Genomic DNA, 54769 nt, shown 5'->3' on the forward strand with positions numbered 1-54769 from the left:
AGAAGGTGACTGAAGCTCAGGTGCGGACGAGCGGCTCCACCGCGGCCCGGATCGCGTCCGGCACCGGCACGACCGGCCGCGGGGCGGGGACCGTGTTGTCGACGTAGACGTGCACGAAGCGCCCCTCGGCGCGCGCCTGGTCGCCGTCGCACTGGAACAGTCCGATCCGGTAGACGACCGACGAGCGCCCCAGCCGCTCGACGGCCAGCCCCAACTCGACCGGCTCGGGGAAGCCCATCTCCTCGAAGTAGCGGCACGACACCTCGGCCACGATGCCGATCGCGGGCAGCCCGCGGATGTCGCCGCGGGTCGCCTCGATCAGGTGGGCGTTGACCGCGGTGTCGATCAGCTCGAAGTAGGTGGCGTTGTTCATGTGGCCGTAGACGTCGTCGTCGGCCCACCGGGTCGTGGCCGTGCGCCACGCGGTGTAGTCGGCCCGGGTGGGCCGCGGCTCCCGCTCGCTCATGCGGTGGCCGGCTCGTCCTCGCGCAGCCGCTGGCTGATCACCGTGGTGACGCCGTCGCCGCGCATGGTCACGCCGTAGAGCGCGTCGCCGATCTCCATCGTGCGCTTCTGGTGGGTGATCACCAGCAGCTGGGAGGAGTCGCGCAGCTCGGCGTAGATGTCGAGCAGGCGCCCGAGGTTGGTGTCGTCGAGCGCCGCCTCGACCTCGTCGAGGATGTAGAACGGCGACGGGCGGGCCTTGAACAGCGAGACCAGGAACGCGACCGCGACCAGCGAGCGCTCACCGCCGGAGAGCAGCGAGAGCCGCTTGACCTTCTTGCCGGGCGGGCGGGCCTCGACCTCGATGCCGGTGGTGAGCATGTCGCTGGGGTCGGTGAGCACCAGGCGCCCCTCACCGCCGGGGAACAGCCGCTTGAACACGTGGTCGAAGGCCGTGCGCACGTCCTCCCACGCCTCGGTGAAGACCTCCTCGACCCGCTGGTCCACCTCGCGCACGATGTCGAGCAGGTCGCGACGGGTCTTGCGGAGGTCCTCCAGCTGCTCGGTGAGGAACTTGTGCCGCTCCTCCATCGCGGTGAACTCCTCCAGCGCGAGCGGGTTGACCTTGCCCAGCTGGGCCAGGGCCCGCTCGGCGGTGCGCAGGCGCTTCTGCTGCTCCTCGCGCACGAACGGGATGCTCTCCCCCTCGATGGCCTCGCCGTCGTCGCCGACGACCAGCACCGGCACCTGGTTGTGGGGGCCGTAGTCGGCGACCAGGTTGTCGGGGTCGAGCCCCAGCTCCTCCAGCGCCCGCTCGGTGAGCTGCTCGATGCGCATCTGCTGCTGGGCGCGCGCCATCTCGTCGCGGTGGGCGGTGCTGACCAGCTCGTCGTGGCGGCGGGCCAGGTCGCGCAGCTGGGCACGCACCTCGAGCAGCTCCTGCTCGCGGCCGCGCCGGCTGGCCTCGACGGCAGTCCGCCGCTCGGCGGCCAGCGCCAGGGAGCGCTCGAGCAGGGCCGCGACCCGCTCGCAGGCGGACGCGACGGCGCGCGCGGTCTCGCCCTCCCGGCGTACGCGCTCGCGGTGGGCCAGGGCACGCGCGCGGGCGTCGCGCTCCTGCTGGGCGCTGCGGAGCAGGGCGTCGGCGCGGCCGGCCAGCGCCCGCGCCCGCTCCTCGGCGGTGCGCAGGGACAGCCGGGCCTCGGTCTCCGCAGCGCGCGCGGCGCGGGCGGCGTCGGCCAGCCGCTCGAGCACCGAGGCGTCGGGCTCCTCCTCGGCCCCGGCCTCCGCGGCGGCCAGGCGCTGCTCGAGCTCGCCGAGCTGGGCCTGGTCGGCCTCGCGGGTGGTGCGCACCTCGGCCATCGCGCGCTCGGCCCGCTCGGCCTCGGCGCGGGCCGCCCGCACCGTGCTGCCGTGCTGGGCCAGCTCCTCGGCGATGGCGGCCAGGTGGGCGTCGGACTCGTGCAGCTGGGCCAGCGCGACCTCGACCCGCTGCGCGGCGTCGTGGCGCTCCTGCTCCAGCCGGTTGAGGTCGAAGGCGAGCCGCTGGGCGGCGTGGGTGACCTCGGTGATGCGCTCGGTCGCCTCGTCGACGGCGGCCTGCACCTCGAGCAGGCTGGGCGCCGAGGCCGAGCCGCCGGCCGCGAAGTGGGCGCCGAGCACGTCGCCCTCACGGGTCACGCAGGTGAGCTCGGGCAGGTCGCGCACCACGGACCGGGCGGTCTCCAGGTCGTCGACCACCGCGACCCGCGCGAGCAGGCGGACCAGCGCGGGCCGGGCGTGGTCGGGGCACTCCACCACGTCGACGGCGTACGACGCGTGGCCGGGCAGGTCGGGCCAGGTGGCGGACTCCACCGGGGCACCGCCGAGCAGGATGCCGGCGCGGCCCAGGTCGTCGGCGCGCAGGCGGCCGATCGCCTCGACCGCGGCGTCGACGCCGTCCATGACCACCGCGTCGGCGGCCGAGCCGAGCGCGGCGGCGACCGCGGTCTCGTAGCCGGGGCGCACCGTGACCAGCGCGGCGACCGACCCGAGCAGGCCGGAGACGGGCTCGGTGGCCGCGAGCAGGGCGCCGCTGCCGTCCTTGCGGTTGAGGCCCAGCTCGAGGGCCTCGCGGCGTGCGGCCAGGGCGGCGCGCTCACGATCGGCGGCGTGGGCCTCCTCGCGCATCTTGACCAGCCGGGACTCGACGTCCTCCAGCGTGGTGGCCGCGACCTCGTGCTCGGTGTCGAGGCCCCGCTCGCCCGCGTCGAGGCCGGCGATCTGGGTCTCGAGCGCGGTGAAGTCGCGCTGGGCGCGCTCGGCGCGGCTGAGCGCCTCGCGGCGGGTCACCTCGAGCCGCCCGAGCTCGTCGTCGGCGCCGGCCAGGCGGCTGCGCTTGGCGTTGACCTGCCCCTGGAGGCGGGCCAGGCCCTCACGGCGGTCGGCCGCCGCGCGGTGGAGGGCCGCGACCCGGCGCTCCTCGTCGGCGTGCTCCTGCTCGGCCTGCTGACGGGCCTGCAGGGCGGCGTCGAGCGCGTCGCGGAAGCCCGCGACCTCGGCGTCGATGCGCTGCTCCTGCTCACGGACCCGCTCGGCCTCGGCGACCAGCGCGTCGGGGTCGCGGCCGGCGGGCACCTCGGGCTCGGTCTGGGCGTTGCGCACGCGCTCGGCGGCCAGCGAGGCCGTGCCGGCGATGCGGTCGCGCAGTCCGGCGAGGGCGAACCAGGTCTCCTGGGCCGCCGCCAGCGCGGGGAGGTCCTCGCGCAGCGCGGCCTCGAGGGCCGACTCGGCGGCGCGCGCCTCGGCCAGGGCGGCCTCGACGGCCTGCTGCTGCTCGAGCAGCAGGGTCTCGTCGGCCAGCTCGGCCTCGAGGGTGGTGCGGATCGTGACGAGGTCGTCGGCCAGGAGCCGGGCGCGGGCGTCGCGGACGTCGGCCTGGACGACGGCTGCCTTGCGGGCGACCTCGGCCTGGCGGCCCAGCGGCTTGAGCTGGCGGCGGATCTCGGTGAGCAGGTCGGCGAGCCGGTTGAGGTTGCCCTCGGTCGACTCGAGCTTGCGCAGCGCCTTCTCCTTGCGCTTGCGGTGCTTGAGGACGCCGGCGGCCTCCTCGACGAACCCGCGGCGGTCCTCCGGGGTGGCGCGCAGGATCGAGTCGAGCTGGCCCTGCCCGACGATGACGTGCATCTCGCGACCGATGCCGGAGTCGGAGAGCAGCTCCTGGACGTCGAGCAGGCGGCAGGACTGGCCGTTGATGGCGTACTCCGAGCCGCCGTTGCGGAACATCGTGCGGCTGATCGTGACCTCGGAGTAGTCGATCGGCAGCGCACCGTCGGAGTTGTCGATGGTCAGGGCCACCTCGGCGCGGCCGAGGGGCGCGCGACCGGCGGTGCCGGCGAAGATGACGTCCTCCATCTTGCCGCCGCGCAGCGACTTGGCGCCCTGCTCGCCCATCACCCAGGCGAGGGCGTCGACCACGTTGGACTTGCCGGAGCCGTTGGGCCCCACGATGCAGGTGATGCCGGGCTCGAGCTGCAGGGTCGTCGACGAGGCGAACGACTTGAACCCCTTGAGGGTGAGGCTCTTCAGATACACGCGGGCTCCCTCGCCGTGTCGGCCGGTCCTGACTCGTGCGGCGTGCTCGTCGGGGAAGCCAGCACGTCGGCGCGGCCACCCTAACCAATCCGGGACGACGTACGACGGCAGCACGCCGCGGGGCCGCACGCGACCGCAGGTCGTCCGCAGAGGTCCGCCTGCCGGGCGCACAGGTGTGAGCCCCCGTCCCCTGGGGGTCAGACGGGGGCTCACGGGCATCCCGCTGCCCGCTGCGACCCGTCGTGGGGACGGGCGGCGGCGGCGGGAGCCGTCCGGGTCAGACCGGCTGCATGTCCTCCACGGTCGCGCCCTGAGCGGGCACGAGCAGCTCGGAGGGGTCGAGCCGATCCGTCAGCAGGTCGTTCTCGTGCTGCAGGCGGCGGACCAGCGACTGCAGGTCGGCCAGCTGCTGACGCAGGGCGCGGTTCTCGGCGGCGAACCGAGCGGCCTCACGAGGGTCGTACTGGGAGGAGACGTAGCCGAGCAGGGCCTTGGCCATGGGTGATGGGTCCTTCGGTGTTCGGGGCGCACGCCGTGCGGCGGCGCCGGTCAGGAGATCCTCTGCGTGGTCTGGGAACGGGTCATCCTGATCGTCAAGAGTGACACGACACCGTCCGGTCGGTCAACGCTGGGCGGGGCTGGTCGTGACCACCTTGCGGCGGGCCCGGGGCACCGGTTGGCAGCGGGGACAGAAGTACGACGAACGGTTCATGAACGACACGCGCCGGATGGGTGTGCCGCACCGGCCGCAGGGCAGTCCCTCCTGCCCGTAGGCCGACAGCGAGCGGTCGAAGTAGCCGCTCTCGCCGTTGACGTTGACGTAGAGCGCGTCGAACGACGTGCCGCCCTGGCGCAGCGCCGCCGACATCACCGCGCGCACCTCGGAGAGGATGCGGCGCACCTGCGCCGAGGTGAGCCGGTCACCGGACCGCTCCCCGTTGATCCCGGCGGCCCAGAGGGCCTCGTCGGCGTAGATGTTGCCGACCCCGGAGACCACCTTCTGGTCCAGCAGGACCCGCTTGACCGCGGAGCGGCGTCGGCGTACGTCGGCGATGAAGCGCCGGTCGTCGAAGGCGTCGTCGAGCGGGTCGAGCGCGATGTGCGCGATCTCGGGGGGCACGTCGGCGCCGCCGGTGGAGATCGACAGCCCGCCGAACATGCGCTGGTCCACGAAGCGCAGCTCGGTCTCCGGGCCGGGCTCCCCCGCGGGGGTGAGCCCGAGACGGACCCGCAGGTGGCGCTCGTCGGCGGCGTCGGTCGGCTGGACCAGCATCTGCCCGCTCATGCCGAGGTGGGCCATGAGGGCGTCACCGCTGTCCAGCGGCAGCCAGAGGAACTTGCCGCGGCGACGGGCCCCGGTCACCTGCCGGCCGACGAGCAGGTCACGGAACGACTCCGCGCCGGCGACGTGGCGGCGTACGGGACGGGGGTGGAGGACGTCGACCGCGGTGACGCTGCGGCCGACGACATGACGCTCGAGGCCGCGTCGTACGACCTCGACCTCGGGAAGCTCGGGCATCGACGGGGCTCGGCTCAGCCGGTGCCGTCGGGACGCGCGGCGGCGGCGGCGCTCAGCTCGGTGTAGGCGGTCTCGGCGGCCTGCTGCTCCGCCTCCTTCTTGGACCGGCCCACGCCGAGGCCGTAGAGGCGCTCACCCACCCGCACCTGGGCGGTGAAGGTCTTGGCGTGGTCGGGGCCCTCGTCGGAGATGACGTACTCCGGGACGCCCGAGCTGAGCTGGGCCGTCAGCTCCTGGAGGCTGGTCTTCCAGTCCAGGCCCGCGCCCATGCGGGCGGCGTTGCGCATGACCGGGTCGAAGAGCAGGTGCACGACCTGACCGGCGACCTCGAAGCCGCCGGAGAGGTAGACCGCGCCGATGACCGCCTCGACGGTGTCGGACAGGATCGAGGCCTTGGTGCGGCCCCCGGTGATCTCCTCGCCACGGCCGAGCTTGACGTGCTCGCCGAGGCCGATGGTGCGGGCCACGTCGGCCAGCGCGCGGGCGTTGACCACCGCGGCGCGGAGCTTGGCCAGCCGACCCTCGGAGAGGTCGGGGTGGTCGGTGTAGAGGGTCTCGGTGACGACCACGCCGAGCACGGCGTCGCCCAGGAACTCCAGCCGCTCGTTGGTCGGCAGGCCGCCGTTCTCGTAGGCGTAGGAGCGGTGCGTCAGGGCGCGCTCGAGCAGGTCGGCGTCCACGTGGGGATCACCGAGCGCCTGGCGCAGGTCGGGGTAGTTGCCCCCCGAGGAGTCGGACGAGTCCGACCCGGCCGCCACCGACGTCACCGCCGGACCGTCAGAGAACCGGCCGGCGGTTGTTGCGGGCGCCGTACTGCCCGCAGGAGGGGCACGCGCGGTGCGGCAGGTGCTTGGCGCCGCAGGCGGGGTTGGCGCAGGTCGCCAGGGCGGGCGCGCTCGCCTTCCACTGCGAACGGCGGTGGCGGGTGTTGCTGCGCGACATCTTCCGCTTCGGGACGGCCACGATGTGCTCCTCGTCTTGCTGGGGTCGTGCGGGCTGGTGCTGCGGGGTGCTGCTCGTTCGTGCGGTGCTGCTGGTGCTGCTGGTGCTGCTGCGTCTACTGGTCCTTCGGGTCCTTCGGGTCCTGCTGGTCCCGCGCCAGGCCCTGCAGGGCTGCCCAGCGTGGGTCGATCTGGTCCTCGTGACCGTGCTCCGGATCGTCCGCGAGCCGGGCGCCGCACTCGACGCACAGCCCCGGGCAGTCCTCCCGGCACAGCGGCTGGAACGGTAGCGCAAGCACGACCGCATCGCGAAGCGGTGGCTCCAGGTCGAGCAGGTCGCCCTCGAGCCGGCTGGTCTCGTCGTCCTCGTCCCCGGCGGCTTCCCGCGCGGACTCCTCGTCGTCGTACACGAAGAGCTCCACGAGGTCGACCGTCACCTCGTCGGTGACCGGGTCCAGGCACCGCACGCACTCCCCGCGCAGCTCGGCGCGAGCCGTGCCGGTGACCAGGACGCCCTCGACGACCGCCTCGAGCCGCAGGTCGAGGTCGACCGGCGAGCCCTCGGGGACGGAGAGGACCTCGATCCCGAGATCTGCCGGTGCCGGCACCGAGGTGGCCACGTGACGCTCGGTCCCCGGCCGTCGGCCGAGGTCACGAGTGTCGAGCACGAGCGGCGCTCGTCGGTCGAGACGCACGGCACAACCTTCGGATCACGGCGGACAGATCACGGCCCTCGCATCGTCAGACGCCACGAGGACCGTCGTCCATCGTATCGCCGGACCCCCGGACGGCCAAAACGCCGGGTGCAGTTTCACTAGGTACCTAGTGAAACTGTCACTTCCCGAGCGAAGTTTCGCTCGGGGAGCGAGAACTTCACTAGGTACCTAGTGAAACCGTCAGCCCCGCTCCGCCAGCCGGGTGCGGAGGCGCTCCAGGACGTGGGGCGGCACGAGGGCCGAGACGTCGCCGCCGAAGGTCGCGACCTCCTTGACCAGGGAGGAGGCGAGGAAGGAGTACTCCGGGCTGGTCGGCATGAAGACCGTCTCGACCGGCGACAGGCTGGAGTTCATCTGGGCCATCTGGAGCTCGTAGTCGAAGTCGCTGACCGCGCGCAGGCCCTTGACGATCGCGCTGACCCCGCGCTCCTCGCAGAAGTCGGTGAGCAGCCCGGTGAACCCCGCGACCACGACGTTGTCCCACGGAGCGACGGCCTCGGTGAGCATCTCCAGCCGCTCCTCGGCGGTGAACAGCCGGTTCTTGGACTTGTTGACCCCGACCGCGACGATCACCTCGTCGAAGAGGGCGGAGGCACGGCCGACGATGTCGATGTGACCGTTGGTGACGGGGTCGAAGGACCCGGGGCAGGCGGCGCGTCGCACCCCGCGACGCTACCAGCGCGCGTAGGCCAGCGACGTCTCGCCGTACGCCTTGACCTTGCCGGGCTCGTAGCCCTCCGGCCAGGCGACCGGCGCGCTGCGCGAGGAGCGCTCGACCACGACCAGCGAGTCCTCGGCCAGCCACCCCCGCCGGGCCAGGACCAGCAGGTCCGCGACCACGTCCTCCGTCGCCAGGGAGTACGGCGGGTCGCTGAAGACCACGTCGTACGGCGAGGGCTCGTGGTCGGTGAGGTGGGTCCGGACCGACCGGGTCACCACCTCGAGCCGCAGCCCGAGGGACTCGGCGTTGCGCCGGATGAGCTGGGCGGTGCGCACGTCGTGCTCGACGGCGGTCGCGGCGGCCGCGCCCCGGGACAGCGCCTCGAGGCCGATCGCCCCCGAGCCGGCGTAGAGGTCGAGCACGCGCAGGCCCGACCACACCCCCATGCGGGACTCGACCGCGGAGAAGAACGCCTCGCGCACACGGTCGGACGTCGGCCGGGTGCGGTCGCCGCGCGGTGTCTGGAGCCGGCGGCCCCCGGCGGTGCCGCCGATGATGCGGGTCATGTCTTGTCCAGGTAGGCGGCCGCCTCCTGGAGCGAGGCGACGGCGGCGGCCAGGGCGGGCGCGTGGGACAGGGTGGGGTCCTCCTCGACGATGGCGCTCGCGAGGTCGCGGGCGCGCTCGATGACGTCGCCGTCGCGGGCCACCGAGAGCAGGCGCAGGGTGCGGCGACGGCCGGACTGGTTGCTGCCGAGCACGTCGCCCTCGTGGCGCAGCTCGAGGTCGAGGTCGGCCAGCGCGAACCCGTCGGTCGTGCTCGCCACCGCCTCGAGGCGCTGCCGTGACCCGGAGGCGGCGGCCGCGTGGGTCACCAGGAGGCACAGGCCGGGGTGGCCTCCGCGGCCGACCCGGCCGCGCAGCTGGTGGAGCTGGGAGATGCCGAAGCGGTCGGCGTCGAGCACGACCATCGTGGTGGCGTTGCCGACGTCGACGCCGACCTCGACCACGGTCGTGCAGACCAGCACGTCGACCTCGCCCGCGGCGAAGCGGCTCATCGCGGAGTCCTTGGCCTCGGGCGTCAGCCGGCCGTGGAGCACGTCGACGCGCAGGCCCGCCAGCTGCTCCTGGGCGAGACCGACCGCGACCTCCTCCACCGCGGCGAGGGGCCGCTTGTCGCCCGAGGACCCGGCCGGTCCGTCGTCAAGGTCGGCGGGGTCGGCGGGCTCCTCCTCGTCGCCGGTGATGCGGGGGCAGAGGACGTAGGCCTGCCGCCCGGTGGCCACCTCCTCGCGCACGCGCGCCCAGACCCGGTCGGCCCAGCCCGGCTGGTCGGCGAGGGGTACGACGGTCGTCTGGATCGGCGCGCGGCCCGCGGGCAGCTGCCGCAGCGCGGAGGTCTCGAGATCGCCGAAGACCGTCATCGCGACGGTGCGCGGGATCGGGGTCGCGGTCATCACGAGCACGTGGGGCGGGTCCTCGGCCTTGGCCGTGAGGGCGGCCCGCTGCTCGACCCCGAAGCGGTGCTGCTCGTCGACGACCACGAGACCGAGGTCGGCGAACTGGACCTTGTCCTCGAGCAACGCGTGGGTGCCGACCACGATCCCGGCCCGGCCCGAGGCGGCGTCGAGCATCGCCTCCTTGCGCGCCGTCGCACCGAGCGACCCGGTGAGCAGCGCGACCGTCGTGGCGTGCTCGTGGCCGCCGAGCATGTCGCCGGCCGCGAGGTCGCCGAGCATGCGGGTGATCGAGCGGTGGTGCTGCTGGGCGAGCACCTCGGTCGGGGCCAGCAGCGCGGCCTGTCCCCCGGAGTCCACGACGCGCAGCATCGCGCGCAGCGCGACGACGGTCTTGCCGGAGGCGACCTCGCCCTGCAGGAGGCGGTGCATCGGGTGGTCGCGGGCCAGGTCGGCGAGGATCTCGGCCTCGACCTCGCGCTGGCCCTCGGTGAGCTCGAAGGGCAGCCGCTCGTCGAAGGCGTCGAAGAGGCCTCCGGCGCGCCCGGGCCGTGGCCGCGCCTGGACCCCGGCCGCCTCGTGGCGCCGCTGGGCCAGGGCGACCTGGGCGGTCAGGGCCTCGTCGAGCTTGAGCCGGTGGGCCGACGCCCACCACTGCTTCTCGGTGGTCGGCCGGTGGATGCCCTCGATCGCGGCGTGGGTCGGCATCAGGTCGGGCGGGAGGTGCTGGGGCGGCAGCAGGTCGGGCAGCGGGTCCACCACGTCGAGGGCCACCCGCACCGACCGCATGATCTGCCAGGACGTGACCTTGCCCCGGGTCGGGTAGATCGGGAGCAGCCCCTCGAGCAGCTCGGTCTCGCCGACCTCGACGTCGGGGTTGACCAGCTCCCACCGGCTCTTGAAGCGGTTCCACTTGGCCTCGCCCGCCGCCAGGAGCTTGGTGCCGCGGACCAGCTGGCGGCGGCGCCACTCGGCCTGGCTGGACCTCGGCTCGAAGAACGTCATGCCCAGCTGGCCGTCCGCGAGCGAGGTGGTCACCTCCACCCGCCAGCCGAGGCGGCCGGTGCGCTTGTTGCGGAAGTCGTAGACGGTGGCGGTGTCGGTGGTGACGACGAGGTTGACCCGCGCCCCCTCCTCGAGGTCCTCCACGCGGCTCACCGCCCCGGCGGCCACGAAGGTGCGGGGGTACCACCGCAGCAGGTCGCCGACCGTCGACATCTCGAGGTCCTTGAGCTTGGCGACGGCCTTGGCGTCACCGATGACGCCGACGAGCTTGTCGTCCCACCCGGGCACGGTCCGGTCCTCCCTACTCCACGCCGATCAGGACCGGGTAGCGGTCCTGACCCCCGTCGTACACCAGGACGTCGACAGTCGGGTGCTCGCGCTCGAGGTAGGACGCGAGCCGAGCGGCGACCTCCTCGCCACCGATGCCCGAGATCAGCGTCACCAGCTCGCCGCCGCCGCCGAGCAGCCGCTCGAGCACGGAGACACCGACCTCGACCTGGTCGCGCCCCACGACGCGGAAGTCGCCCTCCACCGCGCCCAGCACGTCGCCGGGCTCGCAGGGGCCCGCGGTCGTCATCGCCCGGCGTACGGCGACGGTCACCGCGCCGGACCGCGCGTGCCGTGCCGCGGCACTCATCTCGACGAGGTCCTGCTCGAACTCGCGACCCGGCTCGTGCACCGCGAGCGCGGCCATGCCCTGCACCTGCGTCGGGGTCGGTACGACGGCCACGCGCGTGCCGTCCTCCTCCAGGGCGAGGCGCGCGGCCGCCTCGGCGGTCGGGACGACGTCGTGGGCGTTGGGGAGCACGACGACCTCGCCCGCCCCGGTCTCGCGGATCGCGGTGAGCAGCTCGCCGGTCGAGGGACGCGCGTCGCGACGCGCCTCGAGGACCACCGCACCGGCCTCGCGGAGCAGGGCGGCGAGCCCGTCCCCGACGGCCACCACGACGACCGCACGGCCACGACGGCGGTTGGCCGCCTCGGCCGCGGCCTCGACCTGCTCGGCGAAGTGGGTGACCCGGATGCGGTGGGGGCGGCCGGCCTCGATGCCGGCCTCGACGGCCGCGCCGACGTCGTCGACGTGCACGTGGACGTTCCACAGCCCCTCGCCGCCGACCACGACGAGCGAGTCGCCGAGCGGGTCGAGCGCCGCGCGGAGGGTGGGGATCGCCTCGTCGTCGGCGTCGAGGAGGTACATCACCTCGTAGGCGGGCCCGCCCTCGGTCAGGTCGCCCTCGGGGAGCTCGGCGGCCGGGAGCGCGATCGTCCGCCGGGTCCGGCGGTCACCGGCGGAGACCAGTGCCTTGCGCCCGGTGTAGGCCGCCAGCGCGGCCTCGAGCACCAGGCACAGCCCCCGCCCGCCGGCATCGACCACCCCGGCCCGGCGCAGGACCTCCAGCTGGTCGGGCGTGCGCGCGAGGGCGTCGTACGCCGCCCCGACCGCGGCCTCGATGACCCCCGCCGTGCGCAGCACCGGGTCCTGGACCGCCACCTCGGCGGCCTCGGCCGCCGCCCGCGCGACCGAGAGGATCGTGCCCTCGACGGGCCGGCCGACCGCGGAGTAGGCCGCCTCCACGGCGTCGTGCATGCCGCCGGCGAAGATCGCGGCCGCCCGCTCCCCCGGCTCGGCCGCGCCGATGCGGCGGAACAGCGCCCCCACCAGCTGGCTCATGATCACCCCGGAGTTGCCGCGCGCGCCGAGCAGCAGCCCCCGGGAGTAGGCGGCGATCGACGGCGCGAGCGTCGCGGCGTCCTCTCCGCCCTGCTCCTCCAGCGAGGACTTGAGCGCGTGGTGGGCGGCCTGGAACGTGAGGAACAGGTTGGTGCCGGTGTCCCCGTCGGGCACGGGATAGACGTTGAGCGCGTCGATCTCCTCGCGCGCGTCGCGCAGGGCGTCACGCACCAGCCGGGAGAACCGCACCAGGGGCGGCACCACGAAGCCCTCGTCGGCGGAGCTCGGTCGGGTGGGCGCCCCGGCGGCCGAGTCGTCGTCCACCGGGGGCCTCCGTGGGGTCGTGGCAGGATCGGGATCGGGCCCCGTGGTCGTCGCCGATTGGCTTCGGCCGCGGGGCATCGGATACGCTAGCGCGGTTGTCCGGTCGTGGATCGGACCCCGAATCTGATCGCCAGCAAGACTTCAGGAGTTCACGGTGGCTGCCGTCTGCGACATCTGCGCCAAGGGCCCCGGCTTCGGCAACAACCGGCCGTGGTCGCGCAAGATCACGAAGCGTCGCTTCGACCCCAACATCCAGCGCGTTCGTGCCAAGGTCAACGGCACCCCCAAGCGCCTCAACGTGTGCACCGGCTGCCTCAAGGCCGGCAAGGTCACTCGCTGACCTGAGCACCACCGCTCGAGCCCCGTCCCGACCCGGGCGGGGCTCTTTGCTGTGCCTCGGCGCAAGCCCGGGCGCACCCCAGCCGCTCGGCGTACTCCGACGTACGCGCTGGACAAATCGGACATCAGCCACGCGTACGTCGGAGTACGCGCGGCGGGCGGGCCGGCGGGCGCGGCGGGCGGGCGGGCGCGGCGGGCGGGCCGGCGGGCGCGCCGGGCCGGCGGGGGTCAGAAGTGGCGCCAGCCCTGCTCGCCGTCGTACGCCGACCCGTCGACCGTGACCGTCCCGGCCTCGGCGTCGGGCCCGGGCTCGGAGACCGAGCCGATCACCGTCCACCCGTCCGGCACCGCCGAGGCCGAGGGGAAGGTGGCTGTGAGGGGGTGGTCGTCGCCGCCGGCGAGCACGAACGTCAGCGGGTCGGTGCCCGTCGCGGCGCCCACGGCCTGCAGGGGCTCGGCGACCGGGAGGGCGGCCGAGGTGAGGTCGACCACGACCCCGCTGGCCCGCGCCACGTGGCCGAGGTCGGCGAGCAGCCCGTCGGAGACGTCGACCATCGCGGTCGCACCGGCGAGCAGCGCCTCCGGTCCGGCGTCGTAGGGCACCTCGGGCCGGCGGTAGGCCTCGACCACGGCCCGCGGTGAGCGGAACCCGCGCGAGAGCACGGCCAGCCCCGCCGCGGCCCAGCCCTGGCGGCCGACCAGCGCGACCACGTCGCCCGGGCGGGCGCCGCTGCGCAGCACGGGGGCACCCCCCGCGTGCCCGATCGCGGTCACCGAGACCACCAGCACGTCGCCACGGGTCAGGTCGCCCCCCACCACGCTCGACCCGACGAGGTCGCACTCCTCCGCCAGCCCCGCGGCGAGTCCCTGCGCCCACGACAGCGGCAGGTCGGCCGGGGCCACGAGACCGACGGTGACCGCGGTCGTCGTACCTCCCATGGCGTTGAGGTCCGACAGGCTCTGCGCGGCGGCGCGACGGCCCACGTCCTCGGCGGTGGCCCAGTCGCGGCGGAAGTGGCGGCCCTCGACGAGCACGTCGGTGGAGACGAGCACGTCGCCCGGCACCCGCACGACGGCGGCGTCGTCGCCGGGGCCCACCACCACGGCGGAGGACTGGGCGAACAGCGCGGTGAACGCGGCGATGGCGCCGAACTCACCGGCGTCGGCGAGGGTGGCGTCGGGCGGGTGGGACGAGGTCACAGGCAGCTCTCCGAGGCGGTGGTGTGCTTCTTGACGGCGGTGGACAGGTCGGCCAGGGCGGCGGCGGGCGGGAAGTACTCCTTGGGCAGGCGCACCTCGACGTCGACGTCGCGGAACAGCGTGGTCATGGTGAGGTCCTCGGCGCCGTCGGCCTGCATCTGCTCGTCGGGGATGAACCAGCCGACCCCGTTGACGACGGTGCAGGAGGCCTCGGCGACGTAGCCCTTCGGCCGGCCGACCCCGCAGGTCAGCACGATCGCGGGGTCTCCCCACGCGGCGCCGAGGGCGTCGTCGGGCGAGACCGCGCGGGCCTCCTGGTCGTCCACCGCGGACGGCAGCGCGTCGACCAGGGCGCGGCACCTCGCCTCGGCCCTGCCGGAGAGCGAGGGTCCGTCGATCGACACGGCACCGGACCCGCAGCCGGTCAGGAGGCCGAGGGCGAGCAGGCACACGGCAACGCCCCGGGCCGGTGGCCCGAGGCGCGCAGGGAGGTACGACGGGGAGCGGGTCCCGCGTCGCGTCCGGTCAGATGTGGACGACAGGGCAGGTCAGCGTGCGGGTGATGCCGGGGATGGACTGCACGTTGGCCACGACCAGCTTGCCGAGCTCGTCGACGTCGTCGGCCTCCGCGCGCACGATCACGTCGTAGGGACCGGTGACGTCCTCGGCGAGGGTGATGCCCTTCATGTCACGGATGGCGCTGGCGACCTCACCGGCCTTGCCGTTGTCGGTCTGGATCAGGATGAACGCCTGGGCGGTCATGGGACTCCTTCAGGGGGATCGGCGGCGCGTGTGGGGGCCGCGCGCGCCCAACCTAACGCAGCCCGGTGGGCCGCTCCAGGGCCAGTCGGACCAGGCGGTCGACCAGGTCGGCGTAGGCCAGGCCGCTGGCGGCCCACATCCGGGGGAACATCGAGGTCGGGGTGAAGCCGGGCATCGTGTTGATCTCGTTGATCACCAGGGAGCCGTCGGGCAGGAGGAAGAAATCGACCCGGGCCAGGCCCTCGCACTCCACGGCCTCGAAGGCCGAGACCGCGAGCCGCTGGATCTCGTCGGCCACCTCGTCGTCCAGGTCGGCCGGCACGTCGAGGCGGGTGGCCTGCTCGGGGAGGTACTTCGCCTCGAAGTCGTAGAAGTCGTGCTCGTCGTCGACCACGATCTCGGCCACCACGCTGGCCTCGGCCGGGTCGTCACCGAAGGAGTCGAGGACGCCGCACTCGACCTCGCGGGCACCGTCGCCGGCGTAGGACTCGACCAGCACCTTGGGGTCCCAGCGCTGCGCCTCGGCCATCGCCTCGTCGAGCTCGTCGGCGGAGCGGACCTTGCTGATGCCGATGCTCGAGCCACCTCGGGCGGGCTTGACGAAGACCGGGAAGCCCAGCGCCTCGACCTCCGCCCGCACACCGGCGGCGTCGGTGCGCCACCGCGCGGCGGGGACGACGACGTAGGGCAGCACCGGGAGGCCCGCGGACTCCAGCACCACCTTCATGAAGTGCTTGTCCATGCCCACGGCGGAGGCGGTGACCCCCGACCCGACGTAGCGCACGTCGGCGATCTCCATCAGGCCCTGGATCGTGCCGTCCTCGCCCCACGGCCCGTGGAGCACGGGGAACACGACGTCGACGCTGTCGAGCGCCTGGGGGGCCTGGCCGGGCTCGTGCACCGACAGCGAGCCGTCGGCGGCGTCGTGGTGCACCGACAGCACGGGCCGCGTGGTGTCGACCTCGGGCAGCTGGTCGGGCCCGGCGATCGCCAGGCGCGAGACGTCGCCGGACTCGAGCACCCAGCGGCCGTCACGAGCGATGCCGATCGGCACCACGTCGTACTGCTCGGGATCGAGGGCGGCGAGCACGCTGCCCGCGGTCACGCAGGAGATCGCGTGCTCGCTGGAACGGCCGCCGAAGAGGACGGCGACACGGGGCTTGCGCGGGGCGGCGCTCTCGTCGTTCTGTGCTGGCATGGTGGCCCGACCCTACCGGCGCCCGACGGGCTCCTAGGGTTGACGACATGCCCGACCTGCCCGACGTCCAGCACCCCCTCTCCCCCGCGACCCTCGCCGTCACAGCGGGGCGCCCGCCGCACGAGCCCGACCGGCCGCTCAACGAGCCGATCACGATGGCCTCGACGTACGTCGCGGGAGGCGACCGCGAGTACGGCCGCTACGCCAACCCGTCGTGGACCGCCTTCGAGGAGGCCCTCGGCGCGCTCGAGGGGGGCCGGTGCCTGGCGTTCTCCTCCGGGCTGGCCGCGGTCGACACGCTGCTCGACCTCGTGGGCCAGGGAGGGGTCGTGGTGGCGCCGCGCCACTCCTACAACGGCACGATCATGCAGCTGGCCGACCTGGAGTCCCGCGGCCGCCTGAAGGCGCACCTGGTCGACGTCCTGGACACCGACGCGGTGGTGGCGGCGTGCGCGGACGCGGACCTGGTCTGGATGGAGTCGCCCACCAACCCGGCGCTGGAGGTGGTCGACCTCCCGCGGGTCATCGAGGCGGCCCACGAGGCCGGTGCCAACGTCGTGGTCGACAACACCTTCGCGACCCCGCTGCTGCAGCAGCCGCTGGCCCTCGGCGCCGACGTGGTGATCCACTCCGCGACGAAGTTCATCGCCGGTCACAGCGACGTGGTGATCGGCGCGCTGGTGACCCGCCACGACGAGCTGCACGACGTGCTCAAGGCCCGGCGCGACCTGATCGGCAACTCCCCCGGACCGTTCGAGGCCTGGCTCGCGCTCCGCGGCCTGCGCACCCTGCACGTGCGCCTGGAGCGCGCGTGCGCCAACGCCGCCGAGCTGGTCCGGCGCCTCGAGCAGCACCCGGCGGTGGCGGAGGTGCGCTATCCCGGCTGGGGCGCGATCGTCTCGCTGGTGACCGCGGGCGGGGCACCGGCGGCCGACGTGCTCACCCACTCGACGTCGCTGTGGGTGCACGCGACCAGCCTCGGCGGGGTCGAGTCCACCTTCGAGCGGCGGCGGCGCTGGAAGCTCGAGGCACCGACCATCCCCGACGGGCTGGTGCGGCTCAGCGTCGGCATCGAGGACGTCGAGGACCTGTGGCGCGACCTGGCGCAGGCCCTGGACCGCGCGTCGCAGGTCGGCGACGGCGCGCCCGCCGTCGGGTCCAGTGCGACGATGGGCCCATGACGGTCATCAAGATCAACGCGATCACGGTCGACCCCGACAGCGGCGACGAGCTCGCGCACCGCTTCGCCGCTCGCGCCGGCGCGGTCGACGACCAGGACGGCTTCGAGGGCTTCGAGCTGCTCAAGCCGGCCGACGACCGCAACGTCTGGCTCGTCCTCACGCGCTGGCGCGACGAGGAGTCGTTCCAGGCGTGGCTCGGGTCCAACGCGTTCGGTCGGGGACACCAGGGTGCCGGCGGTGCCGAGGGTGGCACGGGCCACGGCCACGGCGGGGGGCAGCAGCCGGTCGCCAAGGGCGCCGAGCTGTGGTCCTACGAGGTGGCGGGGGGCTCACCCGGCCGAGGCTGACAGCCGGGTCGCCGGCGTCGGACTCGACCAGGAGGCCACTGACCCGGGCCGCGTCGTCGCGCTGCTCGAGCACGCCGAGCAGGTCGCGCTCGGCGTACGCCTCGTGCCAGGCGTGCCAATCGGTGCGGGCCGTGCCCACCTCAGTCGCGCTCGTGCTTGGTGTCGCGGCTGAGGAAGCTGCCCATCATCTCGTCGACGGTGCGCTCGCCGACGACGACGCCGTGGACGCCCTCGGCCATCGGCGCGTAGACGTCGTGGCGGGCGGCCAGCGCGAGGATCGACCCGCAGGACTTGACGCCCTCGGCCACCTGACGGGTCGAGGCGGTGATCTCCTCGGTCGTCATCCCCTGGCCGAGCTTCTCGCCGAACGTGCGGTTGCGCGAGAGCGGCGAGGAGCACGTCGCGACCAGGTCACCCATGCCGGCGAGCCCCATGAGCGTGAGCGGGTCGGCGCCGAGCTCCATCGCGAGGCGGGCCGTCTCGGCCAGGCCGCGCGTGATGAGCGAGGCCGTGGTGTTGTCACCGAAGCCCTTGCCCACCGCCATCCCGACGGCCAGCGCGATGACGTTCTTGTAGGCGCCGCCCAGCTCGGTGCCGATCACGTCGACCGAGGAGTAGGGCCGGAAGCTCGAGGTGTGCATGGCCTCCCGCAGCCGCGAGGCGACCTCCTCGTCGGCGCACGCGACGACGCTGGCAGCGGGCTCCCTCGCGGCGATCTCGCGGGCCAGGTTGGGGCCGGAGAGGACGGCGATGCGCTCGGGGCCGGCACCGGTCACCTCGGCGATCACCTCGCTCATGCGCTTGATCGTGCCGAGCTCGACGCCCTTCATCAGGGAGACCAGCGGGGCGTCGGGAGGCAGGGCGGCCGCCCAGTCCTCGAGGTTGGCGCGCAGGGTCTGGGACGGGACCGCGAGCACCACGAAGTCGGCGCCCGACGCGACCTCGGAGGGGTCGTGGCCGGCCCTGATGCTGCTCGGCAGCTCGATGCCGGGGAGGTAGTCGGCGTTCTCGTGCGTCTCGTTGATCGTGGTGCACAGCTCCTCGCGCCGCGCCCAGATGCTCACCTCGTGGCCCGCGTCGGCGAGCACCAGCGAGAACGCCGTGCCCCACGACCCTGCCCCGAAGACCGCCACCTTGCTCACGCGTCGCCCACTCTCCTCATCCGGTCCTCCTGCGCGCGGCGCGCTTGTCGGTGTGCGGGTTGCCGATGGTCCGCACGCCCGCGCGACGCGGGTCGAAGCGCTCGGCCGGCGCCTTCTCGCCGCGGACCTGCTCGAGCAGCGCGGTGATCGCGGCCATGATGCGGTCGGTCGCCTCGTGGATGGTCTCGGGGGTGACCGGACGAGCCCGCAGGTCCTCGAGGTCGACCGGGTCCCCCACCAGCATGTCGATCCGGGTCGGGGGGAACAGGCGCGGCTTGGCGGAGTAGGGGTAGAGCAGGTGGTGCGCGCCCCACTGCGCCACGGGTACGACGGGCGCTCCGCTCGCCAGCGCGATGCGGGCCGCGCCGGTGCGCCCGACCATCGGCCACAGGTCGGGGTCGCGGGTCAGCGTCCCCTCGGGGTAGACGATCACCGCCTTGCCCTCCTCGACCGCGGCCACCGCGCTGGTGAACGCCTGCGAGGCGTCGTCGCTCTCGCGGTGGACGGGGATCTGGCCCATGTCGCGCAGCAGCCAGCCCAGGACGCGGATGCGGAAGAGCCCGTCCTTGGCGAGGTAGCGCGGAAGGCGTCCGTGGTCCCACATGAAGTGGGCGAACGTGACCGGGTCGACGTGCGAGACGTGGTTGGCCACCACCACGACTCCCCCGGTCTCGGGCAGCTTGGTGCCCTCGCGCCAGCGGTGCCGCGTGAAGGTCCACAGCAGCGGCTTGAGCAGCATGACTCCGATGGTGAAGCCGATGCCCTTGTGCTCCCGCATCGGTCGTGGCTTGGCCACTGCGACCTCCCTCCGACGTCCCGTCCGTCCAGTGGGGAGACGATATCGCCCGGCCCGCCGCCGACGGAGGCGCAGCACCGCGTCGGCGCACCGGCTGGCAGGATCGGCACGATGACCGAGCCCACGCAGCGATCCGACGGCACCTCACCGGTGGCCGCGGGCTCGTGGGCCGCGGTGCTGCCGGTCAAGCCGTTCGTCCGCGCCAAGTCACGGTTGGCGGCCCTCGGCGACGAGGTCAGGCGCGACCTGGTCGCGGCGTTCGCCCAGGACACGATCGAGGCGCTGCTCGACTCCCGCCGCGTGGGGCTCGTCGTGGTGGTCACCGACGAGGTCGGCCTCGGCCGCGCCCTCGCGGGGACCGGCGCGGTCGCCGTACCCGAAGGACATGGGGGCGACCTCAACGCGACGCTGGTGCAGGGCGCAGCGGAGGCCGCACGACGGCGACCGGACCTGCACCCGCTCGCGGTCTGCGCCGACCTCCCCGCGCTGAGGGGCGAGGCGATGGACGGCTTCCTGTCGTCGCTGCCCGACGGCGGTGACGGCTGGTTCGTGCCCGACGCCGCGGGGACCGGGACGACGACCTACCTCGCGGTCGACCTGGCGCGCTTCGCACCGTGCTTCGGACACGGCTCGGCGCAGGCCCACCGCGCCGGCGGTGCGCTCGACGTCGGCGACGCCGCGCCCGGGGTCCTCCGACGTGACGTCGACACCCCCGAGGACCTGGCCCAGGCGATCGCCCTGGGTGTGGGCGAGCACACCCGGTGGGCCGTCACGCGCCACCGTCTCTGAGCAGGACCGCCGGACAGCACGAACGGGCCGGCCCCGCAGGGCCGGCCCGTTCGCGGTGCTTCAGGACTTCTTGGCGGTCTTCTTGGCCGGAGCCTTCTTGGCCGTGCTGCTGCTCGACTTCTTCGCCGCGCCGGTCTTCTTGGCGGGGGCCTTCTTGGCGGGCGCCTTCTTGGTCGCGCTGCTGGAGGTCTTCTTGGCCGTCGACTTCGCGGCACTCGACTTCTTGGCCGCGCCACCACTGGCCTTCTTGGCGGTGCTCGAGGACGAGCTCGAGGTCTTCTTGGCCGTCGACTTCGCCGCCGACTTGGTGGCGGTCGCCTTCGACGCGGTGGACTTCGCCGCCGACTTGGCCGGCGCCTTCTTGGCGGTGCTCGACGAGCTGGCCGTCGTCTTCTTGGAGGTCGCCTTCTTGGCGGCGTCCGCGGCCTTCTTCGCCGGAGCCGTTGCCCGCTTGGCCGCGCTCGCCGCCGCCTTGCCCGGGCCCGAGTTCTTCGCCGCGTCCGCCGCCTTGCGCGCCGGAGCCGTGGCCTTCTGCGCGGTCGGCAGCTTGGGGAGCTTCTTGGCGCCGGAGACGATCGCCTTGAGGTCGGCGCCCGCGGTGAACTTGGGGATCGCGGTCTTCTTGGCGCGCATGCGCTCGCCGGTCCGCGGGTTGCGCACCATCCGAGCCTCACGGATCTGCTTGCTGAACGAGCCGAAACCCGTGATGGCGACCTTCTCGCCCTTGGCCACCTCGCGTGTGATGACGTCGAGGACGCTCTCGAGCGCGTGCTGGGCCTGCTTGCGATTTCCCTCGTAACGCTGGGAGAGCGCGTCGATCAGCTGAGTCTTGTTCACTGGAATTCCCTTTCGTGAACGACTGTGGCCGGGCACCTTTCGCTCGGCGGATGTGAGGCACGCTAGGGAAAAGTGGGGTGTCTCACAACGATATGGGCCCGTTTCCCGCCTGTTTCCTGGGAATTCGGGCCTTTCGAGGCCCTCGGGAAGGCGAAAGCCCCACCACGGAAGGGTTTCCGGGATGGGGCCGTGGCCTCGCGTGCGCTACTGCGTGACCGGTTTCCAGCTCGGGCGACCGCTCTCGAAGTCCTTGATCCGGTCGTCGTGACTCAACGTGATGCTGATGTCGTCGAGGCCGTTGAGCAGGCGGTGACGCGTGTAGTCGTCGATCACGAACGGCGCCACGAGGTCGCCGGCGCGCACCTCGCGCTGCTCGAGGTCGACGGTCACCTCGACGGTCGGGTCGGCCTCGGTCAGCGCCCAGAGCTGCTCGACGACGTCCTGGCCGACCTGCGCGGCGAGGAGCCCCGCCTTGCCGGAGTTGCCGCGGAAGATGTCGGCGAAGCGGCTGGAGATCACGACCTTGAAGCCGTAGTCCATCAACGCCCACACGGCGTGCTCGCGCGAGGAGCCGGTGCCGAAGTCGGGACCCGCGACGAGGACCGAGACCCCTTCGCGCTCGGGCTGGTTGAGCACGAAGTCCGGGTCGTTGCGCCAGGCACCGAAGAGCCCGTCCTCGAAGCCGGTGCGCGTGACCCGCTTGAGGTAGACCGCCGGGATGATCTGGTCGGTGTCGACGTTGCTGCGTCGCAGTGGCAGGACGGTGCCGGTGTGCTGGGTGAAGGCGTCCATGTCGTTGTCCTCCTCAGGAGCCGGCGCTCAGCCGACGGGGGTCAGGTCGGCGGGACTGGCGAGGTGCCCGGCCACCGCCGTGGCGGCGGCGACCGGCACGGAGACGAGGTGGGTGCGACCGCCCTTGCCCTGCCGTCCCTCGAAGTTGCGGTTGGAGGTGGAGGCGCTGCGCTCACCGGGTGCGAGCTGGTCGGGGTTCATGCCCAGGCACATCGAGCACCCTGCCCCGCGCCACTCGGCACCGGCCTCGACGAAGACCTTGTCCAGGCCCTCCTCCTCGGCCTGGAGCCGCACGCGCACCGACCCGGGCACCACGAGCAGCCGCGTGTCCGGGGCGACCTTGCGTCCCTTGATCACCTCGGCGGCGAGACGCAGGTCCTCGATACGGCCGTTGGTGCACGAGCCCACGAAGACGGTGTCGACCTTGATCTCGCGCATCGGGGTGCCGGCGGTCAGACCCATGTACTCCAGCGCCTTCTGCGCCGCGACCTGGTCGGACTCGTCGGCGAAGTCGTCGGGCGACGGCACGCTCGCGCCGAGCGGGACGCCCTGCCCGGGGTTGGTGCCCCAGGTGACGAACGGAGTGACCTCGGCCGCGTCGAGGACGATCTCCTCGTCGAAGACGGCGTCGTCGTCGGTGACCAACGAGCGCCAGTGCGCGACCGCGGCGTCCCAGTCCTCGCCCTGCGGGGCCTCGGGCTTGCCCTGGATGTAGTCGAACGTGGTCTGGTCGGGGGCGATGAGGCCGGCCTTGGCACCCCACTCGATCGACATGTTGCAGACCGTCATGCGGCCCTCCATCGAGAGCTCCTCGATGGCCTGGCCGCGGTACTCCACGATGTAGCCCTGGCCGCCGCCGGTGCCCGTGCGGGCGATCAGCGTGAGGATCAGGTCCTTGGCGGTGACGCCCTCGGACAGCGAGCCGTTGACGGTGACCGCCATCATCTTCGGCTTCTGCTGCGGGAGCGTCTGCGTCGCCAGGACGTGCTCGACCTCGGAGGTGCCGATGCCGAAGGCGATCGCCCCGAACGCACCGTGGGTCGAGGTGTGCGAGTCACCGCACACGATCGTCATGCCGGGCTGGGTCAGGCCGAGCTGCGGCCCCACGACGTGCACGATGCCCTGCTCGACGTCGCCGAGCGGGTGCAGGCGCACGCCGAACTCCTCGGCGTTCCTGCGCAGGGTCTCGACCTGGGTGCGGCTGACCGGGTCGGCGATCGGCTGGTCCCAGTCGAGGGTCGGGACGTTGTGGTCCTCGGTGGCGAGGGTCAGGTCGGGCCGGCGGACCGTGCGGCCGGCCAGGCGCAGACCGTCGAAGGCCTGCGGGCTCGTGACCTCGTGGATGAGGTGCAGGTCGATGTAGAGGAGGTCGGGCTCTCCCTCAGCGGTGCGGACGACGTGCTCGTCCCAGACCTTCTGCGCCAGGGTCTTCCCCATGATGCGCTCCTCTCCTTCGGCTCTCCCGGCCGTGGGTGGACCGGGTGTGGTGACGGACACCCTGATGGTCGCTTGCATATCAGTATGCGAGACGGCATTATCAGAGTATGGACAACTCTAGCGGAGTCGGCGTTCTCGACAAAGCGGCCCTCGTGCTGACCGCCCTCGAGTCGGGCCCGGCGACCCTGGCCGGTCTGGTCACCGCCACCGGCCTGGCCCGTCCCACCGCCCACCGTCTCGCCGTGGCGCTGGAGCACCACCGCCTCGTCGCGCGCGACCTCCAGGGCCGCTTCGTCCTCGGCCCGCGGTTGGGCGAGCTCGCCGCCGCGGCCGGCGAGGACCGCCTGCTCGCCGCAGCCGGTCCCGTCCTGGCCCGGCTGCGCGACATCACCGGCGAGTCCGCCCAGCTGTGGCGCCGGCAGGGCGAGCACCGCATCTGCGTCGCCGCCGCCGAGCGCCCCTCCGGCCTGCGCGACACGATCCCCGTCGGCTCGCAGCTCACCATGCGCGCCGGCTCCGCGGCCCAGGTGCTGCTGGCCTGGGAGGAGCCGGAGAAGGCCAACCGGCTGCTGCAGACCGCCACCTTCGCGCCGACGGCGCTGACCGCCGTACGCCGTCGTGGCTGGTCGCAGTCGGTCGGTGAGCGAGAGGCCGGCGTCGCCTCGGTCTCCGCCCCGGTCCGCTCCCCCTCCGGCAAGGTCCTGGCGGCCGTCTCGGTCTCGGGCCCGCTCGAGCGCCTCACCCGCCAGCCCGGCCGCATCCACGCCCCGGCCGTCATGGCCGCCGCCGAGCGCCTCTCGGAATCCCTGCGCCGGGCCGCGGAGTAGCCCTCATCCCTCAGCGGCGCCCCCGGTCCGTGCAGAGCTCGGAGGTACGGCGGCCGGGAGGGTACGGCGGGTCAGCCCAGCGCGGCGAGCGCCTTGAGGGCGAGGTGCTCGTGCGCCCCGGGACCGGGGTGGAAGCCGTCGTCGGCGAAGCCCTCGATCGAGCCCGGCAGGTCGTCGGGTCGGAGCGCGATGCGTCGCACCCGCTCGTGGTCCGCCGCCACGCGGGCGCCGGCGCGGTCGAGCATGCGGGACCGGCCGCCGAGCGCCCAGCCGAGGGTGCCGGTCAGCGCCGGGAACGCCTCCATCGGCGGGATGCCCAGCAGCAGCACCCGCGCGTGCGGGGCGTTGCGCTCGACCTGGGAGAGCAGCGCATCGAGGTCGCGGCTCCAGCGGCGCACGGAGTGCAGGTCCTTGGCGTCGTTGACGCCCACGGACACGAGGACCACCGAGGCGGACGCGAGGTCGTCGGCGTGCTCGACGACCAGCTCGCGCACCCCGACCGCGTCGAGCCCGGAGGTGGCGAAGACCCGCCACTCGACGGGACGGCGGTGTCGCAGGTGAAGGCGGCGGGCGAGCTCGGCCGAGATCGTGCGGCGGGGGTCGGCCACCCCGGTGCCCGCGGCCACCGAGTCGCCGAGCACCACCAGGCGGATCGGCTCGCCCTCCTCGCCGAGACGTCCGGAGGTCACCTGCGACGGCGGGAGCACGGGCGTGCGCCGGCGTACGTCGCGACCCTGCGCTGCCAGCACGGGCAGGAGCGGCAGCAGGACCGGGAGCGGCAGGCGAGGAGGCACGTCCTCATGGTCGCACCGCTCACCCGTCCAGGACGCGCGCCCCGCCCGGGCGACGGCCCGGAACCCGCTCAGAACAAGGCGTCCTGCTCCAGCTCGAGGAGCAGCTGCTTGCGGTGCAGCCCACCGCCGTAGCCGGTGAGGGAGCCCGAGGAGCCGACCACCCGGTGGCACGGCACCACGACCGGGACCGGGTTGCGGCCGTTGGCGGTGCCGACCGCCCGCGCCCCATGGCCGGTGAGGCCGAGGGCGGCAGCCACCTCTCCGTAGGTCGCCGTGGAGCCGTAGGGGATCGCGCGCAGCTGCTCCCACACCCGCAGCTGGAACGGCGTGCCGCTCGGGACCACGGGGAGGTCGAACTCCTCGAGCTCACGCCGGAAGTACGCCGCGAGCTGGGCGGCCGCGTCGCGCAGCAGCGGGTCGCCGTCGGCCTGGTCGTCGAGGACCCGGGTGTCGATGCGCAGCGCCGCGTTGCGGACGCTGGCCGCCTCGCCGACGCCGGTGGGCATCTCGCCGAGGAAGTCGATCGCGGTGAGGGCGGAGCCGTCACCGACCAGGCGCAGCGGGCCGACAGGGGTCTCGATCACGGTCCACATGTCAGTTCTCCTTGGTGGGGTCGAGGATCGTGGCCCACAGGTGGTGCAGGGCGTATGAGCGCCACGGCCGCCAGGACTCGGCGCGGTGGGCGAGCGCTCCGCGGTCGGGCGGGCCACCGGGGAGAGCGGCGGCCGCGCGGACCGCGGCGACGTCGGTGGGCAGGAACCGGTCGGGATCGCCGAGAGCGCGGACCAGGACGTAGTCGGCCGTCCAGGGCCCGATCCCCGGCAGGGCCAGCAGCCGGGCGCGGGTCTCCTCGCGGTCGGCGCTGCGGTCGAGCACGACGTGCCCCTCGGCGAGGGCCTCGGCCAGCGCGACGAGGGCCCGCGCGCGGGCTCGTGGCATCGGGAGCGTGTCGGGGTCGAGCGCCGCCACCGCCGCCGAGGTCGGGAAGGTGCGCTCGACGCCGTCGAGCCTCAGCCCCGCTGGCAGCGGCTCGCCCGCCGTCTCGGCGACCAGCGCGGCGAGCCGGTTGGCGGACGTCAGGGTGACCTGCTGGCCCAGGACGGTGCGGAGCGCGACCTCGTCACCGTCGACCGCACCGGGCACCCGGATGCCGGGACGACGGGCGACCAGCGGGGCGAGGAGCTCGTCGCGCCCGAGCGCGTCGGTGACCACCAGGGGGTCGGCGTCGGCGTCGAGGAAGCGGCGACACCTCTCGACGGCGGCCGCGAGGTCGCGCAGGTCGGTCAGGCGCAGGGTCGCGGGGACGGTCGCCACGGGCACGCCCGGCTCGAGCCGGGCGAGGTCGAGCGTCACGGTCGCAGGACCGTGCGGGAGGCGCAGGGCCCGGACGTAGGTGGTCCCGTCGGCGGCCATCGCCTCCAGCCCCGGGGCGACGTGGCGCTCGGCGAAGACCCGCGCGTAGTCCAGGTCGTACGGCGTGCGGACCGCGAGCTGCAGCGTGATCGCCCCGGTGGCCGGCGGGCCCGCGGGGCGCTGCCGGCCCAGGGCACGCAGCTCGGTCGGCGTGGCGGCGTAGACCTCGCGGATCGTGTCGTTGAACTGCCGCACGCTGGCGAAGCCCGCCGCGAAGGCGACCTCCTGCAGCGGCCATTCGGTGCGCTCGACGAGGGTGCGGGCGTGCTGGGCGCGCTGCGCGCGGGCGAGGGCCAGCGGCCCGGCCCCGAGCTCACGACCCAGCAGCCGGGTCAGGTGGCGGGTGCTGAAGCCCAGGCGCGAGGCCAGCCCCTCCACGCCCTCGCGCTCGACCAGGCCGTCGGCGATCAGGCGCATCGCGCGCCCGGCCACGTCGGCGTCCACGTCCCACTCCGGCGAGCCCGGAGAGGCACCCGGGAGGCAGCGCTTGCACGCCCGGAAGCCCGCTGCCTGCGCCGAGGCAGCCGTGCGGTGGAAGGAGACGTTGGCGGCCTTGGGCGTGCGAGCCGGGCACGAGGGACGGCAGTAGATGCCGGTGGAGTGCACCGCGGTGAAGAAGACCCCGTCGAACCGGCGGTCGCGGCCGGCGACGGCGCGGTAGCAGGTGTCGTGGTCGAGCTCCATGACGACCATCCTGCCTGGGCCGACCGACAGTTCCTAGCGGGAATCGGACGTCGCAGTGGGCGCGGTGTCCCGGGTCGGCCCGGGACACCGACGGGACCCCGATCCGGCACCGCGCAGCGGGAGCGGTGCGCTGACCAGCAGGTACCTCTCCGCGCGCACGGTGCTCATCTCCACGGCCGGCAAGAAGCTCGTGCTGACGATCGGCGCCTCACCCTCGTCCCAGGGAAGTGACGTCACGGTGGGCCTCGCCCAGGGCACCGAGAGCCACGTCTGGAGCTTCCGGGCGCGGGCCTCGGACCTCGGGATCGGCTCGACCGGCGCGGGCACGCTGAAGCTGCCGGACAGCCAGACCGGCACGCGGGGGCGGCTCGACCTGAGGTTCTCCCCCACCGACACCGCCCGCACCCGCTCGTGCGGCGGCAAGGTCGCGAGCAGGACCAGGCCGATGGCGGTCTCCGGCATCGCGTGGTTCAAGTCCGGGGCGAGCCCCTGGGGCAACGTCGGCAGCGCGACCCGGACGACCAGCTCCACCGCGGCGTCCATGGTGGGGATGAGCGGCTCGACCAGCGGCTCGACGGCGAGCATCACGGCGCACCGGTCCCGACCCTCACCCGGAGCGGGTCCTCGGCGACCGTGCTCGCCACGCTGGGCAAGGGCAGCCTGAGGGTGAAGGTCGACGGCGGCTTCGGCAGCACCTACCACTGCCGTGACGGGTCCCTCACCCGGACGGCCACGGACACCAGCTGGTTCGGCTCGGTGACCAACGGCACCACGGCGCTCAGCGTGCCGGCGCAGGTGTTCGGGGCGTTCGCGCTGCCCGACGGGTCCACGGGATCGATCGGCCGCCAGACCTACTGAGGGGCGCGATCCGGTCGGGGAGAGTCGAGCACGACCTCGACCGTCTCGGCCCCCGGTGACGACGCACGAGACAGGTCCGCAGGGCGCTCGAGAGGCTCACCGGCCCGGAGACGTGCGGCGGCCCCACTCGATGGAGAGCTCCACCGCCTCGCGCCACTGCGACAGCTGCTCTCGGCGGTGCTCGGCGGTCATGCTCGAGCGCCATTCCGCGGCCCGGTGCCAGTGCGAGCGGAGGAGCGAGCGGTCGGGCCAGTAGCCGGCGCTCAGGCCGGCGGCGTAGGCGGCGCCCAGCGCGACGCTCTCGGCCATCATGGGCCGTTGCACGGGCACGTCGAGGACGTCTGCCACGGCCTGCATCAGCAGGTTGTTGGAGGTCATCCCGCCGTCGACGGCGAGGAACGACACGGGTACGCCGGCGTCGGCGTTCATCGCGTCCACCACGTCCTTGGTCTGCCAGGCGGTGGCCTCGAGCACCGCGCGGGCGAGATGTCCCTTGGTGACGTAGGAGGTCAGGCCCACGATGACGCCCTGCGCGGCGGGCTCCCAGTAGGGCGCGTAGAGGCCGGCGAAGGCGGGCACCACGTAGCAGCCGCCGTTGTCCTCCACGCTGAGGGCGAGGGTCTCGATCTCCGCCGGGTGGCGGATCAGACCGAGGCTGTTGCGGCACCACTCCACCAGCGCTCCGGCGACTGCCACCGAGCCCTCCAGCGCATAGACCGTCTCCTCGCCCTCGACCGAGGGCGCGACGGTCGTGATCAGGCCGGAGCGCGAGCGCACCAGCTCGGTGCCGGTGTTCATCAGCAGGAAGCTGCCGGTCCCGAAGGTGCACTTGGCCTGCCCCGGCTCGAACGCGGTCTGACCCAGCAAGGACGCCTGCTGGTCGCCGACCAGCGCGCACACCGGAATACCGTCGATCGGGTGCCGGGTGGTGCCGAAGCTGCCCATGCTCGGCCTGATCTCCGGCAGCATCTCCCGGGGGATGTGCATGCAGGCGAGCAGCTCGTCGTCCCAGCGCAGCGTCTCGAGGTCCATCAGCAGGGTGCGGCTGGCGTTGGTCACGTCGGTGACGTGCAGGCCGCCGGTGAGCTTCCAGACCAACCAGGTGTCCATGGTCCCGAACAGCAGCTCACCCCGCTCGGCGCGGTGACGCAGCGCGGGGTCGCTGTCGAGGATCCACCGCAGCTTGGGCCCGGAGAAGTAGCCCGCGAGCGGCAGGCCGGTGCGCCGGGTCAGCTCGGCGGGGTCGAAGTCACTGGTCAGCTCGCTGAGACATGCCGAGGTCCGGGTGTCCTGCCAGCCGATCGCGGGGGCGACGGGCAGTCCGGTCACCCGGTCCCACACCACGGTGGTCTCGCGCTGGTTGGTGATGCCCAGGCCGGCGATCTGGTCCGGCGCGGCGTCGACGTCGGCGAGTGCCTGCGGCACCAGCCGGCACACCAGCTGCCAGATCTCCTCGGCGTCGTGCTCGACCCAGCCCGGCTGCGGGTAGTGCTGCCGGTGCAGCTGCTGAGCGACCGAGACCATCCTGCCCTCGCGGTCGAAGAGCAGGCAGCGGGTCGAGGTGGTGCCCTGGTCGATGGCGGCGACGTACGTCGGCCTCATGGCACGCGCCCGTGCCCGAACTCGCGCGAGATCGATCGCCCTGTCTGCACGACGAGCGTCGCCAGCGCCGTGCGGGGCCGGTGCCGGGCGTCGCACAGCGCGTCGACGGGACCCTTGATCCCCACTGCCGCGATCACCTGCCCGCTGCGGTCGCGCACCGGGGCTGCGAGGCCGGCCTGGTCGGGGTGCCGCTCCTCGACCGCGGCCGCCCAGCCGAGGTCGCGGACGTCGGCCAGCTCGCGCAGCAGCCGGGAACGGTCGGTGACGGTGCGATAGGTGAAGCTCTCCAGCGGGCCGGCGCCCAGGGCGCGCACGGCCCGCGGGTCGTAGGCGAGCAGGACCTTGCCGAGCGCGGTGGCGTGCAGCGGGTGGGTCGAGCCGGTCTGCACCTGTTGCACGCTCGCGTCCGGCCGGAACACGTGGTGGGCGATCAGGACCTCGCCGGAGTCGAACACCGCGACGTGGGCTGCCTGTGCGCTGCGGGCCGCGAGCGCGTCGGTCCAGTTCAGCGCGCGACTGCGCACCTCGTTCAGGTCGACGTTGCGGCTGCCGAGCTCGAGCAGTCCGGCCCCGATCAGGTAGCCACCCGACTCGGGGTCCTGGTCGACGAAGCCGACGTCTCGCAGGGTCTGCACCAGCCCGTGGGTCGTTGCCTTGGCGAGGCCGAGCGCGACGGCGAGCTGGCCCAGGCTGGTCGGCGCATCCTCGACCGCGAGCACCTGGAGGATCGCGGCAGCTCGCTCGACCGACTGGACTCGCGTCGCCATCAGAGCTCCTCACCGCGAGCGTTCGGCGATGCCGAACGCGGATCCTTTCGGCGATGCCGAACAGCCTCCATTGTGGCCCCCATCACAAGAAACCTACTGTCCGAGTCCGTCACCACCCCCGACGAGGAGACAGCGCATGGAACGGCTCACCCGACGCACCCTGTTCGGCGAGATGGTCGCCGAGTTCACCGGGACGATGATTCTGATCCTGTTCGGGGTCGGGGTGGTCGCCCAGGTCGTCACCAGCAAGGGCACGCTCGGCGACCACGACTCGATCGCCTGGGCCTGGGGCCTCGGGGTCACCTTCGGCGTCTACACCGCGGCCCGGATCAGCGGGGCGCACCTCAACCCCGCCGTCACCGTGGCCCTGGCCGCGTTCAGCGACTTCTCCTGGCGCAAGGTGGCGCCGTTCGCGCTGGCCCAGACCCTGGGCGCCTTCGTCGCGGCACTGCTGGTCCGGGTGGTGTACGCCGACGCGATCGCCAGCGTCGACCCGGGCCACACCATCGCCACCCAAGCCATCTTCTCCACCCTGCCCGGCAACGGCGCGATGGACGTGAGCACCGGCACGGCGTTCCTCGACCAGATCGTCGGCACCGCCATCTTGCTGTTCCTCGTCCTCGCCGTCACCGACTCGCGCAACGACGCCCCGGTTGCCTGGATGGCGCCGTTCATCGTCGGCCTGATCGTGGTCGCGATCGGGATGGCCTGGGGCACGAACGCGGGCTACGCCATCAACCCGGCGCGCGACTTCGGTCCCCGCCTCGCGTCCTTCTTCACCGGCTACGGCACCGCGTTCGAGGACCAGCACGGCTCGCTGTACTTCTGGGTGCCCATCATCGCCCCGCTGATCGGGGGCGTGCTCGGCGCCGGGGCCTACAAGCTCGCCATCTCCCGCTTCATGCCCGACGACGACGAGCCCGGGGAGGTCGGCGAGATCCCGACCACCGAGCCGCACGTCTACCGCGCCCCTGCCGCTTCCCCGCGCAGCTGAACCCGACCACGACCGAGAGGAACCACCATGGCTGACTACGTCGGCGCCATCGACCAGGGCACCACCAGCACCCGCTTCATGATCTTCGACCACGGCGGCAACGAGATCGCCCGCCACCAGCTCGAGCACGAGCAGATCATGCCGAAGCCGGGCTGGGTCGAGCACAGCCCCTTCGAGATCTGGGAGCGCACCAGCTCGGCGATCAAGACCACCCTGGCCCGGGCAGGCATGCAGGGCTCGGACCTCGCCGCCCTCGGCATCACCAACCAGCGCGAGACGACGGTGGTCTGGAACAAGAAGACCGGCCGGCCCTACTACAACGCGATCGTCTGGCAGGACACCCGCACCGACCGGATCGCGACGGCACTGGAGCGCGAGGGGCACGGCGACGTGATCCGCCGCAAGGCCGGCCTGCCGCCCGCGACGTACTTCTCCGGCGGCAAGATCCAGTGGATCCTCGAGAACGTCGAGGGGGTCCGCGAGGCCGCCGAGGCGGGCGAGGCGATCTTCGGCAACACCGACTGCTGGCTGCTGTGGAACCTCACCGGAGGCACGCGCGGCGGCGTCCACGTCACCGACGTGACGAACGCGAGCCGGACGATGCTGATGGACCTGGAGACGCTCGACTGGGACGACGAGCTGCTGGCGATGTTCGACATCCCGCGCCAGATGCTTCCCGAGATCCGTCCCTCCTCGGACCCGGAGTTCTACGGCCACACCCTCGAGGACGGGCCGCTGGGCGCCGCGGTCCCGCTCTCGGCCAGCCTGGGTGACCAGCAGGCCGCCATGGTGGGCCAGGTCTGCCTGGCCCCCGGCGAGGCCAAGAACACCTACGGCACCGGCAACTTCCTGCTGCTCAACACCGGCACCGAGCTGGTCCGCTCCAAGAACGGCCTGCTGAGCACGGTCTGCTACCAGTTCGGCGACCAGCCACCGATCTACGCCCTCGAGGGCTCGATCGCGGTCACCGGCTCCGCCGTCCAGTGGCTGCGCGACCAGCTCGGCCTCATCTCCGGTGCCTCCCAGAGCGAGACGCTCGCACGGGAGGTCGAGGACAACGGCGGGGTCTACTTCGTCCCGGCGTTCTCGGGCCTGTTCGCGCCGTACTGGCGCTCCGACGCACGCGGCGCGATCGTCGGGCTGTCCCGGTTCAACACCAACGCCCACATCGCCCGCGCCACCCTGGAGGCGATCTGCTACCAGAGCCGCGACGTGGCCGACGCGATGGAGAAGGACTCCGGGGTCGAGCTGGAGGTCCTCAAGGTCGACGGCGGGGTCACCGCGAACAACCTGTGCATGCAGATCCAGGCCGACGTGCTCGGTGTCCCGGTCAGCCGACCGGTGGTCGCCGAGACCACCGCCCTCGGTGCGGCCTACGCCGCCGGCCTCGCGGTCGGGTTCTGGAAGGACCCCGAGGAGCTGCGCAAGAACTGGAACGAGGACACGCGGTGGGAGCCGCAGTGGTCCGACGAGCAGCGCCAGGACGGCTACCGCGGCTGGCAGAAGGCGGTCCAGCGGACCCTCGACTGGGTGGACGTCGAATGAGCGCGCCGGCTCCCGCACCCGGGCTCCCCCTCGACCCGGACCGCAACCTGGCCCTCGAGCTGGTGCGCGCCACCGAGGCCGCCGCGATGGCCGCCGCCCGACAGGTCGGGCACGGCGACAAGACCGGGGTCGACCAGGCCGCGGTGGACGCCATGCGGCCGGTCCTCGGATCGGTCGGCATGCGCGGCGTCGTGGTGATCGGCGAGGGCGAGAAGGACGAGGCTCCGATGCTCTACAACGGCGAGCACGTGGGCAACGGTTCCGACCCGGAGGTGGACATCGCGGTCGACCCGGTCGACGGCACCACCGCCGCGGCGAAGGGCCTGCCCGACGCGGTCGCGGTCGTCGGGCTGGCCGAGCGAGGCACCATGTTCGACCCCGGTCCGTGCGTCTACATGGACAAGCTCGTGGTGCCGGCGGCGGCCGCGGCCGCGGTCGACCCGACCGCACCGGTCGCCGAGCTGCTCGACACCGTCGCCCGGGCGCTGGGCAGCAGGCGCGAGGAGATGACCGTCGCGGTTCTCGACCGCCCGCGTCACCAGGCGCTCGTGGAGGAGATCCGGGCGGCCGGCGCGGCGGTGCGCTTCCTGCTCGACGGCGACGTCGCCGGGGCCATCGCCGTGGGTCGCGGATCCGGCGTCGACGTGCTGATGGGCATCGGCGGCACTCCGGAGGCGGTCCTGGCGGCGTGCGCACTCCGGTGCAACGGCGCCGCGATGTTCGGGCGGCTGCACCCGCGCGACGACGCCGAACGCCGAGCGGCGCTCGAGTTCGGCCACGACCTCGACCGGATCCTGACCACCGAGGACCTGGTGCGCGGCGACGACGTGTTTTTCGCGGCCACCGGCGTCACCGACGGCACCCTGCTGCGCGGTGTCCGGTTCGAGCCGGAGACGGTCGTCACCCACTCCCTCTCCATGCGGTCCCGCTCGGGCGCGGTGCGTGTGATCGAGACCAGGCACGACCGGGCCCAGTCCAACCTCATCGACGCGCACGAGCACACCATCCACCGCGGACCGAAGACCCCCGATCGAAAGGCTTCCTGACGTGAACTCGCAACCCCTGAGTCCGGCCGCCCGCAACGCCGCGCTCGCCCGGCTCTCCTCCGAGGAGCTCGACGTGCTGGTCATCGGCGGGGGCGTGGTCGGGGCCGGCGCCGCCCTCGACGCGGTCACCCGCGGGCTGAAGGTCGGCCTCGTCGAGGCCCGCGACTACGCCTCCGGCACGTCGAGCCGGTCCAGCAAGCTGTTCCACGGCGGGCTGCGCTACCTCGAGCAGCTCAACTTCGGGTTGGTCTTCGAGGCGCTGCGCGAGCGCGCGCTCGTCCTCAACACGCTCTGCCCGCACCTCGCTCGGCCGGTGCCGTTCATCTACCCTCTGGAGAAGCCGATCGACCGCGGGTACGTCGGGCTCGGGGTCGGCGTGTACGACGTGATGGGCGCCGGTCGCGGCGTGCCGTCCCACATGAAGCACCTGAGCCGCAAGAAGACGATGGAGTCGTTCCCGTCCGGGAAGCTGTCGACGATCCGGGGAGCGGTCCGGTTCTACGAGGGCCAGGTCGACGACGCCCGACACACCATGATGCTGGCCCGCACCGCCGCGGAGTACGGCGCGCTGTGCGCCAACAGCACGCGGGTCACCGGCTTTCTGCGCGAGGCCGACCGGGTGGTCGGCGTGGTGGCGAAGGACCTCGAGTCGGGCGCCGAGATCCGGATCCGGGCCCGCGAGGTGATCAACGCCGCCGGCGTGTGGACCGACGAGATCCAGCGGATGGTCGGCGGGCGCGGCCAGTTCCAGGTGCGGGCGTCCAAGGGCATCCACATCGTCGTCCCGCGCAACCGGATCAACTCCGCCACCGGGATCATCACCCGGACCGAGAAGAGCCTGCTGTTCATCATCCCGTGGGGCAGCCACTGGATCATCGGCACCACCGACACCGACTGGAACCTCGACCTGGCGCACCCCGCGGCGAGCAGCACCGACATCGACTACGTGCTCGACCACGCCAACCGGCTGCTGGCTGACCCGATCACCCGCGAGGACGTCGTCGGGGTCTATGCCGGTCTGCGGCCGCTGCTGGCCGGCGAGTCCGACTCGACCAGCAAGCTCTCGCGCGAGCATGCCGTCTCCAGCCCGGTCCGCGGCCTGACCATGATCGCCGGCGGCAAGTACACGACCTACCGGGTGATGGCCAAGGACGCCGTGGACTCCGCAGTGCACGGGCTGGAGCAGGTCGTGCCCGCCTCGTGCACCGAGCGGGTCCTGCTCGCCGGCGCCGACGGCTACCGCGGCGACTGGAACGCCCGCCACCTGATCGCCGAGCGGAGCGGGCTGCACGTCTCCAAGATCGAGCACCTGCTCGGCCGCTACGGCAGCCTCGTCTCGGAGCTGCTCGACCTGGTTGCCGAACGGCCCGAGCTCGGTGAGCCGCTGGCCAGCGCACCGGAGTACCTGCGCGTGGAGGCGTACTACGCCGCCAGCCACGAGGGCGCCCTGCACCTGGAGGACGTGCTCACCCGTCGGACCCGGATCTCGATCGAGGTGCCCGACCGCGGCGAGGCCGCCGCCGCGGAGGTCGCCGAGCTGATCGCCCCGGTCCTCGGCTGGGGCGAGGACCACGTCGCGCGCGAGATCGAGCACTACCGGGCCAGGATCAAGGCCGAGCGGGACTCGCAGACCAAGCCCGACGACGACACCGCCGACGCAGCACGCCTCGGCGCCCCCGACGTCAGGGTCGGTGCACGCGGCACGGACTGACGCACGACCCGGCTGGCTCGCCACCCACCGTGCCAGAGGAACACGAGAGCGGCCCCACCCAGCGTTCTGCTGGGAAGGGCCGCTCTCGGATGAGTACCCCCGACCGGATTCGAACCGGCGCTACCGCCTTGAGAGGGCGGCGTGCTAGGCCGCTACACAACGGGGGCGTGAAGCGGTCGAAACTCTAGCGGAGGCTAGGGAAGCGACCAAATCGCTGGGGTACTAGGACTCGAACCTAGACTAACTGGACCAGAACCAGTCGGGCTGCCAATTACCCCATACCCCATGGGATCGAGCTCCTTGCGAAGCCCGGACGAGAATACACGGCGGCGACTCCCCCACCAAAGCGGGGTCAGGCCCCCACGGTGGCCTGCGCGACCTGGGGAGCCGGAGGCCTCGTGCGGTCGTCGAGCCCCATCCTCCGCGCCACCAGCAGCACCAGCACGACGTAGACCGCGGACTGCGTGAGGGTCACCGGGATGTTCCACCAGGAGATCTCCGAGACGTTGAGCATGTCGCTCACGTCGCCCAGCAGGATCGCACCGCCGAAGGCCAGCAGGTTGTTGAGCACGTGCAGCGCGATGCCCGCCTCGAGGCCGCCGGTGCGGATCACCAGCCACGCGGCGATGAGGCCGAACATGAAGCGGTCGAAGAACAGCGGCGGGTTCTGGAGGCCGTGGGCCATCGCGAAGAGGACGGCCGAGCCGAGCACCGCGACCCAGGCCCGCTTGCTGAGGGCACCGACGGCCTGCAGCAGGTAGCCACGGAAGACGTACTCCTCGCCGGCCGCCTGCAGCGGGGTCGTGAGGAGCACCACGACGATCAGCGCGATCGTCTTGCCGGTGATCGGGTTGAGGTCGCCGCCCATGCCCGTGTCGCCGGCCGGGACCACCGCGCCCACAACGACCTGGGCGACCAGGGCCAGCACGCTCAGGCCCAGGCAGGCGAAGAAGAACTTCCACCGGATGCGCGGCCGGACCGAGGCCAGCCACCGCGGCCGCAGCTGGTGCAGGACGCGGATGAGCATCCAGGTCCACAGCACCATCGCGCCGAGCACGAGGTTGAGCCACAGCAGCCCCGAGACCGTGACCTCCTTGAGCCCCAGCGCCGCGGTGACCGCGTCGCCGTACTGCTGGGCGTCGGTGGCGCCGGACTCGATCGCGGTGCCGACCAGCAGCACCGGGATCATCACCACCGGCACCACGACGAGCATGCCGGCGAGCAGGAGCAGCAGGCCGACCACCGGGCGCCACCACGCGTAGGTCCACGTGCGCAGCATGAGGTGGTAGGGCATCGGCTCGGCGTGCTGGAACGTCGGGCGCTGCTCCGGCGGCCGGGTGTAGCGGTGCCAGTCCCCAGGCGGGCCGGCGTACGGCGGCACGGGGCCGAGCGCCCCGGGCGGCGTCGCGTAGGGGTCCTGGGAGTACGGCGGCCGGGCGTCGGGGCCGGGCGGCTGGGTCATGGGGTCATCATGACGGGGCGAGCCGGGCCAGGGAGGTCTCTCGGCCCAGGAGCTCGAGGCTCTCGAACAGCGGCGGCGAGACCCGGCGCCCGGTGACCGCGACCCGCACGGCGCCGAAGGCGTTGCGCGGCTTGAGGCCGAGGTCCTCGATCAGCGCCTGACGCAGCGCCTCGTCGATCGACGCCGTGTCCCAGGTGCCCAGCGCCGCGAGGGCGTCGTGGGCGGCCTTGACGACCTGGCGTCCGTCGTCGGTCTCGAGCAGCTTGGCGGCGTCGGCGGGGTCGCGGGTGAAGGAGTCGCCGGCGAAGAGGAAGCCGAGCATGCCGACCGACTCGTCGAGGGTCACCATGCGCTCCTGCACCAGCGGGGTGGCGGCGGCCAGCAGGGTCTCCTGCTCGGCGGTGGGCGGGTCGCTGACCAGCCCGGCGGACGCGAGGTGCGGGACCATCCGCCGCGCGACCTCGTCGGCCGGCAGCGCCCGCAGGTGCGTGGCGTTGATCGCCTCGGCCTTCTTGAGGTCGAAGCGCGCGGGGTTGGGGTTGACCCGGCTGATCTCGAACGCCTCGACCATCTCCTCCATCGAGAAGATGTCGCGGTCCTCCGCGATCGCCCAGCCGAGCAGGGCGAGGTAGTTGAGCAGCCCCTCGGGCAGGAACCCGCGGTCGCGGTAGCCGAGCAGGTTGGACTCGGGGTCGCGCTTGGAGAGCTTCTTGTTGCCCTGGCCCATGACGTAGGGCAGGTGGCCGAACTGCGGGGTCCGGCCGTCGCCGACGCCGATCTCGGAGAGCGCGTCGTACAACGCGATCTGGCGCGGGGTCGAGGAGAGCAGGTCCTCGCCGCGCAGCACGTGGGTGATGCGCATGAGCGCGTCGTCGACCGGGTTGACCAGCGTGTAGAGCGGGTGGCCGTTGGCGCGCACGAGCACGAAGTCGGGCACGTGCGCAGGCCCGAACGAGATCTCACCGCGCACCAGGTCGTGGAAGGTGATCTCGCGGTCGGGCATGCGGAAGCGCAGCACCGGCTCGCGGCCCTCCGCGACGTAGGCCGCGACCTGCTCCTCGGTGAGCTCGCGGCAGTGGCCGTCGTAGCCCGGGGCGCGCTTCTCCTCGCGGGCCTTGGCGTTGCGCGCCTCGAGCTCCTCGGTGGAGCAGTAGCAGTGGTAGGCGCGGCCGGCCTCGTGCAGACGCCGCGCGACGTCGGCGTAGGTCTCGTAGCGCTCGGACTGGCGATAGGGGCCGTGCTCGCCGCCGACCTCCGGACCCTCGTCCCAGTCGAAGCCGAGCCAGCGCATCACCTCGAGGATCGTGTCGTAGGACTCCTGGGAGTCGCGCGCGGCGTCGGTGTCCTCGATGCGGAAGACGAAGGTGCCGCCGTGGTGGCGGGCGAACGCCCAGTTGAACAAGGCGGTGCGCGCCATGCCGACGTGGGGCGAGCCCGTCGGCGACGGGCAGAAGCGCACGCGGACGGTGGGATCACGGTGGAGCTCAGTCACGGGAGACGACCTTGTTGGTGAGGGTGCCGATGCCGGAGACGACGACGTCGACCTCGTCGCCCACCTCCATGGGTCCGACGCCGTCGGGGGTGCCGGTGAGGATCACGTCGCCGGGCAGCAGCGTCATCACGCTGGTGACGTGGGCGACCAGCGTCGGGACGTCGAAGACCAGGTCGCGGGTGGTGCCGTCCTGCTTGAGGTCGCCGTTGAGGTAGGTCTGCACGCGCAGGTCGGAGGGGTCGAGGTCGGTCTCGATCCACGGGCCGAGCGGGCAGAACGAGTCGAAGCCCTTGGCGCGGGTGAACTGGACGTCCTTGCGCTGCAGGTCGCGCGCGGTCACGTCGTTGGCGACGGTGTAGCCCATGATCACGTCGGAGGCCCGCTCGGCCGGCACGTCGCGGCAGATGCGCGAGATGACGACCGCGAGCTCGCCCTCGTAGTGGACCTCCTGCGACTGGCGGGGGTAGAACACCGGGTCGCCGGGGCCCACGACCGAGGTGTTGGGCTTGAGGAACATCAGCGGCTCCTCGGGCACCTCACCGCCCATCTCGGCCGCGTGGGCGGCGTAGTTCTTGCCGATCGCCACGACCTTGCTGCGCGGGATGACCGGCGCGAGCAGCCGCACGTCGGCGAGCCGCAGCTGCTGGTCGGTGGGCTCGTAGCCCACGTAGAGGGGGTCGCCCTTGAAGACGGTCACGACGGCGTCGGGGTCGAGCTCGCCGTGCTCGTCGAGGTCGCCCGACACGACGCCGTACAACGGCTCGTCGGCAGTGGTGAACCTTGCGATGCGCACCCCGCGAGCCTACCGAGCGCGCGAGTGCCGGAGCCCGCCTACCCTGGCGCCTGTGGATGTGCCGACGGTTCTCGAGCGGGCGGAGTGGGAGTCCCTCGCCGCCGCCCACCACGCGCGCGTCGACGCGTGGGTCGACCCGCACCTCGCCCGACGGCGCGCCGGGGTCAAGCACCCGGTCGAGGACTTCCTGTTCGGCTACTACTCCTTCCGGCCGGCGGCGCTGCGCCGCTGGCACCCGGGGTACGGCGTCGGGCTGGTCGGCCTGGACGCCCCCGAGCGCGGCTACGAGACGGTCGACGGCGTGACCCGGGTGGCCGCGTCGGTCCTCGAGGACCGCGAGCCGCTGCTGCGCGAGGTCCGTGCGCTGCTCGCCGCGACCGCGGCCCGCGCCCCGCACTTCGGCTGCTTCGGCCTGCACGAGTGGGCGATGGTCCACCGCCTCGACCAGGAGGAGGTCCGGCACGCCGCGTGGCCCCTGCGGCTCGGGACCGCCGGCACCGACGAGGTGGTCGAGTCGCACCGCATCGCCTGCTCGCACTTCGACGCGTTCCGGTTCTTCACCCCGAGCGCGCGCCCGCTCAACACGTTGCGGCCCGGCCGCGACGACCGGCCGTCGTACGAGCAGCCGGCGTGCCTGCACGCCGGGATGGACCTCTACAAGCACGCCTTCCGGCTCGTGCCGCTCGTGCCGTCGTCCTTGGTGGCGGACTGCTTCGAGCTCGCGCGGGACATCCGCACCCTCGACATGCGCGCGTCGCCGTACGACCTGAGCGCGCTCGGCCACTCCCCCGTGCGCATCGAGACCCCCGAGGGCAAGCAGGAGTACGTCGCGGCGCAGCGCGGCTTCGCGGAGCGGGGAGCTCCCCTGCGCGCGCGGCTGCTCGAGGAGTGCGACCGGCTGCTGGGCTGACCGAAGCCCCGTGGCGGCCCGCTCCGCGGCCCTCGAGTCGGCGCCGTCACCGACGGACGGGCGCGCTTCCAGGTCGTCACGCCCACGCTCGTCCGGCTGGAGTACGCCGCGGACCGGCGCTTCGAGGACCGGCCGACCCTGACGCTGGGCACACGGTCCCCGGGCGGGCTGGGGCCCTTCCGCGCTTCACCACCTCGGTCGACGGCGCCTGGCGCGTCGTCCGCACCAGCCGGGTCGAGCTGCGCTGGCGCCGCGGCCACGGGTTCTCCGCGGACAACCTCGTGCTCCGGTTCCGCGACAGGTCGGCCACCCGCCGCGTGCGGCCCACGCCCGGCGCGCGCCACGTCCCGCTCAACCCCGGCATCCTCACCCGCGAGGGGTGGTACGTCCTCGCCGACACCGCCACCGCCCTCCTGGTCGACCAGGGGGCCGGCTTCCGCGTGAGGCCGCCGCACGACGGCGCCTACCGCGACTGGTACGCCTTCGGCGACGGGCACGACCTTCAGCGGGCCCTGGGAGACCTGCGTGCGCTCACCGGGCGCGCGCCGCTGCTGCCGCGCCACGCATTCGGCGTGTGGTTCTCGAAGTACTTCGCCTTCATCGTCCCGAGCCGGTCCGGAGCGACGGTGCGCGTGCGCTGAGGCGCCGGCTCAGCTGTCGACGCGGAAGCGCGGGACTCCCCCCACGCACTCGGCCCGGACCTCGACCGAGTCGGCGGTCTCGCTCTCGGACTCGGCCTCCCGGTCGGAGCGGGCGAGGTGGAACTCCACCTTGACGCGGGACGGTCCGCGCTCGTCGACCTGCATCCGCCACCCGTCGCCGGGCCAGGCGGAGGCCAGGCCGATGGTGGAGCCGGTGCAGCGGGCCGCGACCGAGCCGGCCCGTCCGGACCACGTGCGCTCCTGCGGCCGCGGGGCGGGTGCCGGCGGCGTGGCCTTGGTGGCTGGACGGGTCGAGGGCCGGGGCGCGGGAGCGGTGGTGACCGGCGACGCAGGCGTGGTGACGTCGGGCTGCTCGGTGGCGACGGCGGAGGGCACCGGGACGGCGGGCGTGGTGCGCGTCCGCGAGGGCGTGCGGGTCGGGCGGGTCGGGCGGCTCGGGCGGCTCGGGCGCGGTCGCGCGGTCGGCGTCGCGCGAGGGGCCGAGGTCTCGGGCGTCACGGTCCGCAGGGCTCCGCCGGTGGCCGCCGGGTCGGCCGCGCGCCGGGTGGTGACGTCGCGGCCGGCGGCGTCGATGACCGCCCACGTCGCGCCGGAGACGACGACGACGACCGCGAGCCACAGCCCCACGGCCAGCAGCACCGATCGCCTGCCCATCCCGGCTCCTCCCCTGGTCCTCGCGGTGCGTCCGGGGACGCGAGGACCATCCTCACCGTACGGTCGTGCCATGACCAGCGTCCTGGTCGTCGAGGACGACGACGCGATCCGCACCGGCGTGGTGCGGGGTCTGCAGCAGCGCGGCATGGCGGTGGCCAGCGTCCCCGCCGGTCTCCCCGCCCTGGAGCTGGTCGTCAAGGACAAACCCGACGTGGTGCTCCTCGACCTCGGCCTGCCCGACGTCGACGGCCTGCAGGTGCTGGCGATGATCCGCGCGGTCTCGCAGGTGCCGGTGATCGTCGTCACCGCCCAGGACGACGACCGGACGGTCGTCGCGGCGCTCGACGCCGGGGCCGACGACTACGTGGTCAAGCCGTTCGGCCTCGACCAGGTCGCGGCGAGGGTGCGGGCGATCCTGCGCCGGGGCGGCTCCAACCGCACGGTCGAGCCCTACGTCGTCGGCGACCTCGTCGTCGACCCGCGCACTCGCACCGCCACCCTGGCCGGCAAGCCGCTCGAGCTGGCCCGCAAGGAGTTCGAGCTGCTGCTCGCGCTGGCCGGCCGCCGCGGCGACGTCGTCACCCGCAAGGAGCTCCTGGTCGAGGTCTGGCAGATGCCCTACGGCGGTGGCGACCGCACGGTCGACGTGCACCTGTCCTGGCTGCGCCGCAAGCTGGGCGAGACCGCGGCCGAGCCGCGCTACCTGCGCACGGTGCGCGGGGTCGGCGTACGCCTGGTGGAGCCCGGGGCGGACTGATGCGCCGGCGCATCTCCTGGCTGGTCGCGGCGACCACATCAGCGGTCGTCCTCGCGTTCGTGATCCCGCTGTGCCTGCTGGTGCGTTCGATGGCCGCCGACCGGGCGCTCGCCACCGGCAACGACGAGGCCCGCTCGGCCGCGATCGTGGTCTCCGGCCTGCACGACTCGCCGCAGCTCTCGCGCTCCATCGAGCAGGTGGACGCGCGCTCCCCCGCCCGCACCACGGTCGTCGCCCCCGACGGCACGACGTACGGCGACCCGGGCGAGGGCCTGCTGCTCGACGACGACGTCCAACGCGCCCGCGACGGCGAGGCCTTCACCGACGTCGACGACCGCGGTGGGGAGGTCGTGATCCCGGTCGACACCGAGGACGGCGTATTTGTCGTGGTGACAACCGTGGCCCCCGAGCTGATGCGAGCAGGGGTCTATCGCGCCTGGGCGAGCATCGCCGCACTGGGCTTCGCCCTGCTCGTCGCCGCGCTCCTCGTGGCGGACCGCCTCGGCCGACGGGTCAGCGAGCCGCTCACCCTGCTCGCCGGCGTCGCCGAGCGTCTGGGCGACGGTGACCTCGACGCCCGGGCCGAGCTCCACGGCCCACCGGAGACCGTCGAGCTGGCGGACACGATGAACCGCATGGCCGACCGCATCGAGGAGCTGCTGATCGCCGAGCGGGCGACGGTCGGCGACCTGTCGCACCGGCTCCGCACGCCGGTGACCGCGCTCCGCCTCGACGCCGAGTCGCTGACCGACGCCGACGTGGGCGAGCGCCTCGGGCGGCACATCGAGCAGCTGCAGACGACCATCGACACGATCGTGCAGGACGCCCGGCGTCCGCTGCGCCACACGATGAGCGCGGAGTGCGACGCCCGCGCGGTCGTGGCCGAGCGCACGGCGTACTGGTCGGCCCTGGCCGAGGACCAGGGCCGCGAGGTCCGTCTCGCCCTGCCCGACGGTCCGGTGCACTGCGCGGTCGACGCCCAGGACCTCACCGACGTGGTGGACGTGCTGGTCGACAACGTCTTCGCCCACACCTCGGAGGGGGCGGGGTTCTCGGTCACGCTCGAGGTGGAGGACGGCCAGGTCGTCCTCGAGGTCGCCGACGACGGCCCGCCGCTCGTCGTCGGGCTGGACCAGCCCCGTCCCGGCACCAGCGGGCTCGGGCTGCAGATCGTGCGCCGCACGGCGGCGCGCGCCGACGGCCACTTCTCCTGGCAGCACGACGGCAGCGGCACCGTCGCCCGGGTGACGCTCGCCCGCGTGGACGTCTGAGCCGGCGGCCGGACGCACAGCAGGGCGGCGGTCACCGGCGTGGGACCCGGTGGACCACCGCCCGCTGCTCGTGGGTGCGGGCTCAGTCGTCGTCGGGCTCGTCCGGCTCGTCACCGTGCTCCGGGTCCTCGCCGGCCCCGTCCTGGTGCTCGACCTCGTCGGCGTGGTCGTCGTCGCCGTGCTGCGCGGCGGTGGCGTGCTCGGCTCCGCCGTGGTCCTCGCCCTGCTCGTGACGTGGGCCGTCGTCGCCGGCCTCGTGGGTCGCGGGGGCGCTCGCAGTGCGGGTGACCGGGCGCGGTGCGGGGGCGGCAGCCGGCGCCGCCGCAGCGGGGGCGGCGGGCGGCGCGACGTCGATGACGACCGTGCGCTCGACGAGCCGCACGCACGTGCGGTGCCGCAGGTCGAAGCCGCGCGGGCAGTCGCGCAGGCGCACCTTGGTCACGGGCGTCGGCGGCGTCGGGGTGGCGCGCGCGGTCGTGGTCGCGTCGGCCACCTGGACGGTCTCGGAGTGCCGCGGCGGTGCGGCGAGGTGCTGGTAGCCGACGGCGGCTCCCGCCAGCCCGGCCACGCCGGCGACGACGCCGGCGGTGATCGTCGAGAGTCTCATGCGACCACGGTGGGGCCTGGCGCGTCATGACTTCCTCGACGGGACCTCAAGTCTTCCTCAAGCCGCTTCCCCGCCCCGGCTCCCGGGGCGACCGTGGAGGTCGAGAGGAGCCCACCCATGTACGACGCACGACGCCGCGACCTGTTCCGGGCCGCCGTCACCGTGGCCACGGGGCTGGTCACCGCAGGCTCGGCCTGCGCCGTGGGGGTCACCGCCGGGCTGGCCGCGCGTGCCTCGGCGCCGGAGCAGGGCGGCCAGTCCGGGCAGGCCGACCAGCAGCCCCCGGCTGCCGGGGCGGCCCCGGCCGCCCGGCCCGTCGCGCGACCGGCGGTGCGGCCGGTCGTCCGGTGGCGCGACCGGCCCCGCAAGGTGGTCGTCCGCACGCGGACCGTCTACCGCACCCTGCCGACCACGCTGGCCGGCGGGTCGGTGTCGTCCGGGGCCCCGTCCTCGTCCTCGTCCTCGTCCTCGTCCGGGTCGTCGGGGGCCTACGTGCCGCCCACCACCCACGTCTCGGGCTCGAGCGGCTCCGGCGGGCACGGGTCGTCCGGGTCCCGGCCGGCACCCGCCCCGCCGCCACCTCCGCCGCCACCACCACCGGCCCCGTCGTCGGGGTCGTGAGCGACGTGAGCGCACTGCCGACCCGCGCGACGCCGTACGCCCGGTGGACGCTGTGGGGCACCTACGCCTTCCTCGCCGTCGACCCCCCCGAACTCCTGGCCCGGGCGGGGGCGATCGCCGACGACCTGCTCGCCGGCGTCGAGCAGGAGCTCAGCCGCTTCCGTCCCGACTCCGACCTGTCCCGGGCCAATGCCCGCGCGGGGTCGTGGTCACCGGCCGGACCGCTCCTGGTCGGTGCGACCCGTGCGGCGCTCGCGGCCGCTGCCCTGACCGAGGGGCTCGTGGACCCGTGCCTGGGCCGGACCCTCGTCTCGCTGGGGTACGACGACGACCTCGCGGCCGTGCGTCGACGGACCGCGTGGGGACCCGCCCCCGCCGGGGACCGGGCCGGCGCGTGGCGCGAGCTCGAGGTGCACGACGACGCGGTCCGCGTGCCGGCTGGGGCCGCCCTGGACCTCGGGGCGACCGGCAAGGCCTGGGCCGCCGACGTCGTGGCGAGCACCGTGGCGTCGGCCCTCGGGTGCACGGCCGTGGTGTCGCTCGGCGGCGACGTCAGCGTGCAGGGGCAGGACGCGCCCTGGCCGGTGCGCGTGAGCGAGACCCCCGACGGGTCCGGACCGGTGGTCTGGGTGGAGGGCGGCCTGGCCACCTCCTCCACGCTGGTGCGCCGGTGGCGGGGACGCTCGGGCTCGGTGGTGCACCACGTGGTCGACCCGCGCACGGGCCTGCCCGCCGAGGAGGTGCACCGCACGGTGACCTGCGGCGGACCCGACGCCCTGAGCGCCAACGCGGCGAGCACCGCCGCGCTCGTGCTCGGCGCCGACGCGCCGGCGTGGCTGGAGGAGCACGGGGTCACCGCCCGGCTGGTCGACGCGGACGGTGGCGTCACGACGGTGGGAGCGTGGCCGTGACCGACGGGCCGTTCCTCTGGTACCTCAACCGCGGCTCCGGCCTGGTCCTCCTCGCGCTCCTCACGTCCTCCGCCCTGATGGGCATGTGGGCCACCCGCGGCGACGCCGGCACCCGCGTGCCCCGCTTCGCGATCCAGGCCCTGCACCGCAACCTCGCCCTGCTCGGAGTGGTGATGACCGTCGTGCACGTCGCGTCGGCGGTCACCGACGAGTACGTCGACATCCGGTGGTGGCAGTCGGTCCTGCCCTGGCACCTGGCCTACCGGCCGCTCTGGCTGGCGCTCGGGGTCGTCGCGCTCGACCTCCTCCTCGCCGCGGTCCTCACCAGCCTGGTGCGCGAGCACCTCCCGCGCCGCGCATGGCTGGTCGTGCACCTCGGGGTCTACCTCGTCCTGGCGCTGGCCTTCGCGCACGGGCTCGGCATCGGCACCGACACCGGCGAGGGCTGGGCACGCTGGACCTACGTCGTCTGCGGGGTCGCCCTGGTGGCTGCCGGGGTGGCGCGGGTCGTCGACGCGCGCCGCCGGTCCCGCCTCACCCCGCGAGAGCTCGAGGTGGTGACCCGATGACGTCGGTGGTCACCCTGGGCCGAGGTCCCTTGCTCCTGGCGGGATCCGGTCCCGAGCTCGGCGAGCACCGCCGCCGTTGGGGACCCCTGGCCCGGTTCTCCGCGACCGAGCTGGTCGCGCGGTGCCGCGCGCTCGACCTGCGCGGTCGCGGCGGGGCGGGGTTCCCCCTGGCCGACAAGCTGGGCGCCGTCGCTCGTGGGCGTGGCCGACCGGTCGTGGTGGTCAACCTCTCCGAGGGCGAGCCCGCCAGCCACAAGGACGTCACGCTCGCCCGCACCTCGCCGCACCTCCTGCTCGACGGCGCGGTCGCCACGGCCCGGGCGGTCGGCGCGCGTCAGGTCCACCTCGTCACGGGTCCGCAGGGTGTCGCGGAGCTCGAGCAGGCCGTCGGGCAGCGGGAGGAGCGGCTGCGCTTCACCTTCCACCGCGCGGCCGACCTCTTCGTCGCCGGGCAGTCCGCCGCGGTGCTCGAGCTGGTCGCCGGCCGGCCCAACCTGCCGGTCACCACGTGGCAGCCGTCGGCCCACTCGGGCCTGCGAGGACGGCCGACGCTGCTGTCCAACGCCGAGACCTTCGCGGTCGCCGGGGTCCTCGCCACCGCCGGCCCCGAGGCCGTGCTGCGGCACGGCACGCCGCTGGAGCCGGGCACGACCCTGCTCAGCCTCGACGGCGACGGGCCACCCGCGACCCGGCAGGTGGTCGAGGTGGCGCACGGGACGCGCTGGGGCGCCGTACTCCCCCCGTCGCGGCTGGACGCCCCCGTCCTCCTCGGCGGCTACCACGGCACGTGGGCGCCGGCCGGCGCCCTGCACGACCTGCCCGTCTCGCGCCGCGCGCTCGCCGGGGCCGGGCTCACCCTGGGCGCCGGCGTGGTCCTGCCGAGCGACGGCCGCTGTGCCGTGCGGCGCACCGCGGAGCTGCTCGACTACCTCGCCTCCCAGTCCGCGCGCCGCTCCGGCCCGTGCCTCAACGGCCTTCCTGCACTGGCGTCCGCGTTCCGCGAGGTGGTCGACGGACGTCCCCGTCTGGACGAGGTACGCCGGCTCGCCGGCCGGGTGGACGGGCGCGGCGCGTGTGCCCACCCGGACGGCACGGCCCGGCTGGTGCGCAGCCTGCTCGTCGCCTGTCCCGACGCCGTGGACGGCCACGTGGAGGGGCGGTGCTGCCGATGAGGACGTTGAAGGTGGACTGGCCCGCCTGCCGGGCTCGGGGGCTGTGCTTCGAGGTGCTGCCCGAGGTCGTGCGGCTCGACGACTGGGGCTACCCCGTGGTGGAGGGCCCCGTCACCGACGACCTGCTCGGGAGCGCGCGCGAGGCGGTGCGGATGTGCCCGCAGCTCGCCCTGCGGCTGGTCAAGGGCTGACCTGCGGGCAGCGCCGGTCGGCGGGAAGCGCGGCCAGGGCGGCGTCCGCCACCGTCCGCAGCCGGTGCTGGACCCGCGCGGGGACTCCGGTCCGCACGGCGGGGAGGTCGGCGAGCGGCTGGTGCAGCAGCGCACCCGCCAGCACCGCACTCGCCAGCAAGGCGCCGGCCGGTGAGGAGTGGTTGCCGTCCGGTGCGAGCAGCTCCAGGTGCAGGGGCGCCGCGCGGTCGAAGGCCTCCGGCACCGGCGGGAGGCACGCGGGCCCGGCGGCGGCGATGTGCCCGTAGGTGTCGAGGATCAGCCGTGTCTCGTCGACGTCGCGCCGGGCCCACTCGGCGAAGAGCACCACGTGCGCGCCCTGCCGCCGAGCCCGCCGCGCGAGCGACTCGGCTCCGTCGGTGGGATAGCGGGTCCGGCCGCTGAGGCTGTAGTCCTGGGCCTGGAGCACCACGTAGTCCCACGGCCGCGAGGCCAGGAGCGCGAGCGTCGGACGGTGGGTCGCCCGCTCCTGCAGGTGCTGGATCGTCGGCTCGCGGACCGCCACGACCCTGACCCCGGGGCGGGCCGCCCGCAGCAGCGCGGCCACCGTCCCGGGCACGTCGTGGTGCGCGGTGTGGCTGTTGCCGAGGAACAGCAGCCGGACCACCCCGTCGGCGGCGGGGTCGGGCACCGGCGACGGCCGGTCCGGGGCCGCCGGCGGGCCGCTGCACGCCGCCAGCACCACCGCTCCGACGAGCACGGGCCACCGCATCCCCCCAGTCTCTAGCCTGGGCGCATGAGCGGCGACATCACCGACGTCCCCGGGGTCCGGGTCGGCCACTGGAGCGACGTGACCGCCCGCACCGGCTGCACGGTGGTGCGGCTGCCCGACGAGGGCGCCGTCACCTCGGTCGACGTGCGCGGCGCGGCGCCCGGGACCCGCGAGACCGACGTGCTCGCCCCGGACAACCAGGTCCAGGTGGCCCACGCGATCCTGCTGACCGGCGGGTCGGCGTTCGGGCTGGCGGCTGCCGACGGGGTGATGACGGCACTCGAGGCGCAGGGGGTCGGCGTGCCCACCCCGGTCGGCGTGGTGCCGATCGTGCCGGCGGCGGTGCTCTACGACCTGGCCGCCGGCCGGGCCGACGTACGCCCCGGGGCCGCGGAGGGGCTGGCCGCGCTGGAGGCCGCGACGGCCGGGCAGCCCTGCGGGGCCGGGATCGTCGGCGCCGGGACCGGCGCGACCGTGGGCAAGCTGTTCGGCGACCCGGTGCCGGGCGGCCTGGGGACCGCGTCCGTGGCCCTGCCGGGTGGCGGGGTCGTGGGAGCGGTCGTCGCGGTCAACGCCGTCGGTGACGTGGTGGACCGGGACGGCGCGCTGCTCGCCGGGGCGGGCACGGTCGAGCGGCTGCTGTTGGAGGTGCCGCCCGCGCCGCCGGTCGGCAGCGCGACGACGATCGCCGTCGTGGCCACCGACCTCGCGCTCACCAAGACCCAGGCCCACCGGCTCGCGGTCGTCGCCCACGACGGGCTCGCGCAGGCGATCAGACCCGTCCACACGGCGTACGACGGCGACACGGTCTTCGCGACCAGCACCGGCCTGGTGACCCCCGCCGACCCGTCGCTGCTGACCCTCCAGACCGCGGCGGTCGTGGCCGTGGCGGCCGCGGTGCGGCGGGCCGTCCAGCCCCACTGAGGGGCCGGGTCAGGCGCCGAGCGGGGTCTCCCCGTGCCGGCGCAGGCCGAACACCATCGAGTCCAGCAGGGCCTCCCACGACGCCTCGATCACGTTGGCCCCCACCCCGACGGTGACCCACGAGGAGACGCCGTCGGAGGTCTCGATGAGCACGCGGGTGATCGCGTCCGTGCCGTGTCCCTGGTCGAGGATGCGGACCTTGTAGTCGATCAGCTCGAACTTCTGTACCTCGGGGTAGGCCCGCCCGATCGCCTGCCGCAGCGCGTGGTCGAGGGCGTTGACCGGGCCGTTGCCCTCCCCGACGGTGACGATGCGGTCGCCTCCCGCGCGCAGCTTGACCGTCGCCTCCGACGTCGCCTCGCTCGACGGGCGGGAGTCGGTGATCACGCGCCAGGTCTCGATGTCGAAGTACGCCGGCCGGCCGCCCTCGACCTCCTCGACCAGCAGGAGCTCGAAGGAGGCGTCGGCGGCCTCGAAGGTGTAGCCCCGCGACTCCATCGCCTTGACCCGGTCGGTGACGCGGGTGACCAGCGCCTTGTCGCCGCTGAGGTCGAAGCCCAGCTCGGCGCCCTTGAGCTCGATCGACGCGCGACCCGCCATGTCGGAGACCAGCAGCCTCATGTCGTTGCCGACGTCCATCGGGTCCATGTGCTGGTAGAGGTTGGGGTCGACCTTGATCGCCGAGGCGTGCAGACCGGCCTTGTGCGCGAAGGCGCTCACGCCGACGTACGGCTGGCGCGCGGAGGGCGGCACGTTGGTCACCTCGGCGACCGCGTGCGCCACGCGCGTGGCCTCGCGCAGGCTGCCGGACGGCAGGACCGGTCGGGCGAGCTTGAGCTCGAGGTTGGCCACCACGCTGACCAGGTCGGCGTTGCCGGTGCGCTCGCCGTAGCCGTTGAGGGTGCCCTGCACGTGGCTGGCGCCGGCCTTGACCGCCGCGAGTGAGTTGGCGACCGCGCAGCCGGTGTCGTTGTGGCAGTGGATGCCGACCCGCGCACCGGTCGACTCGAGCACGTCGAGGACGACGTCGGAGACCCAGTCGGGCAGCATGCCGCCGTTGGTGTCGCAGAGTGCGACCACCTCGGCGCCGGCCTCGGCGGCGGTCCGGAGGACCTCGAGGGCGTAGTCGCGGTTGTCGCGGTAGCCGTCGAAGAAGTGCTCCGCGTCGAGGAACACCCGCTGCCCCTCGGTGGTGAGGTGCGAGACGGTGTCGCGCACCATCGCGAGGTTCTCCTCCAGCGTGGTGCGCAGCGCCAGCTCGACGTGGCGGTCGTGGGACTTGGCGACCAGGGTGACCACCGTGGCCCCGGAGTCGCGGAGCGCGGCGACCAGTGGGTCGTCCGCCGCGCGTACGCCGGCCCGCCGCGTCGCGCCGAACGCCGCGAGCTGGGCGTTGCGCAGGTCCAGCTCCTCCCGGGCTCGGCGGAAGAACTCGGTGTCCTTCGGGTTGGCGCCCGGCCAGCCACCCTCGATGAAGCCGACGCCGAGCTCGTCGATGGCGCGCGCGATGTGCAGCTTGTCCAGCACCGAGAGGTTGAGCCCCTCCTGCTGGGCGCCGTCGCGCAGCGTGGTGTCGTAGACGTGGAAGGCCTCGCGGTCGAGGGTGTGCCCGGTCTGGGTGTCCATCTGTGCCTCGGTTCAGGATCGGAATTCTGGTGACTGCAACAAAAAGACCTCCCGTGGGGACGAGAGGTCAGCGCGCCGGGATGTGGCTCCGGCGCGCTAGCTGATAATCACCTGCGCTGACACGTCCCCCAGTCTGCCAGATGCCTTGCCGCCGGTGGCCGGCCGTCTCAGTCCGGCCGGCGGCGGCACGGGAGATCTTCCCGGGTGGCAGGGAAGTCGCCCGATCCCCCGGGTGCGCCGGAGTCGCACGCTGAGGTCATCAACCCCGACCCAGAGGAGTCCCGATGACCTCCGTCACCCAGGCCACCACGACCACCCCCGATCCCACCGTCCCCACCGGCGCCGAGGAGGCGCAGAGGCTCGGTCGCCTCGGCGGTGCGCTCGGTCTCACCCACGTCGTCCTCGTCTTCGCAGCCATCACCCAGGAGGTCCTCGTCGAGCACGGCGCGTCCGCGGCCCAGCTCCGGCACGTCTACGGGAGCGCCGACCTGACGCGGGTCTTCGGTGCCGGCTACGTCGAGGCGGCCTCCTTCCTCCTGCTCGTGCCGGCACTCGTGCTGGTCGCGGGGGCGGTGGGCCGCGGGTCGGCGTACGCCCGCGCCGCGGCCCAGTCCTTCCTCGCCCTGGGGATCGTCCTCGCCGCCTCGACCCTGGCCGTGGGGTTCCCACCCGGAGCCGCAGCGCTCTACGGCGCCCAGCACGGTGCCGACGCGAGTGCCGTCGCGATGGTCAACGACATCCGCAACTTCGGCTACGTCCTGCAGGTCTCGGCGCAGGGCGCGATGGCCGTCGCGCTGGGCCTGGCGGTGCTGGCCGGCGGTGCGCAGCGGCGCACCCTCGGGTGGGTCAGCATCGCGATCGGGGCGTTCGTGGTCCTGGGCACGCCGTTCTTCCACAACGTGATGGGGATGGTCGGGATCCTGTGGTGGGTGGCTGTCTGCATCACCCTGCTGCGAGGGACACCCGCTCGGGACTGAGATGAGCCATCCTGGAGGCGTGCCTGCACGACGCACCCTCGCGGCGCTGCTCGGGGGCGCCGGCATCGTCGCCGGCGTCCTCGCCCAGCCCACGCCCGACGCCGCGCTGAGCCTCACGCTGGTGGGGGCCATGTACGCGGCGTACGTCGTCATGGGGCTGCTCATCCTGCGCTCGCTGCCCGACCACCCGGTCGGCCGGCTCATGTTCGTCGGCGGCAGCGTCGCCGCGGCCGGCAGCGGGCTGCTCGAGGTGGCCCGCGCGCAGCTGCGCGGCGACCCCGGTGCCTGGGAGGTCCAGCTGGCCGCCACCGTCGGCACCGCCGCTCGCGGTGCCGGGTGGCTGCTCGTCGTGCTTCTGCTCCCGCTCGTCTTCCCCGACGGCCACCGGGAAGGCCCCGCGACCGTGCGACGCACCGGATGGATCGCGGCCTGGGCGTGCCTGGGGGTCCAGACGCTCGCCACGGTGCTCTCGCCCACCCAGACCGACCTGCGGATGAGTGACGTCCCCAACCCGGTGGGGCTGCCCGAGCAGCTCGCGCCCCTCACCGGCGCCGCGCAGGAGGTCGGCCTGCTGCTCGCCCTCGCCGCCCTCGCCGCGGGCGTCGTGGTGCTCGGGTGGCGCTGGCGGCACAGCAGGGGCATCGACCGGCAGCGGCTGCTGTGGTTCGCCCTCGCCTTCGTCGCGCCGGTGACCGCCCTGGCCCTCAGCTTCTCCGACGCGGCGTCCCCGGCGTTGTTCGCGCTGGTCTCGCTGCCACTTCCCGTCGCGATCGCGATCGCCTGCCTGCAACGCAGGCTCTACGACCTCGAGCTGGTCCTCAGCAGGTCCGTGGGCTACGCGGCCCTGTCGCTGAGCATCGCCGCGATCTACGCGCTCGTCGTCGGTGGCGTCGGGGCGATGCTGCGCCAGCAGGGCGCCGCGTGGCTCGGGTGGGCGGCGGCCGGGGTGATCGCGGTCAGCTTCGCGCCGCTGCGCGAAGGCCTGCAGCGCGCGGCCAACCGGCTCGTCTACGGCCAGTGGGCCCAGCCGGCCGAGGTGCTGGCCGCCACGGGCCGACGTCTCGTGGAAGCCGCCGACGCGCCGGGCCTCCTCCAGACCCTCGTCGGCGAGCTCGCCGCCGGCCTCGGCCTGAGCCACGTCTCGGTCACCGACACCACCGGCGCGGTCCTGGCGGCGCACGGCACACCGGGGGCACAGGTCCAGGCGACCCCGCTCCGCGCGTACGGCGTCCCGGTGGGCGCGCTGCGCTGGGACGGCCCGCGTCTGCGCGAGCTCGACCGCGCCCTGCTCGACGACGTCGCCCACCAGCTGGGCTCGGTGGTCCACGCCGCCGGCCTGGTGAGCTCCCTGCGCCAGAGCCAGGAGCGCCTCGTCCTCGCGCGCGAGGAGGAGCGGCGCCGACTCCGCCGGGACCTCCACGACGGGCTCGGTCCGACCCTGGCCGCGCTCACCCTCGAGGTGGACAACCTCCGCCACCGGCTGCGCTCCGCCGAGCTCGGGCCCGCGGTGGACGCTCCCCTGCTCGACCTGCGCTCCGGCATCCAGTCGACGGTGCTCGACGTGCGCCGCATCGTCGACGGCCTGCGACCGCCGGCGCTCGACGAGCTGGGACTCGAGGAGGCGTTGCGCCAGCTCGCGCGACGGTTGGAGAACGTTGAGGGGCCGGTCGTCGAGGTCTGCGCCGCGGCCGGACCGCGGCTCTCCGCCGCGGTCGAAGTGGCGGCCTACCGCATCGCCGCCGAGGCGCTGACCAACGCGGTGCGCCATGCCCGGGCCACGCGGGTGGAGGTGCGCCTGCAAGCAACCGCCGAGGAGCTGACCCTCCAGATCTGCGACGACGGCGTCGGCGCGGCGGCCCCGCGCGACGGTGGCGTCGGCCTGCAGAGCATGCGTGAGCGCGCCGAGGAGCTCGGCGGGTCCCTGGTGCTCGACGAGTCCGGGCGGGGCACGCTGGTGAGCGCCCGACTCCCCCTGGCGCGAGAGGAGCGACCGTGATCCGGGTCCTCGTGGTCGACGACCACCCCTTGTTCCGCCAGGGGCTGGAGACGATGCTCTCCTTCACCGAGGACCTCGAGCTCGTCGGCTCCGCCGGCGACGCCGAGACCGCGGGGAGGCTCGCCGCCGAGCTCCGGCCGGACGTGGTCGTGATGGACCTCAACCTGCCCGGCATCAGCGGCGCCGAGGGCATCCGCCGGATCGTGGCGCAGCCCGCACCGCCCGCCGTGCTCGTGCTCACGATGGTCGACGACGAGGACGCCGTCGGCGCCGCCCTGCAGGTGGGCGCCCTCGGCTACGTCCTCAAGGGCGCCCTCCAGGAGGAGGTGCTCGCCGCGATCCGCACGGTCGCTGCCGGTGGCGTCGTGGCCGGCGGCGAGGCCGCGCGTCGTGTGCTGCTCGGACGCCAGCGCTACCGCCGCGACCTCACCGAGCGGGAGGCCCAGGTGCTCGCCCTCGTCGCCGCGGGCCGGAGCAACTCCGAGATCGCCCGCGAGCTCGAGCTGAGCCTGAAGACCGTGCAGAACCACGTCTCCCACCTGCTGACCAAGCTGCAGGTCCGCGACCGCACGCAGGCGGCGCTGCGGGCCCGGGGCCTGTGACCCCCTCCGCTGTACATCGGAGTGATGGTCGCTCATCTGGCGTCACCACACGTGGTGAGCGACCACAACTCCGATTTACAGCTCGGCGAGCGCAGCGAGCTGGCGGCGGTTGGCCACCTGGCGGTACGACGCGTCGACCAGCTCGGCGACCTCGTCCCAGCCCACGTCGTCGCGGTCGAGGTCGACGGCCCGCCAGCCGAAGGGGCCGACGTACGCCGGGAGGAAGAACCGCTCGTCCTGGTCGAGGGCACCCACGTCCCCCGGCTCGGGGACGAACAGCAGCGCGTGGTCGTGGCGGACGTGCCCGTCCGGGGTGCGCTCCCCGCCGCCGTACTGCGCGAACTGCTTGGCCACGCGCCAGGTGGGCCGGCCGTGGCTGATCCGCTCCTCCACCTCGGGCAGCGCCAGGCAGAGCGAGCGCAGGCGCACGAGCAGCGGGTCGGCGTCGT

The 54769-nt window shown here is 73.7% G+C and carries 57 protein-coding genes and 2 tRNA genes (1 of these 59 running past the window's edge); 24 read left to right on the forward strand and 35 right to left on the reverse strand.

The features are described from left to right. Positions 1-16: 16 nt before the first annotated feature. The 11 genes from J2S63_RS05165 to fakA all read right to left on the reverse strand — a co-directional run bounded on the left by J2S63_RS05165 (position 17) and on the right by fakA (position 12311). Positions 17-466 (reverse strand): acyl-CoA thioesterase, encoded by a 450-nt coding sequence (locus J2S63_RS05165; RefSeq protein WP_310299477.1) that lies wholly within the window; start codon positions 464-466, stop codon positions 17-19. Then, positions 463-4017: a chromosome segregation protein SMC gene (gene smc / locus J2S63_RS05170; protein ID WP_310299478.1), complete on the reverse strand. Its 3555-nt coding sequence runs from the start codon at positions 4015-4017 to the stop codon at positions 463-465. The genes J2S63_RS05165 and smc overlap by 4 nt, the downstream gene beginning before the upstream one ends. 277 nt (positions 4018-4294) lie before the next feature. Then, positions 4295-4516 (reverse strand): hypothetical protein, encoded by a 222-nt coding sequence (locus J2S63_RS05175; RefSeq protein ID WP_310299480.1) that lies wholly within the window; start codon positions 4514-4516, stop codon positions 4295-4297. A 123-nt stretch (positions 4517-4639) separates the two neighbouring features. After that, the gene (mutM, locus tag J2S63_RS05180) at positions 4640-5536 is read right to left on the reverse strand and encodes a bifunctional DNA-formamidopyrimidine glycosylase/DNA-(apurinic or apyrimidinic site) lyase (protein ID WP_310299482.1); all 897 of its coding nucleotides are present in this window, start codon (positions 5534-5536) and stop codon (positions 4640-4642) included. Between the two features lie 14 nt (positions 5537-5550). After that, complete coding sequence (rnc, locus tag J2S63_RS05185; RefSeq protein WP_425573318.1) at positions 5551-6303, reverse strand: ribonuclease III; 753 nt, start codon at positions 6301-6303, stop codon at positions 5551-5553. Positions 6304-6313: 10 nt separating this feature from the next. Continuing rightward, positions 6314-6499: a 50S ribosomal protein L32 gene (gene rpmF, locus J2S63_RS05190; protein WP_310299484.1), complete on the reverse strand. Its 186-nt coding sequence runs from the start codon at positions 6497-6499 to the stop codon at positions 6314-6316. 94 nt (positions 6500-6593) lie between these two features. Further along, positions 6594-7172, reverse strand: coding sequence for a YceD family protein (locus tag J2S63_RS05195; protein WP_310299486.1), 579 nt, complete (start codon positions 7170-7172; stop codon positions 6594-6596). Positions 7173-7373: 201 nt separating this feature from the next. Continuing rightward, positions 7374-7856 (reverse strand): pantetheine-phosphate adenylyltransferase, encoded by a 483-nt coding sequence (gene coaD / locus J2S63_RS05200; RefSeq protein ID WP_310299488.1) that lies wholly within the window; start codon positions 7854-7856, stop codon positions 7374-7376. A 9-nt stretch (positions 7857-7865) separates the two neighbouring features. Beyond that, positions 7866-8420 carry a 16S rRNA (guanine(966)-N(2))-methyltransferase RsmD gene (rsmD, locus tag J2S63_RS05205; RefSeq protein ID WP_310299490.1) on the reverse strand — a complete coding sequence of 185 codons (555 nt, stop codon included), beginning with the start codon at positions 8418-8420 and terminating at the stop codon, positions 7866-7868. Next, positions 8417-10603 carry an ATP-dependent DNA helicase RecG gene (locus J2S63_RS05210; protein WP_310299492.1) on the reverse strand — a complete coding sequence of 729 codons (2187 nt, stop codon included), beginning with the start codon at positions 10601-10603 and terminating at the stop codon, positions 8417-8419. The genes rsmD and J2S63_RS05210 overlap by 4 nt, the downstream gene beginning before the upstream one ends. 13 nt (positions 10604-10616) lie before the next feature. Continuing rightward, positions 10617-12311: a fatty acid kinase ATP-binding subunit FakA gene (fakA, locus tag J2S63_RS05215; RefSeq protein WP_310299493.1), complete on the reverse strand. Its 1695-nt coding sequence runs from the start codon at positions 12309-12311 to the stop codon at positions 10617-10619. Positions 12312-12465: 154 nt separating this feature from the next. Here fakA and rpmB point away from each other — a divergent pair, with 154 nt between their 5' ends. Further along, the gene (gene rpmB / locus J2S63_RS05220; protein WP_310299495.1) at positions 12466-12651 is read left to right on the forward strand and encodes a 50S ribosomal protein L28; all 186 of its coding nucleotides are present in this window, start codon (positions 12466-12468) and stop codon (positions 12649-12651) included. A gap of 227 nt (positions 12652-12878) precedes the next feature. Here the strand turns inward: rpmB and J2S63_RS05225 are convergent, their stop codons facing one another. The 4 genes from J2S63_RS05225 to J2S63_RS05240 form a co-directional block, all read right to left on the reverse strand. Then, the gene (locus J2S63_RS05225) at positions 12879-13850 is read right to left on the reverse strand and encodes a thiamine-phosphate kinase (RefSeq protein WP_310299496.1); all 972 of its coding nucleotides are present in this window, start codon (positions 13848-13850) and stop codon (positions 12879-12881) included. After that, the gene (locus tag J2S63_RS05230; protein WP_310299498.1) at positions 13847-14302 is read right to left on the reverse strand and encodes a DUF3515 domain-containing protein; all 456 of its coding nucleotides are present in this window, start codon (positions 14300-14302) and stop codon (positions 13847-13849) included. Before J2S63_RS05230 ends, J2S63_RS05225 begins: the two co-directional genes overlap by 4 nt. 73 nt (positions 14303-14375) lie before the next feature. Continuing rightward, positions 14376-14612 carry an Lrp/AsnC family transcriptional regulator gene (locus J2S63_RS05235; protein WP_310299500.1) on the reverse strand — a complete coding sequence of 79 codons (237 nt, stop codon included), beginning with the start codon at positions 14610-14612 and terminating at the stop codon, positions 14376-14378. 52 nt (positions 14613-14664) lie between these two features. After that, positions 14665-15810, reverse strand: a complete 1146-nt coding sequence (locus J2S63_RS05240; protein ID WP_310299502.1) for a D-alanine--D-alanine ligase family protein — start codon at positions 15808-15810, stop codon at positions 14665-14667. A 47-nt stretch (positions 15811-15857) separates the two neighbouring features. Here J2S63_RS05240 and J2S63_RS05245 point away from each other — a divergent pair, with 47 nt between their 5' ends. Beyond that, positions 15858-16991, forward strand: a complete 1134-nt coding sequence (locus J2S63_RS05245; protein WP_310299504.1) for a trans-sulfuration enzyme family protein — start codon at positions 15858-15860, stop codon at positions 16989-16991. Then, complete coding sequence (locus J2S63_RS05250; RefSeq protein ID WP_310299506.1) at positions 16988-17338, forward strand: antibiotic biosynthesis monooxygenase family protein; 351 nt, start codon at positions 16988-16990, stop codon at positions 17336-17338. The genes J2S63_RS05245 and J2S63_RS05250 overlap by 4 nt, the downstream gene beginning before the upstream one ends. Positions 17339-17478: 140 nt before the next feature. Here J2S63_RS05250 and J2S63_RS05255 read toward each other — a convergent pair whose 3' ends face one another. Then, positions 17479-18480 (reverse strand): NAD(P)H-dependent glycerol-3-phosphate dehydrogenase, encoded by a 1002-nt coding sequence (locus tag J2S63_RS05255; RefSeq protein ID WP_310299508.1) that lies wholly within the window; start codon positions 18478-18480, stop codon positions 17479-17481. A gap of 16 nt (positions 18481-18496) precedes the next feature. Further along, entirely contained in the window at positions 18497-19276 is a 780-nt protein-coding gene (locus J2S63_RS05260) for a lysophospholipid acyltransferase family protein (RefSeq protein ID WP_310299510.1), read from the reverse strand. 111 nt (positions 19277-19387) lie between these two features. Between J2S63_RS05260 and cofC the strand changes: the two genes are divergently transcribed. Next, the gene (cofC, locus tag J2S63_RS05265; protein ID WP_310299512.1) at positions 19388-20065 is read left to right on the forward strand and encodes a 2-phospho-L-lactate guanylyltransferase; all 678 of its coding nucleotides are present in this window, start codon (positions 19388-19390) and stop codon (positions 20063-20065) included. Between the two features lie 60 nt (positions 20066-20125). Here cofC and J2S63_RS05270 read toward each other — a convergent pair whose 3' ends face one another. From J2S63_RS05270 to leuC, 3 genes are all read right to left on the reverse strand, one after another. After that, entirely contained in the window at positions 20126-20902 is a 777-nt protein-coding gene (locus J2S63_RS05270) for an HU family DNA-binding protein (protein ID WP_310299514.1), read from the reverse strand. A 204-nt stretch (positions 20903-21106) separates the two neighbouring features. Next, positions 21107-21694, reverse strand: coding sequence for a 3-isopropylmalate dehydratase small subunit (gene leuD / locus J2S63_RS05275; protein WP_310299516.1), 588 nt, complete (start codon positions 21692-21694; stop codon positions 21107-21109). 27 nt (positions 21695-21721) lie between these two features. After that, positions 21722-23131, reverse strand: coding sequence for a 3-isopropylmalate dehydratase large subunit (gene leuC / locus J2S63_RS05280; RefSeq protein WP_310299517.1), 1410 nt, complete (start codon positions 23129-23131; stop codon positions 21722-21724). Positions 23132-23238: 107 nt separating this feature from the next. On the opposite strand from leuC, the gene J2S63_RS05285 reads away from it, so the two are divergent. Beyond that, entirely contained in the window at positions 23239-23958 is a 720-nt protein-coding gene (locus J2S63_RS05285) for an IclR family transcriptional regulator (RefSeq protein ID WP_310299519.1), read from the forward strand. Positions 23959-24029: 71 nt separating this feature from the next. On the opposite strand, the gene J2S63_RS05290 is transcribed toward J2S63_RS05285, so the two are convergent. The 3 genes from J2S63_RS05290 to J2S63_RS05300 form a co-directional block, all read right to left on the reverse strand. After that, on the reverse strand, positions 24030-24752 hold the full coding sequence (locus J2S63_RS05290) for an SGNH/GDSL hydrolase family protein (RefSeq protein ID WP_310299521.1): 723 nt from the start codon (positions 24750-24752) through the stop codon (positions 24030-24032). A gap of 68 nt (positions 24753-24820) precedes the next feature. Beyond that, on the reverse strand, positions 24821-25345 hold the full coding sequence (locus J2S63_RS05295; protein WP_310299523.1) for a methylated-DNA--[protein]-cysteine S-methyltransferase: 525 nt from the start codon (positions 25343-25345) through the stop codon (positions 24821-24823). Between the two features lies 1 nt (position 25346). Beyond that, entirely contained in the window at positions 25347-26849 is a 1503-nt protein-coding gene (locus tag J2S63_RS05300) for an Ada metal-binding domain-containing protein (protein ID WP_310299525.1), read from the reverse strand. A gap of 160 nt (positions 26850-27009) precedes the next feature. Between J2S63_RS05300 and J2S63_RS05305 the strand changes: the two genes are divergently transcribed. Together J2S63_RS05305 and J2S63_RS05310 are read left to right on the forward strand one after the other, a co-directional pair. Beyond that, on the forward strand, positions 27010-27513 hold the full coding sequence (locus J2S63_RS05305; RefSeq protein WP_310299527.1) for a hypothetical protein: 504 nt from the start codon (positions 27010-27012) through the stop codon (positions 27511-27513). After that, positions 27483-27707: a hypothetical protein gene (locus J2S63_RS05310; RefSeq protein WP_310299528.1), complete on the forward strand. Its 225-nt coding sequence runs from the start codon at positions 27483-27485 to the stop codon at positions 27705-27707. Before J2S63_RS05305 ends, J2S63_RS05310 begins: the two co-directional genes overlap by 31 nt. A gap of 96 nt (positions 27708-27803) precedes the next feature. Here the strand turns inward: J2S63_RS05310 and glpK (J2S63_RS05315) are convergent, their stop codons facing one another. After that, positions 27804-29309 (reverse strand): glycerol kinase GlpK, encoded by a 1506-nt coding sequence (gene glpK, locus J2S63_RS05315; RefSeq protein ID WP_310299531.1) that lies wholly within the window; start codon positions 29307-29309, stop codon positions 27804-27806. Then, positions 29306-30076: an IclR family transcriptional regulator gene (locus J2S63_RS05320; RefSeq protein WP_310299533.1), complete on the reverse strand. Its 771-nt coding sequence runs from the start codon at positions 30074-30076 to the stop codon at positions 29306-29308. Before J2S63_RS05320 ends, glpK (J2S63_RS05315) begins: the two co-directional genes overlap by 4 nt. Before the next feature lie 136 nt (positions 30077-30212). On the opposite strand from J2S63_RS05320, the gene J2S63_RS05325 reads away from it, so the two are divergent. The 4 genes from J2S63_RS05325 to J2S63_RS05340 are packed head-to-tail and all read left to right on the forward strand — an operon-like array spanning position 30213 to position 35372. Beyond that, the gene (locus J2S63_RS05325) at positions 30213-31070 is read left to right on the forward strand and encodes an MIP/aquaporin family protein (RefSeq protein ID WP_310299536.1); all 858 of its coding nucleotides are present in this window, start codon (positions 30213-30215) and stop codon (positions 31068-31070) included. 27 nt (positions 31071-31097) lie between these two features. Further along, on the forward strand, positions 31098-32615 hold the full coding sequence (glpK, locus tag J2S63_RS05330; protein WP_310299538.1) for a glycerol kinase GlpK: 1518 nt from the start codon (positions 31098-31100) through the stop codon (positions 32613-32615). Beyond that, positions 32612-33661 carry a class II fructose-bisphosphatase gene (gene glpX / locus J2S63_RS05335; RefSeq protein WP_310299540.1) on the forward strand — a complete coding sequence of 350 codons (1050 nt, stop codon included), beginning with the start codon at positions 32612-32614 and terminating at the stop codon, positions 33659-33661. Before glpK (J2S63_RS05330) ends, glpX begins: the two co-directional genes overlap by 4 nt. Position 33662: 1 nt before the next feature. Beyond that, positions 33663-35372 (forward strand): glycerol-3-phosphate dehydrogenase/oxidase, encoded by a 1710-nt coding sequence (locus J2S63_RS05340; protein ID WP_310299542.1) that lies wholly within the window; start codon positions 33663-33665, stop codon positions 35370-35372. A gap of 94 nt (positions 35373-35466) precedes the next feature. Here the strand turns inward: J2S63_RS05340 and J2S63_RS05345 are convergent. The 5 genes from J2S63_RS05345 to J2S63_RS05365 all read right to left on the reverse strand — a co-directional run bounded on the left by J2S63_RS05345 (position 35467) and on the right by J2S63_RS05365 (position 39119). Beyond that, a tRNA-Glu gene (locus J2S63_RS05345) sits at positions 35467-35539 on the reverse strand. Positions 35540-35586: 47 nt separating this feature from the next. After that, positions 35587-35658: transfer RNA gene (locus J2S63_RS05350), tRNA-Gln, on the reverse strand. A 66-nt stretch (positions 35659-35724) separates the two neighbouring features. Continuing rightward, positions 35725-36834, reverse strand: a complete 1110-nt coding sequence (locus tag J2S63_RS05355; protein ID WP_310299544.1) for a CPBP family intramembrane glutamic endopeptidase — start codon at positions 36832-36834, stop codon at positions 35725-35727. A gap of 7 nt (positions 36835-36841) precedes the next feature. Next, a complete protein-coding gene (gene gltX, locus J2S63_RS05360) occupies positions 36842-38326 on the reverse strand; it encodes a glutamate--tRNA ligase (RefSeq protein ID WP_310299547.1) in 1485 nt (494 codons plus the stop codon). Then, on the reverse strand, positions 38319-39119 hold the full coding sequence (locus tag J2S63_RS05365; protein WP_310299549.1) for a fumarylacetoacetate hydrolase family protein: 801 nt from the start codon (positions 39117-39119) through the stop codon (positions 38319-38321). Before J2S63_RS05365 ends, gltX begins: the two co-directional genes overlap by 8 nt. Before the next feature lie 52 nt (positions 39120-39171). Here J2S63_RS05365 and J2S63_RS05370 point away from each other — a divergent pair, with 52 nt between their 5' ends. Beyond that, positions 39172-40029: a 3-methyladenine DNA glycosylase gene (locus tag J2S63_RS05370; RefSeq protein WP_310299551.1), complete on the forward strand. Its 858-nt coding sequence runs from the start codon at positions 39172-39174 to the stop codon at positions 40027-40029. A gap of 281 nt (positions 40030-40310) precedes the next feature. Further along, a complete protein-coding gene (locus J2S63_RS05375) occupies positions 40311-40670 on the forward strand; it encodes a hypothetical protein (protein WP_310299553.1) in 360 nt (119 codons plus the stop codon). A 9-nt stretch (positions 40671-40679) separates the two neighbouring features. On the opposite strand, the gene J2S63_RS05380 is transcribed toward J2S63_RS05375, so the two are convergent. Further along, positions 40680-41345 (reverse strand): hypothetical protein, encoded by a 666-nt coding sequence (locus tag J2S63_RS05380; protein ID WP_310299556.1) that lies wholly within the window; start codon positions 41343-41345, stop codon positions 40680-40682. 70 nt (positions 41346-41415) lie between these two features. Here J2S63_RS05380 and J2S63_RS05385 point away from each other — a divergent pair, with 70 nt between their 5' ends. Together J2S63_RS05385 and J2S63_RS05390 are read left to right on the forward strand one after the other, a co-directional pair. After that, complete coding sequence (locus J2S63_RS05385) at positions 41416-42102, forward strand: response regulator transcription factor (protein ID WP_310299558.1); 687 nt, start codon at positions 41416-41418, stop codon at positions 42100-42102. Continuing rightward, positions 42102-43373, forward strand: coding sequence for a HAMP domain-containing protein (locus J2S63_RS05390; protein WP_310299561.1), 1272 nt, complete (start codon positions 42102-42104; stop codon positions 43371-43373). The genes J2S63_RS05385 and J2S63_RS05390 overlap by 1 nt, the downstream gene beginning before the upstream one ends. Positions 43374-43455: 82 nt before the next feature. On the opposite strand, the gene J2S63_RS05395 is transcribed toward J2S63_RS05390, so the two are convergent. Then, positions 43456-43980 (reverse strand): hypothetical protein, encoded by a 525-nt coding sequence (locus tag J2S63_RS05395; protein WP_310299564.1) that lies wholly within the window; start codon positions 43978-43980, stop codon positions 43456-43458. Positions 43981-44097: 117 nt separating this feature from the next. Here J2S63_RS05395 and J2S63_RS05400 point away from each other — a divergent pair, with 117 nt between their 5' ends. Genes J2S63_RS05400 through J2S63_RS05420 form a run of 5 tightly spaced genes read left to right on the forward strand, consistent with a single transcriptional unit; the run spans position 44098 to position 47444 of the window. Continuing rightward, positions 44098-44601 carry a hypothetical protein gene (locus J2S63_RS05400; RefSeq protein WP_310299566.1) on the forward strand — a complete coding sequence of 168 codons (504 nt, stop codon included), beginning with the start codon at positions 44098-44100 and terminating at the stop codon, positions 44599-44601. Beyond that, a complete protein-coding gene (locus tag J2S63_RS05405) occupies positions 44598-45512 on the forward strand; it encodes an FAD:protein FMN transferase (protein ID WP_310299568.1) in 915 nt (304 codons plus the stop codon). The genes J2S63_RS05400 and J2S63_RS05405 overlap by 4 nt, the downstream gene beginning before the upstream one ends. Next, positions 45503-46081 (forward strand): ferric reductase-like transmembrane domain-containing protein, encoded by a 579-nt coding sequence (locus tag J2S63_RS05410; protein WP_310299570.1) that lies wholly within the window; start codon positions 45503-45505, stop codon positions 46079-46081. Before J2S63_RS05405 ends, J2S63_RS05410 begins: the two co-directional genes overlap by 10 nt. Beyond that, positions 46078-47253 (forward strand): NADH-ubiquinone oxidoreductase-F iron-sulfur binding region domain-containing protein, encoded by a 1176-nt coding sequence (locus J2S63_RS05415; RefSeq protein ID WP_310299572.1) that lies wholly within the window; start codon positions 46078-46080, stop codon positions 47251-47253. Before J2S63_RS05410 ends, J2S63_RS05415 begins: the two co-directional genes overlap by 4 nt. After that, entirely contained in the window at positions 47250-47444 is a 195-nt protein-coding gene (locus J2S63_RS05420) for a ferredoxin (RefSeq protein WP_310299576.1), read from the forward strand. Before J2S63_RS05415 ends, J2S63_RS05420 begins: the two co-directional genes overlap by 4 nt. Here J2S63_RS05420 and J2S63_RS05425 read toward each other — a convergent pair. Next, complete coding sequence (locus tag J2S63_RS05425; RefSeq protein WP_310299579.1) at positions 47434-48195, reverse strand: SGNH/GDSL hydrolase family protein; 762 nt, start codon at positions 48193-48195, stop codon at positions 47434-47436. The genes J2S63_RS05420 and J2S63_RS05425 overlap by 11 nt on opposite strands. Positions 48196-48219: 24 nt before the next feature. Here J2S63_RS05425 and J2S63_RS05430 point away from each other — a divergent pair, with 24 nt between their 5' ends. Continuing rightward, on the forward strand, positions 48220-49119 hold the full coding sequence (locus J2S63_RS05430; protein WP_310299582.1) for a P1 family peptidase: 900 nt from the start codon (positions 48220-48222) through the stop codon (positions 49117-49119). A 9-nt stretch (positions 49120-49128) separates the two neighbouring features. Here the strand turns inward: J2S63_RS05430 and cimA are convergent, their stop codons facing one another. After that, positions 49129-50745, reverse strand: coding sequence for a citramalate synthase (gene cimA, locus J2S63_RS05435; RefSeq protein ID WP_310299584.1), 1617 nt, complete (start codon positions 50743-50745; stop codon positions 49129-49131). Between the two features lie 284 nt (positions 50746-51029). Here cimA and J2S63_RS05440 point away from each other — a divergent pair, with 284 nt between their 5' ends. Genes J2S63_RS05440 through J2S63_RS05450 form a run of 3 tightly spaced genes read left to right on the forward strand, consistent with a single transcriptional unit; the run spans position 51030 to position 54320 of the window. Then, entirely contained in the window at positions 51030-51722 is a 693-nt protein-coding gene (locus J2S63_RS05440; RefSeq protein WP_310299587.1) for a hypothetical protein, read from the forward strand. 19 nt (positions 51723-51741) lie between these two features. Further along, positions 51742-53718, forward strand: coding sequence for an ATP-binding protein (locus J2S63_RS05445; RefSeq protein WP_310299590.1), 1977 nt, complete (start codon positions 51742-51744; stop codon positions 53716-53718). After that, positions 53715-54320, forward strand: a complete 606-nt coding sequence (locus J2S63_RS05450) for a response regulator (protein ID WP_310299592.1) — start codon at positions 53715-53717, stop codon at positions 54318-54320. The genes J2S63_RS05445 and J2S63_RS05450 overlap by 4 nt, the downstream gene beginning before the upstream one ends. 75 nt (positions 54321-54395) lie before the next feature. Here the strand turns inward: J2S63_RS05450 and J2S63_RS05455 are convergent, their stop codons facing one another. Next, positions 54396-54769, reverse strand: the 3' portion of a protein-coding gene (locus J2S63_RS05455) for an MmcQ/YjbR family DNA-binding protein (protein WP_310299594.1). The gene runs 22 nt beyond the window's last position; 374 of the gene's 396 nt are visible here — the last part of the coding sequence; its start codon lies beyond the right edge, outside the window — the gene reads right to left on this strand; the stop codon is at positions 54396-54398.

Origin of the sequence: Nocardioides marmoribigeumensis, assembly GCF_031458325.1 — a bacterium.
Lineage (GTDB): Bacteria > Actinomycetota > Actinomycetes > Propionibacteriales > Nocardioidaceae > Marmoricola_A > Marmoricola_A marmoribigeumensis.

Excerpts from the sequence above, each read along its gene's own strand:
- J2S63_RS05165 (WP_310299477.1), bottom strand. The coding sequence starts at position 466 with ATGAGCGAGCGGGAGCCGCGGCCCACCCGGGCCGACTACACCGCGTGG.
- J2S63_RS05175 (WP_310299480.1), bottom strand. The coding sequence starts at position 4,516 with ATGGCCAAGGCCCTGCTCGGCTACGTCTCCTCCCAGTACGACCCTCGT.
- mutM (WP_310299482.1), bottom strand. The coding sequence starts at position 5,536 with ATGCCCGAGCTTCCCGAGGTCGAGGTCGTACGACGCGGCCTCGAGCGT.
- rsmD (WP_310299490.1), bottom strand. The coding sequence starts at position 8,420 with ATGACCCGCATCATCGGCGGCACCGCCGGGGGCCGCCGGCTCCAGACA.
- J2S63_RS05235 (WP_310299500.1), bottom strand. The coding sequence starts at position 14,612 with ATGACCGCCCAGGCGTTCATCCTGATCCAGACCGACAACGGCAAGGCC.
- J2S63_RS05240 (WP_310299502.1), bottom strand. The coding sequence starts at position 15,810 with ATGCCAGCACAGAACGACGAGAGCGCCGCCCCGCGCAAGCCCCGTGTC.
- J2S63_RS05245 (WP_310299504.1), top strand. The coding sequence starts at position 15,858 with ATGCCCGACCTGCCCGACGTCCAGCACCCCCTCTCCCCCGCGACCCTC.
- J2S63_RS05250 (WP_310299506.1), top strand. The coding sequence starts at position 16,988 with ATGACGGTCATCAAGATCAACGCGATCACGGTCGACCCCGACAGCGGC.
- cofC (WP_310299512.1), top strand. The coding sequence starts at position 19,388 with ATGACCGAGCCCACGCAGCGATCCGACGGCACCTCACCGGTGGCCGCG.
- leuD (WP_310299516.1), bottom strand. The coding sequence starts at position 21,694 with ATGGACGCCTTCACCCAGCACACCGGCACCGTCCTGCCACTGCGACGC.
- leuC (WP_310299517.1), bottom strand. The coding sequence starts at position 23,131 with ATGGGGAAGACCCTGGCGCAGAAGGTCTGGGACGAGCACGTCGTCCGC.
- J2S63_RS05285 (WP_310299519.1), top strand. The coding sequence starts at position 23,239 with ATGGACAACTCTAGCGGAGTCGGCGTTCTCGACAAAGCGGCCCTCGTG.
- J2S63_RS05295 (WP_310299523.1), bottom strand. The coding sequence starts at position 25,345 with ATGTGGACCGTGATCGAGACCCCTGTCGGCCCGCTGCGCCTGGTCGGT.
- J2S63_RS05300 (WP_310299525.1), bottom strand. The coding sequence starts at position 26,849 with ATGGAGCTCGACCACGACACCTGCTACCGCGCCGTCGCCGGCCGCGAC.
- glpK (WP_310299531.1), bottom strand. The coding sequence starts at position 29,309 with ATGAGGCCGACGTACGTCGCCGCCATCGACCAGGGCACCACCTCGACC.
- J2S63_RS05320 (WP_310299533.1), bottom strand. The coding sequence starts at position 30,076 with ATGGCGACGCGAGTCCAGTCGGTCGAGCGAGCTGCCGCGATCCTCCAG.
- J2S63_RS05325 (WP_310299536.1), top strand. The coding sequence starts at position 30,213 with ATGGAACGGCTCACCCGACGCACCCTGTTCGGCGAGATGGTCGCCGAG.
- glpK (WP_310299538.1), top strand. The coding sequence starts at position 31,098 with ATGGCTGACTACGTCGGCGCCATCGACCAGGGCACCACCAGCACCCGC.
- glpX (WP_310299540.1), top strand. The coding sequence starts at position 32,612 with ATGAGCGCGCCGGCTCCCGCACCCGGGCTCCCCCTCGACCCGGACCGC.
- J2S63_RS05355 (WP_310299544.1), bottom strand. The coding sequence starts at position 36,834 with ATGACCCAGCCGCCCGGCCCCGACGCCCGGCCGCCGTACTCCCAGGAC.
- J2S63_RS05380 (WP_310299556.1), bottom strand. The coding sequence starts at position 41,345 with ATGGGCAGGCGATCGGTGCTGCTGGCCGTGGGGCTGTGGCTCGCGGTC.
- J2S63_RS05385 (WP_310299558.1), top strand. The coding sequence starts at position 41,416 with ATGACCAGCGTCCTGGTCGTCGAGGACGACGACGCGATCCGCACCGGC.
- J2S63_RS05390 (WP_310299561.1), top strand. The coding sequence starts at position 42,102 with ATGCGCCGGCGCATCTCCTGGCTGGTCGCGGCGACCACATCAGCGGTC.
- J2S63_RS05395 (WP_310299564.1), bottom strand. The coding sequence starts at position 43,980 with ATGAGACTCTCGACGATCACCGCCGGCGTCGTCGCCGGCGTGGCCGGG.
- J2S63_RS05400 (WP_310299566.1), top strand. The coding sequence starts at position 44,098 with ATGTACGACGCACGACGCCGCGACCTGTTCCGGGCCGCCGTCACCGTG.
- J2S63_RS05415 (WP_310299572.1), top strand. The coding sequence starts at position 46,078 with ATGACGTCGGTGGTCACCCTGGGCCGAGGTCCCTTGCTCCTGGCGGGA.
- J2S63_RS05420 (WP_310299576.1), top strand. The coding sequence starts at position 47,250 with ATGAGGACGTTGAAGGTGGACTGGCCCGCCTGCCGGGCTCGGGGGCTG.
- J2S63_RS05425 (WP_310299579.1), bottom strand. The coding sequence starts at position 48,195 with ATGCGGTGGCCCGTGCTCGTCGGAGCGGTGGTGCTGGCGGCGTGCAGC.
- J2S63_RS05430 (WP_310299582.1), top strand. The coding sequence starts at position 48,220 with ATGAGCGGCGACATCACCGACGTCCCCGGGGTCCGGGTCGGCCACTGG.
- cimA (WP_310299584.1), bottom strand. The coding sequence starts at position 50,745 with ATGGACACCCAGACCGGGCACACCCTCGACCGCGAGGCCTTCCACGTC.
- J2S63_RS05440 (WP_310299587.1), top strand. The coding sequence starts at position 51,030 with ATGACCTCCGTCACCCAGGCCACCACGACCACCCCCGATCCCACCGTC.